Consider the following 57,671-nt stretch of genomic DNA (forward strand, 5'->3'; position numbering starts at 1 on the left):
CCCCGCCGTCGCTTGCTCATTAGACGCTACAGCCTTAGCCGTTGTAATCGCTTGACTCAACGCCGCTCTGGCGCTTGCCGGATACTCGCCTGGATTAGTACCTTCCGTTGTCGAAGCCAGTTCCGCCTCAGCTTCTGCAATCACTGCATTCAGCGCCGTCTTATCCGCTTCCGGCACCTTTGCTCCGCGATATGTTGTGAGAGCGGCGCTCAGATCGGCACGCGCTTGTTCTACCTGCCCCGCCGTCGCTTGCTCATTAGACGCTACAGCCTTAGCCGTTGTAATCGCTTGACTCAACGCCGCTCTGGCGCTTGCCGGATACTCGCCTGGATTTGTACCTTCCGTTGTCGAAGCTAGTTCCGCCTCGGCTTCCGCAATGACTGCATTCAGCGCCGTCTTATCCGCTTCCGGCACCTTCGCCCCGCGATATGTTGTGAGAGCGGCGCTTAGATCTATGCGCGCTTGCTCAACTTGCGCCGTCTTTGCCATCACATTCGACACCACTGTATTTGCAGCAGTGATCGCCTGATCTAACGTCGTTCTCGCACTCGCAGGATAATGACCGGGATCATTGCCTTCTTCCGTTGTGGACAGTTCACTTTGAGCTTCGCTAATTACTGCTTTTAAGGCTGTCTTATCAACTTCAATAATTTCCGAATCCCAATAATTCATAAGCGCATTCAATAGATTTTTTCGTGCCGTATCATAGACGGTATAAGGAACCCCAGGTTCGGCAGAGATTGCCTTCGCTTCTGCTATCGCATCGGCAAACGCCGTTCTCGCACTGGCTGGATACTGACCCGGATCAACACCTTCGGCAGTCGCTGCCAGTTCAGACTCCGCATCCGCAATAACAATGTCCAGCGCTTCCTTGTACTGCGTCTCCGCTGATACAAATTTCACGTTTTGCTGCGCGGGAATGACGATACCATTAATGCTGGCCGATATGACAGCCAGGCCTTCGGAAGTGCTCACTACTTTGGCAGAGAACTTCCCGTCCCCTTCATATACAAGCTGATCAACCGTTCCAATGCTGGATTGAATATCGATTTTATCTGTGCCGAACTTGGATATTCGCTTCCAATAATCAGCCAGCTGCAAGCGCACCGTTATCTCTTCATTCAAAAAAACTTCCGTTTTAGCAATGGTCCAATAAGCCTGCCTTGGATCAGTCATTGTCATTTGAGCAAACCGCGTAAGATGGGGTTCCGATCGGTTGCCTCCAAGCTGTCCATCATCGTTGATGCCTGTGCTCCATACTGTACCGTCCTTTAACAGCACGACACTATAAAACGCAGCTGTTGACATCTGCTGAATATCGGAAATAACCGTCCCATCCTCCGCCAGCCCAACTTTCTCCGGCGACTGAACGAAGGAGGCATTATCCCCGAGGCCTAATTGCCCGGCAACCTCATTTCCTAAGTAATTCATGCCGCTTCCCCAAGCCCACAGACTGCCATCCTGCTTGATAGCAAGCGTATGATTGAATCCTCCATCCACCATCGACACATCGTCAAACAGATCGCCTGAAGGAAGGATCAACTTCTCAGCACGGGTTCTGATTCTGGTATCATTCAGACCAAGCTGTGCAGCTTCGTTACTTCCCCATACCCATAACGCCCCGTCATTCCCAATGGCAAGCCCGTAGGCGTCGCCGCTTCCGATCGCCCGGATTTGTTCAAGGGGCGTACCATCCACCTTCGTTACCGGAGTAGGATACGATCGGTGAGTATAGGTGCCGTCACCCAATTGTCCTCTGCCGTTATATCCCCAGGCCAGCAGCTTTCCTTCATTGCCCTGAATCGCATAGGTCTGGCTGCCTCTGGACTTGATATCCTGTATATCTGTCAAAGGAACGCCCGCTGAGGCAAGCACTTGGACAGGGTACTGGACATAATTGAGCGTCGTACCGATTCCAGCCTGCCCCACTTGATTATCTCCCCAAGCCCATACCGTGCCATCCTCAGCCAAAGCGGAAGCATTCGTAGCACCCGCCGATATTTTCACAATTTTGGGGAGTCCGGCGATTGGCTCGGCTGCATAACTCACCATAAACTCCGGATTACGGCCAAGCTCATTGCTGGCATTAAATCCCCATGAATAGACGACCCCGTTCTCATCCAATGCCAATGAGTATTGCGGCCCCGCCGAAACCGCCACGATTTTGGTCAAATTCCGGTACTGTCCGTTGTACATCTCGTAGACAGGCATAGCTACATTCAAAGACTGTATAGAGCCGTTGCCAAATTGCCCGATATTATTTCTCCCCCAAGCCCTCACAGTCCCGTCGCTCAGCAGCGCCAAAACATGCGAGTCGCCCGCTGATATCGATACCACCTTCAATGAAAAAGGCTCATTCCCCGCAGCTGCCTTGACAGACACAGGAGCCGCAAGACCCCCTATAGCAAGCAGCGCTATCAAAAGCCATTTCAACGCCAATTGCGCCTTAAAATGCCCTCTTCCCCTTATGTAAGCCGCGTTCATCTTCTCCTGCTACCTCCTTTAATCTAAGCCTTTCATATCTCGACATGAAAGGACACGATTCTATTGATTGTACGGAAATTTGCCCTCGGAACAATTTGCAAATGTTAATTCCGTCTATTTTTATAACAGGGGTTCCGCTATACTGAAAGCAAGAAAGCTTGTCTGCATATGGAGGAACTATGAAGCTGAAGAATGACGCCAGCCATATCAACCTGCTGAAAACAAAAATAACCGCTCCGCGTCTCAGAGAGGGTCTAATTGAACGCAGCCGTTTGCTGCTTCAGCTGGACCGAAGCTTGGAGAGCAAGCTCACAGTCATATGCGCCCCTGCCGGCTTCGGCAAATCCACCTTGCTCGGGCAATGGGCCCGCAGCTCGAGTTCCCGCACGGCTTGGCTCTCTCTGGATGTGTTGGATAATGACGCTGTCCGCTTCTGGAGATATGCGGCTGCGGCTCTGTCCGGCTCCCTGCCGGAAGCAACGGCCGTTCGAATCAAGTGGCTGGCTCATACGCTGCCGCATGCTTCCCTGTATACCTTCATCGATGCCCTCATGAACGAGCTTCATGAGTTGGAGCATCCCTTTGCGCTTATTTTGGATGACTATCATGTCATTACCGATCAGCATATTCACGACAGCTTGTCCTACGCCATTACGTATCTGCCTGCTCATGTTCATCTAGTGGTAGCAAGCCGGGCCGAGCTGCCTTTCTCGACAAGCAGGTGGCTGGCCCAAGGCGAGCTAACCGTCATGTCTCTTAAAATGATGCAATTCGACGAAGAAGAAGCGGAAGCTTTCTATAGCAAAACACATAACCTTCCACTGTCCAAGGAGCATATCCAGAGCCTTCATCAGCGGACAGAAGGCTGGGTAACCGGCATGCAGCTTGCAGCCGTATCGCTTGCTCAGACGGCGGAACGAGACCGCTACATTGAACAGTTCCAGGGGAGCGAACGAAGCGTCTCCGGTTACCTGTTCGCAGAGGTATTCAGCTCGCTGCCGGAAGACATTCAGAAGTTTTTGCTGCGCTCCTCCGTCCTGAAGCGCATGGACGCAGAACTGGCTGGCGCAGTGACGACAAACCCAAATAGCGGAGCCATGCTGTCTTGGTTGGAAGCCAATCATCTATTTGTTCTGCCCATTGACCTCCAAGGGGTATGGTATCGGTATCATCCTTTGTTCGCGGAGTTTCTTAGCAAGATGCATGAACGCAACGATAGAGACAGCTGGCTGGAGTCCCATAGGCGAGCCAGCATCGCCCATTCGGAGCGCGGCATGATCGACGATGCCATCGACCACGCGATTGCCGCCGGAGAATACGGGCTGATGGAACAACTGCTGGAGACGCATGTCGGGGATATTTTAAGACAAGGGGAGTTTCGGAAAGTACTCCGCTGGTTCGAAAGCAAGCCGCCCGAAGCGGTGTCTTCACCTGAATGGTCCATTCTGTACATCTTCATTCTCACCGTGACCGGCCATATTGAACGGGCCAGTCAGCTCTTGCTCTCACTGGAAGCACAGGCAGACGTTATCGAAGATAAGGAACGCTTGAAATCGATCCATAGCGGCATCTTCTTTGTCCGCTCCAACATCCTCTTTTTTGGCGGCGATTACGAGGAATGGCTTTCATTTGCGACACGGCTAAAGGATGGATTGGCACACGATAATCTCGTCTTCTACAGCTACAACTTCAACGTTACGGAGCCGCAGCTGAACCGGACGCTGATTGGCCTTAAAGGCGTCCTCTCCAAGGATGTGGAGACTATTGGTCTGCGGTTCAGTCAAGCGCTGGAGGCATTGGGCTGGAAGAGCTCATTGTTTAATTTATACGTGAAGCTCTCGATAGGAGAAGGCTACTATGAATGGAATCGGCTGCAGGAGTGCCAGGAGCTGCTTCATCAGATTGGCGCATACAAGGACATCGAAGATACGCCCGGCCTGTTCATCCCTTACCGAATTCTGCAGGCGCGAATTTACTTGGCTAAGGGACATGAGCAGCTTGCTTATGACTGGATTGCCGAAGGCATGGATGTGGCGATTGCTTATTCGGATATGCGCTGGTTCAGAGCGCTGCGCGCCTTCCTCATCCGCTTGCATCTGACCCTTCATGCAGTTGGCGGAGCCAAGCAGGAAGCCGCATTGCTGCATCTGCCCGGGAAATCGTATCCCACTTTGAACCGTGAATTCGAATATTTATCGCTGGTACGGCTGCTCATCAGACAGAAGAAAGCATCACAGGCGCTTGACCTGTTAGCAGCGCTTAAACCGCAAGCGGAGCGAGAGGGCATTGTTGCAAGCATCGTGGAAATCTCCTTGCTTGCCGCAATCGCCGAGCGCCAGCGCGGACAGCGCAAAGCCGCAATGAGCCGGCTTGGAGAAGCATTGGCTATCGCTCAAGGAATGGATTACGTCCGGAGCATTCTGGATGAAGGCCAGCCGGCTGCCGAGCTTCTAAGGGACTATGTCCGGTTCAGCGCTCCCCAAGAGCAGCAGAGCCCGGAGGAGCCTCTGGCTGCCTATGCCCGCTCCCTTTTGCAAACGTTCCAGACTGATCGGCGATCGCCGGAATCGTCAGCACCGCCAGCAACGGCCGATCAAGAGCCATTGACTGAGAGCGAGCTTGGCTTGCTGAAGCTGATCTACCTAGGGGCGTCGAACAAGCAGATTGCTACCGAGCTGGGGCTATCCGAGGGAACCGTGCGCGTCTATCTGTCGCGCCTCTACCATAAGCTTGAAGTATCCTCGCGCACGCAAGCCGTATTGGCGGCCCGCACGAGAGGATTGTTCTGACACTTAAAAACGCTGAATGTACCGGGTACATTCAGCGTTTTATGATTTTCAAAAAAGGCTGCTCCTCTTGAGTGGCTGATACCACGAATATTGCCAAAAGACCGCTGCGGGTTGCCGAATATCCTCATCTGCAACTTTTGCAAATAAGTACAAGACCCGTAGCCAATTGGGTAGCTTGAACATTCGGTAATCTAATTGATTGTCCGATCATATGCGTTTACTACCGAATATACCGCATAAAACTCCCTGAGATGATTCATCCTGGGAGCTAATATTCGTTAGAAAGAGCCGCCCTTTTTTCAACGGGAGCATATGCTGGAAGCCAGCCTGTCAACTGTGCTCCGCCGTCTATATGATTGCTGACCGCAAGCTCGCCTCCATGCCTCCGGACGATGCGCTGAGCGATCGTTAATCCCAGTCCGCTGCCCCCTGTGGAACGGTTTCTGGACGCTTCCCCCCGGTAGAGAGGCTCGAAAGCGCGCTGCAGCTCCTCCTCTGTGAAGCCTGCGCCTGTATCGCAAATAGCAAAGATCACGCGATGCTCCTCTTTGCCGCAAAGAACAACAATAGCGCCGCCGGAGGGCGTGTGTCTGACGGCATTGTCCAGCAGATTGCTGATCGCACGCTCCAGCAAGTGCGCATCGCCGCTTACGATACCTCCCTCCGGCAATTCACTGGTGAAGGAAATATCCTTATGCCGGGCTGCCGGACTTACGCTGTCCATAGACTTTCGTATGACGGATGCCAGATCAGCGGATTCCCGCTTCAGCGACGTCTCTGCATATTCCATCTTAGTAAAGGTAAACAGATCCTCCACCAGCCGGTCCAGCTGCGCCGACTTTTCCTTACAGACCGCCAAATAATGCGCTGCTTTCTCCGGCGACTTGGCAATTCCCTGCTCCAATCCTTCAAGATATCCCCGCAAGGCGAACAACGGCGTTCGCAAATCATGCGCAACCGCAGCTATGACAAATCGTCTTTCTTCCTCCAGCTCCGCTTGCTTCCGGTAAGCAGCCTGCATGCCCTTCACCATCACGTCAAAGCCGTCGCGGACCTCGGCGATTTCCGTCATTCTCGTCCGCGGCAGCCGAACATCCCAATCCCCGTCCGCAATTTGTCTGGCGGCAGCGCTCATCTTCTCCAGCGGCCTTAAGAGAAATCTTCGCATCTCCATGCCGATGATGAAAAATGCGAGCAGCAATCCCGCCACGGCCGACATCGCCGGTATCTGGTTCGTTCTTGGGAGATAGATAATGGCTTTGCCAATGGGCAGACCGTCCTCCATGATCGTGTACCGTTCTGTCGAAGCTAGCGAGCCTCGGCGATCCGGGTTCGAGCGGTAGATGTCGCTGCCAGTTGCTGCTTGAAGGGTCACATCCATTCTCGTATCCTTCAACTGATTAGTAAGCCGGCTTTGCCAGTCGGCATCCGTCCACTTGGCTAAGCCTGCTTCGATGAAGGCCACTACTTCGCCCAGCTGTCTTTGCAGCGCTTCATCCTGCTGGCGGCTATTCATGAAGCTGAGCGACTGATTCTCCAGGAAATAAGCTGTTACATAGCAGATCCAAGGCAATAAGAGCAGGAGGAAAAAGCACAGCACCAGGAATGAGCGAATGCGAAGTGTCTTCATATTACCCTCCTTCAAAGCGGTACCCTATTCCCCATACGTTGACCAGCAGCTGAGGCTGATTCGGATCAGCCTCAATCTTCTCGCGCAGCCGGCTGAGATGCACCCGGATCGTATGCTTGTCGCCTACCCCGTCCCAAAACTTGTCGAGCAGCTGCTCATACGAAAAAACTTGACGGGGATGCTCGGCGAACAATCGAAGCAATTCGTACTCCTTGGGAGTAAGCACCGCTTTCTCCCCCTCTATGGTCACTTCTCTTGCCGTCAAATTCATGCGGAGCCGCCCATACTCCAGAATGCTCTCGGCTGCTGATGGCCGGGATGCCATTCGCCGCAGCACCGCTTTCACCCTGGCGACAATTTCGCCGGGCGAAGCGGTCTTGACGATATAATCGTCCCCGCCCAGCGTAAGCCCCCGAATCTTGTCCACGTCGTCGCTGCGGGCGCTCAGGAACAGAATCGGCACGTCGCTGTCCTTCCTGAGCCGGCGGCATAGCTCGAATCCGTTTTCGCCCGGCATCATAATATCAAGAACGATGCAATCAACCGCATGCTGCTGAAACAAGCTCCAGGCTTGATTAGCATCGCAAGCGGTCAACACATGGAATTCTTCATTCTCCAAAAAATCTCTAAGCAATTCTACGATACTCCGGTCATCATCTACGACGAGAATCGTCTGCGCCTCAGCCATGCATATCCCACCTTCTTCACTTAGTTTAACATCTTTACGAACCGCGCAATCCACTCCCCGCATATTGTGATGCTTTGTTGATCATTTCGTGACCTTTTTGACGCTTGGATTGAGAGAATCATTTGGTAAGTTAATAGCAGCAATAACGGAAGTGAAGTTCAAGAGGAGGTTTTGTGCATGAAAAATGTTCAAATTGTCTTATTCGATGGATTCGATTTGCTGGATGCTCTGGCTCCTTATGAGGTATTTTACGCGGCTGCTATGTATGCCGATAATGCGATTCGCGTAGAGCTGGTTACGGCCGAGGGAGCAAGAATGGTAGCCAGCGGCACCAATGGGCTGCGGATAGAAGCGACCGGGGTCTTGAACCCGGAGCAAGCGGATATCATTCTTGTTCCTGGCGCTTCGGGCCAGGTAGAAGGGGACGGTCCAGATACGATCCCAGCCATCTTGAATCGGGCTATGCAGACAGGCCTGACAAGTAAAGTCGAGCAGGCGCTCCGGCAGCCGGACACCATCGTCGTTACCGTTTGCGGCGGCTCGCTCCTCCTAGCGATGGGCGGCTTGCTGGAGGGCAGAATGGCAGTAACCCACCATATGGGCATGGAGGTGCTGGGTGCGACAGGCGCCATTCCTGTCCAGGCCCGTGTCGTGGATGATGGCAATCTGATTACTGGCGGCGGCGTGACTTCCGGGCTCGATGTTGCGCTGTATACAGTAGAGCGGGAGCTTGGGCCGCGCATCGCGCATGCGGTTGAGCAGCTGTTCGAATATGAACGCCGGGGAACGGCATGGAGGAATACCGGAATGTCGCCAGCAAAGCAAGCCCCAAGCGAGGAGAACGCGAGCATTCAAGAGTCTGATATGGCGGTACAGAAAGAAGTGATCGATCAGGAGCCCTCGCAAGCCTCTTCGTTCGACGGAGAATGGGATACGACGATTGCGACTCCGGTAGGCAAGCTTCAGGTCAGACTATCTATTGCCTCTAACAACGGCCTCATCCGGGGAAAGGCGATCCAAGGCGATGAGACAGTGGAATTTATCAACCCTGTGCTGCACGGCAACAAGCTGGCGTGGTCGCTTCGCATTACGAAGCCTATGCGCTTAAATCTCAGGTTCGAGGTCGAGACGGTCGGCAACCGGATGACCGGGGTCGCCAAGGCTGGCATTCTGCCCGCTTCCAAACTAACAGGAGAGCGAATTTCTTAGTCTCGACCATGATTGGATCTGATATGGGGGTTATGAATCGAATATGAAAAAACGACTATCGCTATACGGCCTATTGGCTGCCGTCAGCATCTTATTTATCCTTTATGCGCTTGCCAAAAATTATTGGATCGACCCTGAGGCGGGCAGCTTTCTCAGCTATAAAACCGAGCTTAAGCGCGAGCTGAATCTTCCCGTCTGGCTGAACGTGATGTACATTCATGTCGCCTTTGCATGTATCGCCATGGCTTCGGGTCTCATCAACTTTTCTGCGCGCTTTCTGCTGCTTTACCGCAAGCTTCACCGCATGAACGGCTACCTGTACATCGTATCCGTCCTGATCGTTGTAATTACTTCCGGTTATATGGCTCCTTACGCCACAGGAGGGAAAATAAGCAGCATAGGCTTCAATCTGCTCAATATCATATGGCCGATTATTACGATTACTGCGCTCGTACAAATTAAGAAAAAACAAATGATCAAGCATCGGAACTGGATGATTCGCAGTTATGCCTTCTGTTTTACCAACATGCTGATTCATCTTATTGCCGTACTGTTCCATCAAGGATTCGGGTTCTTGTACCCGGAAAGCTACATCATTGGCGTATACGGCTCTATCGCGCTTCTGCTGATTATCCCGGAAGTCATCATTCGAATCATAGGCCAGCACATCCCTGGCAAGCCGTCCCGTCCGAACATCGCCAAGAGATGACGAATGCCGCGCGTGCTGGCATTGAAATAAATCAGCCCTTCACCAGTCTAGGTGGAGGGCTGCATTCGTTATTTCTGGTGAAGCACGAGGTCGATCTCCTGGAAGCGGTTAACCTGCTTCAACCATCGCTCCTGCACATATTGAACATGGACCGGATGATTATTATAGCTTTCATAGGCTTGTCCGTCTGCAAATACCATAGAGAAGCCGTAGTCGAAATCAGCCTTCGGACTCACCTGACGAAACACCTCAAACTGCTCTACGCCTGGGATTGCGGCCAGCTCATCCTTGCTCGTTCGCAAAAACAGCTCCACCTCCTCATTGTCCTTGCCCGAATGCAGCGAAAACACAACCATATGCTTAATCGCGCTCATGCTCCTTCTCCTCCCTATTGCCCAGGTATTGGGTGCTTAATGGCCTCATTGTATCATTCTGGCAAGCATCCCCATAAGCGCTGATTATGCAAAATAATTATGCATATATGACATAAGCTGTCGTATTCAAGGCTCTATAATGAGGCAGTATACAAAGAGAGGAGCTGAACAATATGAAACCTTTATCTGGAAAAGTAGCTCTCGTCGCCGGAGGAACACGCGGCGCGGGCCGAGGCATCGCCATTGAACTGGGCGCCGCTGGAGCAACGGTCTATGTTACGGGCCGAACCACGCGGACTCAGCGCTCGGAATACAATCGGCCTGAGACGATTGAAGAGACGGCGGAGCTGATCGAGCAGGCTGGCGGCATCGGCATCGCGGTACAGGCCGATCATCTTGACCCGCTTCAGGTAGAAGCATTAGTCGCTCGAATCGAGCGTGAGCAAGGACGGCTGGACATCTTGGTCAATGACATTTGGGGCGGCGAATATATGGTGGAATGGAATGTTCCCGTCTGGGAGCATTCACTGGAGAGCGGCTTGCGTATGCTGCGTCTGTCTATAGACACCCATATTATTACAAGTCGCTATGCGCTGCCGTTATTGATCCGCAACCCCGGCGGACTAGTCATAGAGGTGACAGACGGCACAAGGTCCTATAACGATGCGAACTACCGCTTATCCTTTTATTATGATCTGGCCAAAACCTCAATCCTTCGCATGGCGAAGTCGCTGGCGCATGAGCTTGCTCCTCATGGCTGCACGGCCCTCGCGGTTACGCCAGGCTGGATGCGCTCCGAGATCATGCTTGAAGTCTTTGGCGTAACCGAAGACAAATGGCAGGATGCGCTCCAGCGGGAGCCGCACTTCGCCATCTCGGAAACGCCGCGATATATCGGGCGCGGTATCGCTGCCTTGGCGGGCGACCCAGACGTATCCCGCTGGAATGGGCTATCGACATCCAGCGGCGAGCTTGCCAAGCTATACGGCATTCATGATCTGGACGGCTCGCAGCCTGATGCCTGGCGCTACATTACAGAAGTGCAGGACGCCGGCAAACCGGCGAATGTAACGGGATACCGCTAAAACTTTAATGGTTGGCAGCAGGCTTGGAGACATTACGTTCGCTCTGAGCCTGTTGACACCCATCATATTCGCCAATATAATAGTCGCAACAACTATAATCATGTCTATTATAAAGGAGCTTCCCCTTGGAATTAGAAAAGTATATCGGCGTCAATGTGCAGCGTGCTGCCCTGAAGCTGAATAACTATTATCAGAAAGTCGTCAATCCGTTCGATATTACCGTGGATCAATGGGAGATCCTTGTCGTTCTGTGGGAGAAGGAAGGCATTACCCAGAAGGAGCTTGCGGAGCGGCTCCATAAGGATCAGACCAATGTGGCTCGCATGCTGTTCAAGCTGGAGAAGAAAAGCTTTATTTATCGAGTGACGCATGAAACGGATCGCAGGTCCCTGCGTGTCTACCTGACCGCCAAAGGCAAGGAAGTGAAAGAAGCCATCCTCGTACCTTCCATTGAAGCGTACCAAAAAACGATTGAAGGTTTGACGGAGGAGGAAGTTGAGACGTTCCAAAGAGTTCTCTCCGTCATGTACAACAATGTGAAGGATCTATAAATCAGGCCTTAAGTGAGGAGGTAAACATACCAAGCGGATACGCATCCATTAGAGGGGCAGATCAAATAGTTGCTACGACCATTATCATCAATACAAGTTTATTCACTTGTTCAATATCGAAGGGCTTATTACCCAGTCCATATACTTGCTAGGACAATTAATGTCATAGCAATCAAGAAGGGAGAAACAATGTGACCGCCTCGAAAAAAGAAACCGGGATATGGGATGCCCCGTACCGAGCTTTAACCATAGGCATTTTACTTGCTGTCATGACCGTCGCTTTCGAGGGTTTGGCTATTACGACGATTGCGCCCAGCATAGCCCAGAAGCTGGAGGGCCTTCACTTGTACGGCTGGATATTCAGCGCCTTTCTGCTGGCGCAAATCGTGGGAACGATGATGATCGGACAGCGAATCAGCAGCAACGGCGTGTTTGCCTCATTTGTCATATCGATACTCATCTTCTTAGTCGGCCTTATTATTGCAGCTGTATCTATGAGTATGTTCATGCTTATTGCAGGGAGAGTGCTGCAGGGATTCGGCGCAGGTGCAATTGTTACATGCGTCTATTACATCATCACATTAAGGTATCCGGATCATCTGAGAACTAAAATTTTGGCTATGTTTTCCGCTGCCTATATTTTGCCCGCGCTTATAGGGCCTTATATTGCCGGATTGCTGACGGAGCATTTCTCCTGGAGAGTGGTGTTTTGGCTGGTGCTGCCTATCATTGGACTCGCTGTCATTCTCACGCTTCCCGCTTTCCGCAAATTCTCTACAACAGAAAAAGGCAGGGCAAGCAAATTCAGCCGCAAAGAAGGTCTCGCTATTCTGCTTGCAATCGGAACCGGAATGCTGCTCAGCGGACTCGGCATGATTACGAATTGGAAAGGCATCGTCTTGTCGATCGCCGGCATTCTGATCATGATTATCCCTTTGCGAGCGCTTCTGCCTGAGGGGACATTTCGCGCAAGAAAAGGTCTTCCTGCCACGATATTGTCCAGAGGATTATTTGTCGCCTGTTATAACGCTACCGAGAGCTATGTCGTACTCGCATTGACGGATGTGAAAAAGCTGCCTGCCGATCTGGCAGGACTCATCGTCGCTGCTGGCGCATTAAGCTGGTCAGCGGCAGCCTGGCTCCAGTCGAAGCTGGATGCCAAGGATCAAGGCCAAGGACGTCAAAGACGTGTGATGGCCGGAATCGGCTTTATGATCATCGGAGTTGTTGCAGTCATCCTGTCAGTCAGTCTCCCCGGAGGCGGGATCGTATTTGCCGTGCTGTCCCAAATCTTCACCGGATTCGGCATCGGCCTCGCACATCCGACTACTGGGGCGATTGCCTTGCAGCATGCGCAGGCGGGCAAAGAAGGTGAGGTATCGGCCAGTCTTCAATTTACGGATGCCTTCAGTCCCGGCTTAAGCATCGGAATCGGCGGCGCCTTTATTGCCATCAGCTACACGCTGGAATGGGGCCTGCTGACCGGCATTGTTATCGCCTTGTCGCTGCAACTGCTCTTTGCACTTATCAGCTTCTTGATTTCTTTTCGCATCAAGCAAGTCGTATAGCATTAACTCCGTGTCTGGGATTCACTGCCCCTTAGGCGGGAAGGCCGGTCCGCGCTTGGACCGGCCTTCCCGTCTCATTCTATTTACTTGGATGCGATCCCCCATCCGCTTGTTTCCTGCTGCAGCGACCATATCCGGGTCAATCTTTTTGCGGTTTGACAGCAGCCCATCATTCATCCAGCTAAAAAATCCACCTCATATATCTGATTATGCCGTACCTCCAGCAGGCGCTCCATACCGGAGATGATAGATAATGCGACCCGTTTTCTGACCATCTTCATTATTAAAAACGACAAAATAGGATCCGCATCCGCAAGGAGAGCTGTCTGCCGTCAATTCAGTCCTGCGAGTCCCTTTGGTCAGTCGCTCAACAAGCGGATGCGGTTCCAAAGCCATACCTGAGCTGTCATTCATTCGGCGACGCGATAGGCAACGTAAAAGCCAGCATAACGCCGCCGTCTATATTGGAAATCAAGTAGCGGCTCCCATGCCGATCGAGCAAATGCTTGACAATGGAAAGGCCAATGCCGTTGCCGTCATCCATACGGCTGCCAGAGGCATCTGCGCGATAAAAGGCATCCCACACATGGCGTATATGCTCTTTTTCAATTGGAGCTCCTTCATTCAACACTTCAATCAGAACGCAATTGGATTCAGCCCCGCTGCGCACCCGAAGCTCAATACTTCCTCCCTCCGGCGTGTGGCGAATCGCATTGGTCAGCAAGTTGGTCATGATTTGCTCCAGGCGGTGCGGATCGGAACGCACCATGACCTCATTCTCCGCCAACCACTCCAATTTCAGCATCCGGTCTGAAGCAAGCGGTTCTACCGATTGCAGCACATATTCCAATGAGGAGCGGAGCGGTACTTTACTCCACCGGAAATTGAAGTGACCGCTCTCGAGCTGGGACAAATCCAGTAAATCCTTCACAAGGCGGGTAAGCCGCTCCGCCTCATTCATAATAACCGAGGCGTATTTGTTCCGTTTCGCTTCTTGGCCTACATTGTCACGAAGCATCTCCGCATAACCATGAATCAGACTGACAGGCGTCTTCAGCTCATGGGACACGTTGGCGACGAACCGCTTTCGCAGCAGCTCCAGCCCCTTCTCCTTATCAATATCTTGCTGCAGCTGTTCGTTAGCCGCTTGCAGCTCGCCCATTGTGCCGTTCAGCTTGGTCGCTAAATAATCAAAGGTGGTCGCCAGTTCTCCAATTTCATCATTGCGCTTGATCTTGGTGCGTGCGGAGAAATCCAGACGCACAAGCCTCTTCGCCATCTCGTTCAACTGCACGAGCGGACGAGAAATGACGCGTGTGAACAACAATGCAAAACCGAGCAGCGGGATAACCGCAGCAAGGAAAAAATAGATGTAGAACGTTCCCAGCAAAGAAGCTGCATCGGTCACAGGCTGCGGCGAAGAGAAGGTATACATGTACTGCTGCACACCTCCTGCCTCGGAAAGTGGCGCCAATGCTGCCCAACAATTGTCGTGGCCTTCATCGCCCTCCACCTTCAGAAACATGACAGCCGTACCGTCCCGAGATTGCTGCTCCTTCAATTCACTCAGTTGAGGAGTAAAACAATTCATATTAGGAGGAGCGGTTCCATCAGGCCAATTGCTCAGCACTACGGATGCCCTGTCAACCTGGGTTTCGATGACCGTCCATGAATAGTGATCCCCGTCAAACTTGGCCATGCGCTTCAGCATATCATTGGGAGACTTCATCTCCATAATCTCCTTATACATGCTTGCAAAGTCTCGCTCCAGCTTCGCCGCCCTCATCTTCAGCGAATAGTCCTCGAAAAAAAACAATTGCAAGACCATGAACAACGCTGTGAATGCCAGAAAACCGCCGGCCGTAATCCAATATACTTTTTTCGCCAGACTCGAACGATGTGTTTTCATCGATATTTATACCCGTTTCCTCTAACGGTGACGATACGGCCCGCATCTTCGCCTAACTTGCGGCGCAGCCGCTTAATATGCGTGTCTACCGTTCGCGCGTCTCCGAAGTAGTCCATCCCCCATACCCGATCTAAAATCGTGTCGCGAGTAAGCACCTGATTAGGATGGACGGCCAAGCAGCGAAACAGCTCAAATTCTTTTGAAGTTAACGGGAACGCTCTTCCATTCTTACATACTTCACGCGCAATTTCGTCCATAACCAATTCGTCGCTGACGCTCTGCCCGTCCTCCATTTCATGTCTCCGGCGGTTGAGCAGCACGCGGATTTTGGCCGACAGAACCTTCAGACTGAATGGTTTCGTCACGTAATCATCAGCGCCGTAGCTGTAACCAGTCAGCTCGTCCTCTTCCTCCGCCTTGGCTGTCAGCATGACAATCACAACATCGGATAAGGTCCGAATTTCTTCGCAGACTTCAAATCCGTTTTTTCCCGGCATCATCACATCAAGGATAACCAAATCTATCGGCTTGCTTTCTATCATTTGAACTGCGTCCTCTCCTGTCGCAGCATGAACGATAACGTAGCCTTCGCACTCCAAATAATCGGCAATCATTTCACGCAGCAGCCGTTCATCATCAACAACAAGTATTGTGTGGTTTATCCTCACCCTCCACCTTTCCTGTTACCTGTTCTTAGATCGTACTCATCTGCTTCCCCTGTCAATTATGCGCTCCGCAAGTTGTCACATGGATGACACAAAGGAGAAGTAAGATTATTCTGCGCGCTGGAATTTATCAATCATTATGGAGGATGCGATATGAGATTGCAACATATGCTGCGCCGCGATGGGGCTGTCGCATTAGGTTTTTTGGCGCCTAGTCTACTTGGCTTTTCGCTCTTCTATCTCATCCCTTTTGCGATCGGAGCCGTCTACTCTGTCCAAGACGGATCACAGGGCGGTCACTTTGTAGGACTGGCCAATTATGCGGATTTACTGAGCAGCGGATCGTTCCGCAAAGCGACATGGAATACGCTCTGGTTCACAGCAGTCAGCGTTCCTGTCATGATCATCTGCTCGCTGCTAATCGCTATGGCGCTGAATCGGCATGTATACTTTCGAAGCGGACTTCGGATGTCCTATGTTTTGCCGCTTGTCGTGCCGGTCGCCTCTGTCGTTCTCGTCTGGCAAATCCTGTTCGACTGGAACGGAGGACTTAATCAACTGCTTGCCTTTTTCGGTGTAGATCGCGTGGATTGGCTCAATTCAGGCTGGGCCAGAGGAGTTGTGCTGTTTCTCTATATTTGGAAAAACACTGGTTACAATGTGATCTTATTCCTCGCCGGCTTGCAGCAAATTCCTGCAGACTACTATGAAGTTGCCAGTCTGGAGGGCGCGTCCAAAATGCGCCAGTTTTCGATTACACTGGTCTATCTCGTTCCCACCATGTTTTTTGTGGTTATTATGTCGATTATGCAATCTTTCAAAGTTTTCCGCGAGGTCTACCTGCTCTCGGGCGATTATCCGCATGACAGCATCTATATGCTGCAGCATTACATGAACAACATGTTTTTCTCGCTGGATATCCAGAAGCTGACCTCTGCAGCGATCCTGATGGTCGCTGCCATCTGGCTCATCGTCGCCGTGTTGTTCCGGGGAGAGAAATGGTTCCGCAGCTTCATGGAATAAGAAATCAGCAGACATGCAAAGGAGGTGAGAAACATTGAATGCCAATCAAGTGCAATCCAGTGATAGCGCTCAGACAGAAGGAAAGAGGCTTCAGCTCAAAACCGTAGCGAACACGGTCATTCTTGCTCTGTTCGCCCTCCTCTTCCTGATGCCGGTCATCTTGACAGCTATCAATTCCATCATGACCGAGCAGGAGATTCAACAAAATAACGCTGCACTTGGCGTATTGGATGCCCATACTTTCGTCAATTTGAAATGGATTCCGGACATGGTCTCTCTGGAGCAATACAAAACTATTCTGCTGGGCAGCCCGCACTTTTTGCGTATGTTCTGGAATTCAGTACTGCTGGTTGTGCCCATGATTATCGGACAAGCCATCGTGGCCAGCCTGGCGGCATACGCCTTCACCAAGCTGCGCTTCCGGGGACGAGACGCATTGTTCTACGTGTATCTGCTGACTATGCTGATGCCGTTCCAGGTGACGATGGTTCCCAACTATATCGTGGCCGACTGGTTGGGGTGGATTAATTCCCCCGCCTCGATTATTGGGCCGGGCATCTTTGCCGCGTTCGGGGTTTTTCTGATGAGACAATTCCTGATGAACATTCCGTACGCCTATATCGAAGCAGGGAAAATAGACGGAGCCGGACATCTCCGCATTTTCATATCCATCCTTCTGCCCATGATCAAGCCTGGCGTGGCTGCCTTGCTGCTGCTCTTATTCGTGGATTACTGGAACATGGTCGAGCAGCCGCTTATTTTTTTGCATGACGCGGTCAAACAACCGCTCTCCGTATACTTGTCCCGCTTGCGGGGCGACTTTATCGGCATCGCCTTTGCTGCTTCCATGATCTATATGGCGCCGATGATTCTTATCTTTCTAAATGCGGAGCCCTACTTTATCAGAGGCGTGCAATTATCCGGCATAAAGGGCTGACGGACTTAACCGGCAGGAAACGGACGACTTATTGCACATAGAGCTGATCATCATTAAATCATAACCTTGCCGAGGAGGGAACGTCATTGGATAGCAAAGCGATTGAGGGGCGCATGCGGCGGATTTTGCTTATCTTGTTTGTCATCGCCCTCATTTTGCTGACATTATTCAGCAATACCCTTCTGAGCTTCAGACTCCCCGCTGTCGTAACTGCCGCACCTAGCACAGAGCGGCTGAAGATATCCATTGAGGGGGAAGGGAAGCTTCGTATCGCGGACCCGATCGAAGTGAAAAACAAAAACGGCTTGAAGCTTGCACGCCTTGCGGTGAAAGAAGGAGCCCGCGTCCAAAAAGGAGACATTATCGCAGAATATAACACCGAGACGCTGGAGCGCCAGATCAGAGATGCAGAAACCCAATTGCAAAAGAGCAAACTTCAAGCCGGCCAACTGGAGGAACAATTTATACAAGCCAATATCAGCGGGGATGAGCTGCAGTTACGCGAAGCGAAACGAGCTATGGAGCTCGACCGCATCGACCAACAGCTTCAAAGCCAGAAGCTTGCGGATATGAGACAAGATTTAAACGAGCAGAGATATGAACGGGCATCTACTGAGGGGATTGTTGCTGAGGTGAAGGCTTCCACCGAGGATATGCCGTCCCCCGGTGGGACGGTTGTCGTACTGATGAAAGAAGTTGAGGGCTATGAGTTTTCCTTTACAATTCCTGAGCACAAAGCCGGCTGGCTGGAAGAAGGAGAGTCCGTTGATGTGCAGCTAGGCGGAGATAAGAATAGCAGCATCAGCGGTGTCATTCACTCACTGGACATTGGAGACTCAGGGACTCCTTCACCGGGGACAAGCCCAACAGAAGCGGCTGTTGCAGTCACGATTCGGGTCCCAGCGGCAGCGCAGGACATTAAACTGGAATCGGGCTTGAAAGCCAAGGTCTCCATTGAAAAGACATCGGAACAATCAGGTTTTCTGGTTCAGACCAAGTGGCTGAATCAAGACATGGAGGGCACTTTCCTCTACCTGGTTAAAGAGACGCTTGGAGCCTTCGGCAATGAATACATCGTCTATAAAACAACCGTCAATGTACTGGCCGATTCCGGAGACTATTCACTCGTTCAGGGCCTTACCTCCAAGGACAACATCATTATTGAAACGAGCGAGCCTCTGAAAGAAGGCAATCGAGTCCGCGTCAAATAGCAGTTGACGCAATGATCACATATGCAGGAGGAGAATCCATAAGTATGAGAATGAATAAGAGAACCTTCACCCTTAGTGTTATAAGTGTATTTACGATCTTGACGTTTATACTGTCTGCTTGCGACGGAGATGCCAAAGAAACCGGCCAAACCCCAGGCAAAAAGCAAGTCGTAATGGCGACCATGAGTGAAAATCGCTTCCTCGAATTCGCCAAGGAGAAATACGAAGCACTGCATCCCGATATTGAAATTGTCTACAAGGTATATCAAGAGCTGGACTTTAGAGACCAGGGAAACACCGGAGTCGTATCCATGCCGACGAAAGAAGACCAGGAGAAATATATATCAACCATCAATACGGAGCTAATGTCGGGGGCTGGTCCGGATATCCTGGATACATCAGATTTGCCCGTCAACAGGTATAAGGATAAAAAGATGCTCGTCAACTTCTACGACATGATGGATCAGGATCAAAGCTTCAAAAAAGCGGATTACTTCCAAAATATATGGAGCAGCACAGAGCTGGATAGCGGCCTCTACTCCTTTCCTATCGATTTTCATTTGGAAATGCTGAATGCCAACAGCGAGTTGCTGGAGCAGGGTGGAGTACAGCTTCAAGAGCCCTTATCATGGGACGATGTCCTGGCTGCAACGGAGAAGGTAAGGGAGGCTGTGAGCAACGATGTTTCCGCCATTAGCGGCAGCTTTGCCCCTGAGCACTTGGCAAGTGAACTGGTCAGTCAATATTATTCTCAATTGGTGGATGCCAATAATAAAAAAGCCCACTTCGATTCCGAAGACTCCCGCCGCTTAATCCTAAAAGTTAAGGAGATGTTCGATAAAGGCCTCACATGGACGGGTATATCCGACAGTGGAGATATGGGGGACATTCAAAAACGGATCGAACTTACCATTTTTACGAGACACTTTTTTATGAGCCCGGCAGACTTTGCTACAAGCGATACCTTGTACAGACAGCCCTCTCTTGATGGCAATAATGATGAGCTATCCTTTGGGTCATCGCTGAACCTGGGGCTTAACGCGAGCTCCGCCAATAAACAAGAGGCTTGGGATTTCTTGAAATTCCTCGTTTCCGAGGAAATGCAGCAATCGCCCGCAAGAATGGGCCTGCCAATCAACAAGCTGGTATATAACGAAATGTTCGATGGAATGGTAGATGAAGTCAAGAAAAGCGGAAGTGTAACAACACCTCATGGAGAACGGCAAGTTACCATGACAGCGGAGCAATTGGAGAGCTTGCGCTCTCTGGGCGAGAAAGCAAATCAGAAATCGTCGGGAGATCCTAAAATATTGGATATCTTCCGAACGGAAATCCAACCTTATTTTGTCGGACAGAAGTCGCTGGAGAGTGCCCTCAGCAGTATCCAGAGCAAAGTAACCACTTACCTGAACGAATAACCACTTAAAGCTATTAACCAGCTGACGCCGATACTCTATCAGCGTCAGCTGGTTTAATATTGTTCATGATAGAAGATTAAATAATCGATAAGATAACTGTTACGGCTTCGGCCCTTGTAGCCGCATCAAGAGGTGCGAAGCGTTTATTCGTCTTGCCGGTCATAACCTCTGCTTTTTGCAGAGCTGCAGCGTACTCCTTTGCCCAGCCTGGGATTTGTGCATCATCCGCAAACTCCATTTGACTCTGAGCTCCGGGAAGCTTCAACGCCCTAGCGACAATAGCGGCTAACTCTATTCTTGTCAACGGATCATTCGGCCGCAAATTGCCATCCCTATATCCCGTAATCCAACCTTGTTTAACGGCGATCGCTATGGAAGCCTGAGCCCACTTGCCTATTGATGCTTGATCTGCAAACACTACGCTATTACCGCTTCCCTCACTAGCATTATGGATACCAACAGCTTCCTTTGTTCCAGCAACCTCAACAGCTCCAACAGCCGCATTAGTTTTCGCAGCACCGTTTAGCGCTTGAACTAGCATATGAATAAACTCTGCGCGGCTTACCTTGCGGTCCGGCTGAAAGCTGCCGTCCTCATACCCTTTTACGAATCCTTTTCTGACAGCAAGTTCGATTTCCTGTTTGGCCCAGTGATTAAGGATGTCTGTAAATTCGACCGTTGGAGCAGCACTATTCTCCGCCAATACGGCAAAATATCCCCATTGCTCCGTATGGGCGGTCACATATCCGTCTACAAGCTGCGAGTCTGCGGCCTTTTCCCATTGGCCGCTTGTTTGATTATAAAAGTAAATAGCAGCTGTCTGACCTTCCTTCAGCCGTTTGACATCCGCCTTTATTTTAATGGCAGTCGGCTTGACAAATGGCTTTTCTGCAAGATGCGCCAGTTCAAATACAGGCGATAGGCTGCCGCCCTTCCAATTAGCCAGCAGCCCTTTCGCTTCCGCCTCGGGCATCTCTCTCAGCTTTAAGATCCAATCGGATAGCTGTGCGTACTCGGATATCACCGCTTCAAAACGGTCACCAAGCTTTAATTCTCCTCCTTCATTAGAAGAGAAGCTACGCTCAGCCGACCTTTCATTTGCGACGCTGTCGTCGATATTCGCCGATCCGCCCGAATTTGGGTTAGGATGAACTGGGGGGGCTGGCTCCTTGAGCGACTCTACTAAGGCGTCATAGGCTGGTTTTGCCCCATAATTCTCATCAAAAATAAGTCCGTTGCCATAATCACCATACGAATGATGAGGCTGCAGGGACGAATAACGGTCTGTAAAGCCCCACATCGATAATGCGCCAAACTTCACGCCTCCAACGTTAAACTTCTTCACCATATCAGCGATAGAGCCAAAATATTCGCCTTGCTCTTGAAGCGTTTCCTCATTCACCGCGTTATGAATATTCATATCCAGCTCGGATACGCGAACCTCGATTCCCAAATGAGCAAATTTAGACGCCGTCGTTTTGAATTCCTCCGCGCTGACCGGGTCCCACTCATCCGTCAAATCCTCATGCATCTGGAAGCCAACGCCATGAATCGGTACGCCGCGCTGCTTCAGCCCCTTCACCAATTCGTATACAGCGTTGCTTTTAACATTATTTTCTTCAATCCAGTATTCATTCATATAAAGCTTAGCGGCCGGATTGGCGGCATGCGCGGCGCGCAGCGCAATCTCGATATACTCCTCGCCGAGTTTATCGTACCAAATCGAAGGCCGAATAGAAGGATCGTCATTCATGCCGGCAAGCGGTTCATTAATGATGTCCCAGCTCAAAATTTGCGGATAGCGGCCTACAACTGTTGCGATATGCTCCTCCAAAATCGTTTTCAGCTCGCTATCGCTGAAATTCCCTTCTGTCACCCATCTCGGCACAGCTTCGCTCCATGCCATTGTATGTCCGTGAACCTTCATATTGTTCAGCTCGGCAAATTCCATTAAGGCATCCATCTCGGCAAAAGCATACTGATTCCGTTGCGGATGTATAAATTGAAACTTCATATCATTTTCCGGTGTAATCATATTGAATTCGCGGCCCAATACTTCCGCGTATTGCGGATCGCTTATTAGCGCATTGACAGAAACCGCCGTACCAATCGATAAGTGCGGGTAATTTTTTTCCGCCAAGCTGCGCAACGATTGCGCATTGCTTCCGGACTTTTTAAACTGCTGGTCTATAATTTCTACGGATGAGGACTCATTTAGCGGCTTCACATAAATCGCTTGCATGATAAATGACTTGCCGACAGCGGCATCTGCGCCAAAATACGCTTTTCCGCTTTCAAATACACCCGGATCATCAAGCTCGACCACTTTATTTTTATTCAGGTGAAATTCCAGCTTGCCGTTGTTCCTCGCCATGGAAACCACGACCTCTCCTGCCCCGGCATAGTTGAACTGACCGGTTGCCGGATAAGAGGAATCTCCGTCATATACGCTTACGTTCAGCTTGCCATTGGAAAGCTCCATGCTGACATATCGGCCTTCTTCCCGCCATTCATCCTGGATGACCGGCAGTGCTCCATACAGCTGAACTGATGCCCGCGCCTGTTGCGAGGCAAGCAGCGAAAAATCTACACTAAAGTCACCATCAACGCTCAATCGAGGTCCCTTAAGGTTAATAGGGGGATTGGCGACGGCAGGCTGTGACGGATGATTCCCAAGCGGTACGATGCCACGGCCCATTCCCTGTATAATGACTTGATTACCGGACGCGACAGCGCCGGAAAATAGATTCCAATTGTGACCTTTTAGCACGTTATAACCCTCAGTTCTACCCGAGATTTCGGCTTTATCTGAACGATTGCCCGCCAAATCTACTGCTCTAATTTCAAAGTGATAGGCGGTGTCTGGCGCCAGTCCCTCCAGAACAGCCCTTGTACCGGGAATAAACACTGTGGTTTGCCCATATGTCACTTCGTAGCCTTTTATCACGATATTATCGCTCGAAGCCGACCAGGTCAGAACAATAGTATCCCCTGTAACTTCTTCAATCTGCGGTAAGCCTGGAACGCTAGGCTTCTCGGTATCACTTCCTTCATGCACCTCAACCCGGTCGATAATCGTTTGGTTCCCATCCGATGACCCTGGGTTGCTTAATGCAAGACCTGCAAGCACCTTATCCGCCATCTCTATTTCCCGTTCGCTAACTTTCGTCCATTCGGTTCCGTTGTCGGATATAAATCCGATAAACAGATCGCCTGAGCGAACGATTTTCACCCACTTTGGCAAATTCGCATCCCTCGTGGCATCAGCTGTACTGCCGCCTGTCAGATTGCGGTATTGGAAGGTTGCCACATTAGGCGTCATCATCATATCGGCATGCTTGGCATTCTCTGCAAGCGACTCCCTGAACATCACGCCGGCCTTCGCCCATTCACTCACCTGAACCATACTATGAACCCTTGCTGAAATAGAACCATCGCCTTCGAGCGATTGATAGATATAGTGCAGCGAGTCGCTTTCGCCCCAAATATCCGTCTCTATGCTTTTTAATGTAAAAGCCTTCGAAGTCCCATCATAGCTGGAGTTGCTTCCTTGATTCGCCTCTACTCCGATATTGGCTGCCTGCCATGGCGGTGGCATATTTGGACCTCCCGCTCCAGGCTCTTCTCCCTCTTCGAGCACCTGGACCTCTTGGAATGTAGCCTTGTTATCCAATGATGATCCCGGGTTGCTGACGGCAAGCCCAATATACGCCTGCTCGCTCATCGGTATTGTGATACTGCCGATAGTGTGCCAATCTGCCCCATCCTCCGAGATAAAGCCGGTAAAATTGTCGCCCTCGCGGCTCAGCTTCACCCAAAGGGGAACCTCAGCATCAGCAGTCTGATCGGCCATGCTTCCGCGCGTGTGCTCCCTGTACTGAAACGTAGCCCCATTCTCAGGCGTAATCATCATATCGGCATGCTTCGCTTCGCGGTCAAGCGACTCCCGGATCATAACGCCCGCTTTTGCCCATTCGCTCATCTGCTCCATAGTTCCAACCTTGGCGATGATCTCAGCGTCGCCTTCGATTTGCCGATAGATGTAATTCTGCGTGTCCATATTGCCCCAAATGTCAGAAGAAAGGCTGCTGATTTCAAACTGTTCCAAAGTCTCATCATAATTAGCCGTTCCAGGTTTCAAGCCGATATTTCTGGCTTTCCAGCCATCAGGCAGCTCCGCTTCATAATCCTGCTCAACCGGCGGCTCCCAGCCCGCTTCCGGCCACTGCCTTCTTTCATTAATTTTGGCTAACTCCGCCTCAGGCCAAGTATGGTAGGCAAAGAAGGACAAGCGTTGTACATTCGGATAGTTTTCCCGAATCCCTTTGTATACCTGCTGATACTCGTCATCGCTCCAATCGTTGTCCAGTGTGGCAACGATATCTACCTCTTCGCCGCTAACCCGATCCGCTGTATCCTTTAATATGCCGTACTCATCGCTATAAACCCAATCCGCCGCAAAGCCCCAGTCATCGAAATAAGCCATTGGAGCGATAAAGTCAATATGTGCTTTGAACTTCTCCGCATCTTGTCCCACTTCCACAAATTCAGGCGGCAAGATGTACACGCCAAGCTTCATATTCGGTTTAGTCGAGCTTGTAATGTCATTGCGAATATCCCCTACATAATTTCCAATCTGCTCCGTTCTCCATTCGTTCCATTCATCACGCTGTGCGGAAGCTTCGTCGAAATGAATAGTCAGGGGGGAATAGCCAAATTCCGCCTCAAACTTCCCTATCGTATAATCGCTAACATCCATGTTGTAGTCATCAAAGCGTATCCAATCCAGCACAACGCCATCTACATCGTAATTTTCGATAACCTCATTAATAATAGAACGTTCATACGCCTGCACTTCATGGTGGATCGGATTGATGAAATATTCGGAACCGTTCGAGCCGGTGAACGGAACCTGCGTTCCGTCTACCCAAGCATGCATTTGCCAATCCGGATGCGCCGTAAATGCCGCCTGATCATGGAACTGCGGAATCCAGGCATGCACCTTGATCCCTTTGCTATGAGCGGCATCGATAACATGTTGCAGTGCGTCAAAGCTTTCGTAGCCGGCCGCTATCGGAGCAATGGAGCTTTCATAAAACACTTGTCCGGACGGAACTTCGTCATCTTCATCCTGCTTTACATTCATGCTGATCACGGTAACGTTATATTGATCTGCCATGTCTACGAATGCCTGGACATCCGCAGCATTTTTAAACTGATTGACGGTTCTCACAATAAGCTCCGTCTCAAATGGCGCGTTCTCAGACTCCTCAGCCTGCACCGTGCTTGCGCCGCCCAGTCCAAGCGTTGTAACGACCATGCTGAACACCAGCAGAAGAGACAATCTTGCTCTTACCTTTGCCAACATAATAGATACCTCCGTCTATCGTTTTTTTTGCAAAAAAATATACATCTGGCGCGCACTTTACCTCCAAAAGTCTACAGTCTTATTCTCTCGTTGTAAGCTGTATAACCTGATAAGCAAAGCACGCGCGCACATGTATGAGCCAGTCCTTAATGTCCCCTATTCATTTTCTCTACGTTCGCCTGCCACTTCTCCGTTCTGAACTCCAGCAGCTTGGCCATGCCCGCTTTTTCAGAATCTTTTTTGGCCTGCTCCATGACGGCTTTTACTTCATCTTCCGTTTTGGCAAGAAGCATCTTCGCAAAAGACACAGTATAAATGTCATGAACATTTTGCGAGATTACGCCAATCTCGGAATCTGGCAGCGGCTCGGTATTGACGAACTCTGTAATGTCTTTGGAAGTCGCCCAAGTCACAGTGGATTGCGCGATCGTCTCCCATGATTGTTGCGACTTCGAAAGCGAAGACTCCAGACTCATTTTTGCTGTGTCGATAAAGCTGGTGTTGCCCGCCCAGTTGAAATCCTCGAACTTTCTCATTTTTTCCGTGCGTTCGTTAGCATCGACAGTCGTGTAGGTTTCATTCGGAATGGGCGAACCGTCTTCATTCTCTTCGTCCCAGTACAAGCCTTTTGGCCCAAAGAACAGCACCTTCTGGCCTTCGGGTCCCGTAATCCAATCATAGTAAGCAAAGATCGCTTCCGGATCTTTCGCCTCGGTTGTAATGACGTTGACATTCCAGCCCAGGCTTTCAAAGCCGCTGACAAAAACATTATCCTTATTCAATCCGGCTTTGCGAATCGGCCAAATAATTTCATAGCCGCTGTCTGGATTGGAGGCTGTCAGCGCGCGGTGCCCTTCCGCGCCATAGGTTGTAATATTGGACTCGATCATCACGGCAACGCGGCTTGTATTTACTTTTTCCTTCACTGCATCCTGCGTCTGCTGCAGGGCGTCCTGCGTAATCAGCCTCTCTCTAAACAGCTTGTTGATATACAGCATCAGCTCTTCAAAAGCGCTATCCTCGTATATCGATACAAGCCGGTTGCCATCCGGGTAGCCCATTAAGCTAATATTTTGGCTCGTGGAATCCTCTTTGAATCCGCCGTACATCACTTCCAGCCCTGCGCCTTTCTCTCCAACCTCGAGCGGCACCACATTCGGATATTTATCTCTTACTTGAATCAAATAAGCATAGAGATCATCGAAGGTTTCCAATGCTGGTCTGCCCAGCTCATTATATATATCTTTATTGACCATCCAGCCGCCGTTGCCGAATTTTCCTGAAGTATACCAATTCGGAATTTGATAGATCTTCCCGTCATCCGAGCGAAGAAGATTCATCGTGGATTCCTTCACATACTTTTTGAAATTCGGATATTTATCATAATAGTCATCAAGCGCAACCAGCTTGCCTGCCTTCACCAGGCGCTCAACCACAGCCCCCCGGTCTGTGAAAATAACATCCGGCAAATCATTGCCGACAATCATGGTATTCAGCTTTTCTTCAGCGGCACCGCCCGATTGTATAGGCTGAACCGTAACTTTGCGGTTATCCTGAATCCACTTCGTAGCTTCGTTGTCCCCCCATGGGGCCGTTGTCAACCAATCATAGTGCCCATAGAAAGAGAAGGTCACCGGCTTAATGCCGTCCACGCCACTCTCTTCATTTCCCTCTCCAGTTGCATTCGAGCTGCTTGGACCCGGGCTGTTCGTCCCGCCCTCGCCCGCATTGGAGCAAGCGGCAAGAAAAATAAGCAATGCCATGCTCGCAAGCGAAAACCATCTCCACCTTATGTTCATCTTTTCCCCTACTTTCTTTTTTTATATTGAAACTACTCCTTCATCGACCCGATCAATACTCCTTTTACAAAATACTTTTGTAAAAACGGATAGGTCAAAATAATAGGAATAGTAGCAACCATCATCGTCGCCATCGTCAGCGATTTTGTCGTAACCGTCCGATTGCGGTTCATATGCTCCTGCGCGATTGCGTTGGCTGATGACATCTCCGTCATAATGTTGGAGTTCATAATTTGCCTCAGCAAGGTTTGAATCGGCAGCAGTTCATCCTTCGACACATAGATCGCTCCGGTAAACCAGTCATTCCAATGCCCGACAGCTGTGAACAGCGAGATTGTCGCCAGCACCGGACCGGAGATCGGTACCACGATGCGGAAAAAGATGCCGTAATTGCTGCAGCCGTCTATCTTCGCCGACTCCTCCAGACCATCGGGAAGCGCGGAGAAGAAGGTGCGGATCACGATCATATGGTAGACGCTGATCAGGCCGGGAATAATATAGACCCACAACGTATTGATCATTCCAAGCGAGCGTACCAGCATGAACGTCGGAATCAATCCGCCGCTGAAAAACATCGTTGCAATAAAGAAAACCATATACTGCTTGCGCATCAGAAGCATTTTTTTCGACATACCGTAAGCCAGCAGCGCCGTCAAAGAAACCGATAATACCGTTCCGCTGACCGTTCTAATAATGGATATCCAAAAGGAATGAATTAGCCTGTGATCTCCAAATACAATGCCATAGTTCTCGAGCGTAAATGCTCTTGGCCAAAACGTTACTCCGCCCAGTGAGGTATCGCTTCCCAGGTTGAACGATATGACGAGCGAGTTCCAAAAAGGATACAGCATCACGATCCCGAGCAAAGCCAGCGCCGTATAGATAAAGCGTTGCAGGATTTTATCACCGAGACTAAGCCTCATATTTCATCACCCCAACTATGTCGTCGAATATCGCTTACCACAAGCTCACGCCCGCTCTTCTTGCCAATCTGTTCGCCACAATGAGCAAAGTGACGCTGATTACAGCTTTAAACAATCCGACGGCAGTCGCATACGAGAAGCGCGATTTCAAAATGCCTACGCGATATACATAAGTGTCAATAACATCGGAGTAATCCCGCAATATCGGGTTGGTTGCCAGCAGCAGGATATCCTCAAAGCCCGCACTCAATAGATTGCCGATTGCAAGGATCATAAATATGATAATGACCGGCGCGATGCTGGGCAGCGTGATCAGATAAATTTGCTTAAGGCGGCTCGCCCCGTCGATGGAAGCGGCTTCATAAAGCGTAGGATCTACGCCGGCTATCGCGGCAAGATAGACAATGCTCGCAAAGCCAATCTCCTTCCATACATTAACGCTCACTAATATCGTCCAAAAGTATTCAGGTATCGCCAAAAAGTTTATAGGATGCTCGATAAGATTAAGCTTTTGAAGTACAATGTTGATCGTTCCGTTATCAACAGAGAGGAGTGAGAATACGAAGCCGGACACAATCACCCAAGACAGAAAATAAGGCAGATAACTTACCGTTTGAATAATCCTCTTGAATGCCATATGACGAACTTCATTAAGCATAAGCGCCAGCAGAATCGGAGCCGGGAAAGTGATGACGAGCTTAAAGAGACTAATCGCGATCGTATTGCGCATAATGTTCAGAAACTCCGGCGCCTGAAAGAACATCCGGAAGTTTGCCAGGCCGGCCCACTCGCTTTTCCAAATTCCCGCAAAAATATCGTATTTCTGAAAAGCCATCAACACACCGTACATCGGAATATAACTAAAGATAAAAATAAAGATAACGCCCGGAATAACCATAGACTGCAAATCCCATTGCTTCCAAAACTGTTGCAGAAAGCTCGGCTTAGGGGCTGTCTTCACTGGCGCTCATCCTCCTTGCCTGCGGAAGCAGATACCATGAGCAGTCTGTCATCCACGTAGCAGAAGCTTAAACGCGAAAATGAAACCGTTTGCAAAAATTCTTCAAAACGATGGCTATCCATAAACTGAACCATCCTTTCATTGAATATTTTGAATATTGCGAATATTATTCAACTGCGTCCGCATCAGCTTGTTCATCAGCCCCCGGGTCATCTGCAGCCCGCTGCGTTCCATGGCCAGAATAACCGCCCCGATAACCGGTTCGTTTTTCAAAACCGTTAATGTGCAGTTCGCTGCCGCCTGCTTCACCTTCCGCTCGATCGCCGAGCGAATCATGCCGGCTTGATCACCTTTCGTCAGCAGACTGCCTGCAAGCACAATGTCGAACGTTTCACCGCCCATATCCAATTGGCGAATGGTTGCGGCTGCGGCAAGCCCTAGCTCCTCACCCTGCTTGACCAGCAGCCTGATCGCTGTCTCATCTCCTTCTTCAGCAGCCTGAAACAATAGTCTCGCTACGTCGACCGGCAGATGCCTGTCATGATCCAAATAATCATCCCTAAGCTCCGCTACGCTGGAGTAACCCAGCAGCTTGATCAGCTTATCCGTCAATTCTGTCGCCGTTTCCCTGCCTTCGTAAGCCCGGACTACGCTGCGAAACACTTCAACGCTCAGATCATAACCTCCGCCGAAATCGCCGAATTGATAGCCGAAGCCGCCGCATTGGAATAGCTCTCCAGCTTGATTGGTACCCGAGCAATTGACTCCAGATCCGCATATAATGACAAGTCCAAAGGGATTTTCCGTTCCTGCCCGCATCGCAATCATCGTATCGCCGGATATCTCCGTTCGCGGTAAGTTCAGACTGGCAATAATCGGGCGCAGGATGCGGTAATCGCTATCACGATCGGCGCCGGCAAGTCCAAACCAGGCATACTGAATTTGCTCTTCTGTTAATCCCGCTTCTTCCAGCGCACCCGTCACCGCTTCCTTCAAGCTTATCTCCGCCTGCGTCCGGTCTGTTTGGTGATTGCCGTTCCCTCCCCTCCCCATTCCGGCTATATCGCCGTTCTCATTTGTAATCAGCGCATAGGTTTTACTTCCACCTGCATCGACTCCCAAATAATATTTCACAGGCTGACTCACTCCTAAACATTCATTTATGATTGCTTCAAATAAGCAGTAGATTCTCGTACCAATAGCTGTGGACTAAGCTTCGTCACCGTTGGCGCTTCCATTTGCCCATTGATTTGTTCGAGCAGCAAATCCACGCCAATACTGCCCATCTGCGCTTCCGGCTGCCGCACCGTCGTCAATCTCGGGAAAAACTCGGACGCTAGCTTCTGATCATCAAAGCCTACTACCGATACATCATGCGGCACCATAATGCCCTCTTCTCGCAGCGCATGAATGACACCAAGTGCGATGAAGTCATCCCCTGCGAAGATTGCCGTAGGCAGCGTATCCTCTCTAATCCACTTTTTGGCTACATCGTAGCCGCTGCTTACTGTAAAACCGCTATATTCAATCGCAAAAGGAGTTAAAGCGGCGTCAGCTAATGCCTGCACATAACCTCTCTTTCTCTCTGTTACGCTCAAAAAGATCGTTGGCCCTCCAATATGAGCAATTTTCGTATGTCCAAGATCAATCAAATGTTTAGTCGCATCGTACCCCCCTTGGAAGTTATCCACCAACACGCTGGAAACATCATCATGCTCATATTGATTATCTAGCAGAATAAACGGAATTCTCTTCTTCTTCAGCTCGGCTACATTCTGCTCCTCTTCAATGGGCGACAGCAATATGATTCCATCCACACGATCTCGCTGAAACAAGAAATTGTTGGTTTCGCCTTCGCCTTCATGCTCCGAAATAGACAGTGTCAAAAAATAACCCTGATCTGCCAGCTTTCGATTTGCAGCTTTAATCACACGATCATAGAAGGAATCGTTCAAATTTGTAATCGACATCCCGATGATGCCAGTCTTGCCGCGAACCAGGCTTTGCGCTGCTGAGTTAGGCTGATAATTCAGCTCTTCCATCGCTTTCAGCACCTTCTGCCTGTTCACTTCGCGAACGGTCGGTGAATTATTGATGACCCGTGATACGGTTACAATAGATAAACCAGATTTTTTTACCACATCATGTATGTTCATTTGGACCTCTTTCTCCTTTAAATCATTTAGCATTTACGCTTAAGTTTAAACGTTAAAATTCCAACGTAATGCTAGCACCCATCTCGATGGTTGTCAATTTGGAGCTGCTCATGGTACCGTTTTTGTGCCACCCCTGTCCATCTTCACACGTTTCTTATTCCAAACTCCAAAGTGTTTCACTCACTAGTCAAAAGTATAAAGGTTTAAACTTTTGACTTAAAAAAATTTATATCTGAAACTTTTAGCAAAAGCGCTGAAAACCTTGGAAACAGGTAAGGGATTTCTCAACACACGAAAATCAATCCCAATGAGGTTATACTTACTTGCTACTATTTCGCCCGGGAAAGTTTAAAGGTTTAAACTATAGGTACATATTACCACCACACCTTCTATCCGTCAATCTTATTATTGGGGGAAGCACAAATGCCGTAAAATGGCTGCCTAAAAACAAAAAAGGTGGAGAATCGGTGTGATCCCTCCCCCTTTCAGTTATTTAATTAGTTTGGTTACAGTAGTCATGAGTTCATCCAAAACTTCGCGATCGCCTTCTTGAATCCGTTCAATGACACAACTTTTTAAATGGTGTTCCAACAGTTGTTTACCCAGTCCATTCAGAGCGGATTGTATGGAAGCGATTTGATGCAGCACATCATCACAGTATGTGTCTTTTTCGATCAGTCCTTTAACCCCGCGCACTTGTCCTTCGATACGATTCAGTCGATGAATCAAACTGAGCTTTGTTTTTTCGGAATGATGACTTTTGCGCTCTACAGAAGATGTATGGTCGATTGAGGTGGCCTCATGTGTCGTTTTATCCATTTGAATCAACTCCCTCTTAGTTAGATTAACATCGCCTACCCCCTATGTAAAGGGAGGCCAGACGTCCCCTATTTACGACTGCGCAAGCCAGCTTATTCGTAAGTTTCCTCGTACCGAAAAAGCAGCTCAGCTTAAGCGTGAGCTGCTTTTCGGTGAACGATATCTATACGGAAAGCCACCTTCCGCTTTATTCAACAATCCGCTTATTCACTGAAATTCTCTGCGAATCCAACCAACACCTTCTCATCCATCACAATCGTCGATGATTCCTTAATCTGCGATCCGTTGCAACTGCTCAAGCGAAATCCGATTCACAAATTTGCTGAACTTTTCCTTGCCTTTTGCATGCTCCTTATAAAAATCAATGATGGCCGTAACTGCGGGAATAAGCTGGTCTTCCGTCATTCCTGAACGAAGCAGCTTGGCGAAGGAGGTTTTTAGCCCCTTAGGTTCACCGCCAACATAAATATCAAACGTATCACGCATTTTGACAACGCCGATATCCTTAATCAGCGGTTCGCTGGTCCCTAACGCGCAACCGGCATAGCCGATTTTTAGCGGTGTAGGCGTTTCGATGCCAGCTATTGCTATATTCAAGGTTGCTGCTGTTTCAAGCCCCGCTTCTTCGGCACCTTTACAGAAATTGCAGGCAATTAGACTTTTAGTTACGAACCCCGCAGGATTCACTTCAAGACCATAACGCTCAAGTTCTTCCTTAATGGCTTCCCTTTGTTCGATCGGCACTTCTGCATAGAGCTGTTTGAAGGGGGTCATTTCCACTTTAGCATCTGATCCTAAAAGATTGCCGATTTGCACAAGTTGGTTTGGCGTGAACAAGCTGCCGCCAAGTTGAATCACTGGGCTTATAGCTATTTTCACTTTTTCCCCCACGATTCTTCCTCTCCTCCGTTCAGACTTAACGAATCACTTTGAAAGTAGTATACCCCTCCACCCTATATATAGTCAATGCATTTTCACAATACCCCTCTACCCTATGCAAATAAGATAAAAAAAGCGCCTGCTGACATCGAGCCAGCAGGCGCCTGTTAGGGCGTATAAAAATATTTAATGATCCATTATTTCAAATACTTGATAAGCTTGGACCAAAAGGCCGAATAGTGCTCCCAGTTCATAAATTCCAATGATCCCCAGTGCGGCGAACAATCGCTTGCAAATGCTGCGGTCTTGCCCGCTCCGTAGGTTCCGACCGTCAGAATAGCATCGCCTTCATGGCTTAGCAGTTCCTCTGCCCCCGGCTTGGCGGACAGCTTATTATACCCTAGCAGCTTAGGCCATTCTCCCAGGTCATTGACCAGCGGATGTGGCTGCGATACGTGGGGCGAGAAGCCGCTCGGCTTCTCTACCCGATCATCCTTATCCATCATGACAACCGGCAGCACATCGGCCAATATCGTATTTCGGTAATTGGCTTTTCCTTCGATGCCCATGAAGGTCAGATAACCGCCAACCATCAGCAGGCCGCCTCCTTCAGCTACATATTGCTTGATTAGCTCAAGGGCGTCCGGAATGATTTGCATTTGATAGAAGGTTGGATTTTGAAGCAGGAATGTGTTGGCCCCTACGTCGCTAAGCACAATTGCATCATAGGCTTTGAGCTCTTCCAACGATTGAGGAAAACGCACCTGTACTTCATGCGCAGGCATATAGGTAACGTCGACTCCCTCCTGACGCAGACAGGACAGCAGATAGGTTGCTCCCTCCTCGTACTTGGTCGAGGTAAAGCTGTCATAACCTTTCGTATGAATCATATGCACGACCCAGGATTCGCCAACAAATAAAATTTTCATCAGTTCAAGCACCTCCGTATTTTTATATCACCAGGCCCTATACCTACGGGCTGTCTAGATTTCATTTTTACGATTCCTCGATTTCACACCAGTCCACAATCGTTTTGGCAATCATCTTGACCGCCTGAATCACTTCATCGACAGGTGTAAATTCATCGCTGTGATGGGCAAGACTTGGGTCGCCAGGTCCAAAGTTAACGGTCGGAATGCCGACGTTCACCGGCCAGCCCATATCGGTATGGAAGCCTAGTCCTTCGATCTTCCCTTCCTCTCCAATCGCCTTCAAGGATTGGACACAGGTCTGTACAAAGGGGTGAGACACATCCGTCTCCGCACAATCGGCATCCACCAGCCATTCGATTTCCGGCATATTCTCTCGCAACCAAGGATCTGATTCCGATACCTCACGCAGAAAGTCAATTAATTCCTTCTTTACGTTGCCCCCTACAAGCTTCTCGTCACGCTCCGAAGGCAAGTATTGCGCATTAAATACGATTTCCGCCTCATTCGCGAAGGAGGTCGGATATTCCCCAGCGTTTAATTGCGCGACATGCACCTGACAAGGGATCGCCAAGTAGGGATGAGTCTTGTTCACAGCCCATTGCTCATTCAAGCGGTCCAGATGCTCCAGAATATATCTCGCTTTCTTAATCGCATCCACCGCGCCGCCGTCCTGCCAATCCGCCTGCGGCATCTCAATATGACCGCTGCGGCCTTGAATCTTGATTTTGCCCCATAATATTCCCCGGCAAAGCGGGGCAATCGTTAGTGAGGTCGGTTCTGTCAAAATGCATGCATCCGCTCGATAGCCATGATGGATGAAATCAAGCGCTCCCATGCCTCCCGCTTCCTCATCGACAACCGTGCCGACGACAACCGGACCTTTAAGCTTAAACCCGCTGCGAAGAATCGCTTCGACGGCCATAATCATGGCTGCGACTCCGCCCTTCATATCAACGGTGCCGCGGCCGTACATCTTCCCGTCGATCACTTTGCCCTCGAAGGGATCGACCGTCCATTTTGAGCCTGCCATGACGACGTCAATATGACCGAACAAGAGCAGGGACTTGCCTTCCGTTCCTTTGCCAAACGTAGCCGCCAGATTGGGTCTGCCCGTAAAATCTCTTCCCGGATAATAACCCGCCATGCCTTCATATTGCTTTAGTTCATCAGCGACGGGCTCCCACATCTCAACATCTGCGCCGAGCTTCTCCAGCTTGCCGGCAAGAAATTGTTGCAGGTCCTTCTCTTTGGATGGCGCCGGCTCCTCGAAGAACCAGGGATTGACGCTCGGAATTTGAATAAGCTGCTGTAAAAAATGAATAATTTCATCTTGATGATTCTCGATCCATTCCATCACTCTCTGTTCTTGGTTCATCTCTCTCTCTCCTTTTTGGCAGCACTCTCCTGATACAACATGAATCCGTTGCTGTTGTAAGCAAGAGTATCAGGAGCCGTACCAGCTCGCTTATTCGAATCGAACGGTGCTACCGCCCACAAAATCAACCCACGGATTGATCATCTCATCGCCGAATTTATCCTTCTTCTTCTCAATGCCGAACAAATAGCGCGCGTCGTCCGAAGCCGGGTAGGCCGGGCTATGCCAGACCCCCCGGTTGATGACGATAGCTTGTCCGGGCTTGATTCGGAAGCACTTAACGGTGGATGGGTCCGGGTTTTCATCCGGATCGTCGATGTCGATGCATTTTGCTACAGGTTGTACAATCTCTCGATCAAAGGTAAGCAGCAGCTCTTCACGACTGACATGCCTCTCCATGGCCGTGACGACAAATTCGCGTCGCTTGGTGATCACAAGGCCAAATCCGATGGGCTCCCATACGTCCAGCATTTGCACATAGCTCCAGCAATCCCACCCGTCGCCGGATTTGGAGGGATCAATCGCCGGCACATCCACTACTTTGCCATAGGGAGCGAAAGCCTCCTCCGTCAAGACTTCTATCTGCACCTTATACTCCATTAAGGCCGCCTCCTTTCAGGGGGTTTTATTAGAAATCAAAGCTGTCCACATTATCGTTCGTGACTTCAAGCGTGCCAATAAAGACACTTTGTCCGTCAACCTTCACTGTCCCAATCGTCGGAATCTCCATACCGTCCTTGATTTCCTTGCCTTGAGCCAGTTGATCCAGAATATAGACCGTTACGTAAGCCAGCTTGCCCGGATCCCAAATAATATCTGTTTTAATCGTCCCGTTCTTGATGTAATTTTTCACGAGGCTCGGCACGGCAATGCCTGTTATGGCCACTTGGTTTTTCTCCAAAGTACCTGCCTTTACAGCTTGCTCTACTACCTCCGCTGCAGCAGGTGGTTCGCCACCAGCAAATCCAATAATGCCTTTCAGATCAGGGTAGGTTTGAAGCAGGTTTTGCGCATTGGCATACGCCTTCTGTTGATCATCGTCGCTCGCGACAGTCGTTACGACCTCAATATCCGGATAGTTCGCTGCAAAATAAGCTTTAGACGCATTGGATTTGGCAATCTGGTTTTGTGAGCCAAGACCGGCTACCATGAACGCGACCTGTCCTTTGCCGCCGATTTCCTCTCCGATCGTTTTGGCCAGAAGCTCTCCGATTTCCTGGTCTGTAGCCGGAGCGACATAATATTGGCGGTCTGTGTCCGGCGCGTCACTGTCCCAGGTCACAATGTTGACACCTTGGCCTGCCGCCTTCTTGAACACAGGACCTACCGCTTTCGCATCATTGGGCGATACACCGATACCGCTTACTTTGCGGGTCAGCATATCCTGAATCATATTAATTTGCTTGGAGGAATCCGCCTCTGTCGGCGCATTGAACAGAACCTTTACCTTCAAATCGGCTTCCGCCTTCTTCGCGCCTTTCTCAGCCGCCGCCCAATAAGCAGGGCCGATGGACTTGGGATTCATAAAGTACGTTCTAGTTCCCGAAGCCCCCTGGTTCGTTTTGCCTCCGTTATCCGTTTGGTTCCCGCTTGTACTTCCGCATGCTGCCAAATTCAAAGCCAATACACCCGTCAGTAACGTCAATGCCAGCTTTTTCATAGGTTTCACTCTCCATTGAATTTTTTGTTTCCTACAGCAAGCAGAAGCAATGCCCCTAATATAACTGCCTGATAAAGCACGGATACACCTAATAGATTCAATCCATTACGCAAAAACACGATAATCAGCAGCCCGACAAATGTCCCTGAAAGACTCCCCCTTCCACCAAAAATATGTGTGCCTCCTATCAAAGTCGCTGTAATAACATCCAGCTCTATATTGGTACCCGATGTCGCCTCAGCGCTTGCCAGACGCGACACCAGAAATATACCCGCCAAGGCCGAAAACAATCCGCTAAGCATAAAGAGGATAAACCGTATGCGTACGACCGAGATGCCTGAGTAGCGAACAACCTCTTCATTGTTGCCAATCCCGTACACATAGGTGCTGAATCTTGTTTTCTTCATCACGAAGCTGGCCAAGAGGAACATCACCACAAGGAAAATCGCATTAACCGGAATGCCGGCGACATATTGCTGGCCCATAAAGTAGAATGCATCCGGAAAGCCGCTAATGGGTCTGCCCTGATTGATCACGTAGACCAGACCCCGCAGCATCACGAGCATGCCAATGGTGACGACAATAGCCTGCATGCGGTGCCTTGCGATCAGATAGCCGTTAACCGCCCCGCACAGCAAGCCAGCCAGCAGCCCAATGATCACACTGATCCATATATCGAGGCCCCGCTCAAAGGCAACTCCCATACATACAGCGGAGAAAGCCAGAATAGAGCCGACTGACAGATCCATAGCACCGGATATAATAATCATGGTCATCGGAATGGCGATCAGCCCTACTTCAACCATCTGATTCAGCACATTCATAATGTTGGTGACGGTCAGGAAATAGGGAGACAAGAAGCTGAACAGGACGATGATGACGAGCAGTAGCAGCATTTGAACAATCAGCTTATTTCCTTTAAACGGGAACCGGCTTGTCCATGCACTCATACCAAATCCCCCTCTTTCCCTTTGTTTTGCCGTATGCGCTGCAGCGTATTAATGACAATTGCCAGAATAATCAGAAAACCAGTTGCGGCATCGACCCAGAACGGAGACACCTTGGATATAATGAGTCCATTTTTGACAATACCCATAAATAGCACACCCAGCATCGTTCCGGCTACGGTACCGACTCCTCCAAATATGCTTCCTCCACCGATAAGAACGGCTGCCATGACTTCAAATGCCAAACCGCTGCCTGCTGTCGAGGCTTGTACACTGCCTACCTTGGCTGCGAAAATAACCGAGGCGATCCCGACCAGTAAGCCGGTTAATACATAAACCTTAAACTTGGTTCGGGCTACACTGATTCCCGCAAGCTTGGCTGCCGGGCCATTCCCTCCTATGGAGTAGATTCTTCGGCCCATGCGGGTGAATTTCATTAAATAGATGAAAATCGCGATCAGAATGACGGCTATTAGCAGCGGAAAGGAAAAGCCGAGCAAATACCCTTGTCCGAAAAATCGAAATCCTTGCGGAAAGTTCGTCATCCAGGTTCCTCCGCTAATCCCTACCGCAATGCCCCTGAAGATGTACATGGTGGCCAAGGTGACAATGATGTCCGGTATTTTCCTCACCGCGATGAAATAGCCATTAACCATGCCGCATAGAACTCCGATGCATATCCCCATTGCGGCTGCTATCCACGGATGAATGCCATGGCTGAGAAACAACCCGACAGAAGTCGCTGTCACCGCCAGCACAGAGCCGACGGATAAATCCATGCCCCCCAGAAGAATGACCATCGTCATCCCGATCGCCACGATAAACATGGAGACATTCTGATCCAGAATCAGCCTCATATTTTCGAATTGCAAGAAGTCGGGTGAAATGATGGAGAACAACAGTATGACGAGAATGGTAAATAAGATAATAGGCGCTTCATGCACATTGAGTAGGCGTTTCATAAGTGGCCTCCTTCTGGGAGAGGGTGTGAAGCACGCTGCAGCAATTGTTCCTGGTCAGCCTCACCATGTGCAAATTCATGTACGATCATGCCTTTGTACAGCACCAGTATCCGATCACTGAGGCCAATGACCTCCGGCATTTCGGATGAAATCAGCAGGATGCTCAATCCTTCCTCGGCCAGTTGATGAATGATATTGTAGATCTCCGCCTTCGCTCCGACATCAACTCCCCGAGTCGGCTCTTCCAGAATAAGAATATCCGGATTCGTGGCAAGCCATTTGCCAATCACGACCTTTTGCTGATTACCGCCACTCAGAAAGTCAACGCTTTGTCCGTCGCTGGGCGCTTTAATCCTCAGCTTCTCCATATACTCCTTGCTCATCCCTTTAATCCGCTCTTCGTCCAGCACCCTGTATCTGGAGAGCTGGGGCAGCATCGGGATCGTCAGATTTTGCCGGATGGACATCGGTTTAATGATGCCTTGACGGTGACGATCCGGCGGAACATAGGCAATCTTCTTCGCTTTAGCCTGGCTCGGACTATTGATTTTAACCGCTGTCCCCCGAATGGTGATTTCACCCGTTCCCCGCTTTAGACCGAATAATCGCTCGGCAATCGTATGCGTGCCTGAACCCGGAACACCGAACAACCCTAATATCTCTCCCTTTCGCAGCTCAAAGGATACACGATGTGCGGAATCGAGCGACAGCTGATCGACCTTCAGCACAACCTCTTGACCCTGCTTTTGCTCCCTTACCGGATATAGCTGGCCGACCTCTTTGCCCACCATCATTTGGATCAAGCTCTGTTCGGTCACCTCTTCGATCCCTCGGGTATCAATCTTGGTTCCATCCCGCAGCACCGTTACCTTATCCGCAATTTCAAATATTTCCTTCATGCGGTGGGAAACATACACTATGGCTACGCCTTGCGCCCTGAGCCGATTGACCACATCAAACATTTTTTTCACTTCGTTTTCCGGGAGTGCGGCCGACGGTTCGTCCATAATGAGCACATCCGCCTTAAAAGACAGCGCTTTCGCAATCTCGATTACTTGTTGGCTATGGACTCCGAGATGCCGGACCTCCTGGCGGACATCAATTTCACCTCCTCCTATGGAATCAACCAAACGCTGCGCCTCATCATACATTTTGGACCATTGTATTCGTCCGAATCTGCCCACCATCTCAGGACGGTCGATAAATATATTTTCCGCGGCTGTCAGATTGGAGAACAAATTGAATTCTTGATGAATAATGGACACTCCTTGCCGCTGGGCGTCAAGCGGATTGCCGAATGTCACTTCTTTATCCTTCAGTCTGATCGTCCCTTGCGTCGGTGAATATACGCCGGACAAAATTTTCATCAGTGTAGACTTTCCTGCTCCGTTCTCTCCCATAAGCGCATGAACCTCGCCGGGATACAATTCAAAGCTAACATTGGATAACGCTTTGACCCCTGGGAACTCCTTGCTGATGCCTTCCATTTTCAAAACCGGATGTCTCATCGTTCGACCTCCTATTCACCTTACTGAGCTGCTTTATGGATAACTTTAACAAGTCTAAGCGTTAAATCGTCAAAGTCAGAGAATGCAGGTGTCCCTTTCAAGGAAAGAAACCCCGTCTATTACCTTTTTTATCATGCCCTTATTGATCGGTTATTCTACTTTGTCAGGAACGACTGTACCTGATCATCCCTCGGAATCGAACTCTGGGCGCCTGGCTTAGATACAGCAAGCGCCGATGCTGCTGTCGCATAGCGCAGACAATCGCGCAGCTCTGCTCCCGTTACATATTTGGCTGCGAACGCTCCAATGAAGGTGTCTCCGGCCGCTGTCGTATCCACTGCATCAACCGAAAATGCGGGAAATGTGATTAGACTTCCGGATTGGTCCATATAGATCGAGCCTTTGCTTCCTAAAGTAATAATGAGTTGAGGAATGCCGTCTTTAAGCATTTTCTTCCCGGCCTCCAGTGCCTGGCCGCTTCCTTCAATACGGATGCCGCTTAGCGCCTCGGCCTCGACCTCATTCAGAATGAGGAACGTGACCTTGCTCAGTTGGCTCTGGTCAAACCCGGCTATTGGAGCAGGATTCATAAATACCGGAATACGCTTCTCTGCCGCTTTATCCAGTACCCTTCCATTGGCTTCAGATGATATTTCATTTTGCAGCAAAATGAGGTCGAATCCAGAAAAGTCCAATTGATCCACCTCGTCCGCACCATATCTTCCATTAGCGCCTGAGGACAAAATAATGTTGTTCTCGCCTGCTTCATCTACTGTAATCAAGGCAACCCCCGTCATACATGCCTTCTCGGCCACATAATCAAGATCAATCCTGTCTTCCGCCAATCCCCTGCGTATGTCGACGCCGAAGGAATCCGCTCCGAGTCCCCCGGCCATAGCGACCGAAGCACCCGATCGAGCGGCGGCAACCGCCTGATTAGCCCCCTTGCCTCCAATAAAGAAACGGGTCTCGTTGCCCTGCATCGTTTCGCCGGGAATCGGGTGACGCTCAACCTTTGTGACAATATCCATATTCATGCTGCCCACTACCAGGATCCTCGCCATGGCTTTCCCCCCACTGCTACTCCTTCAGTCTTTTGACTGAGCCGAATTTTTTCAATTCCACATCCAATATCATTTTTTTCAGCTTCGTTCGTTCCTTAGGCTCACCCTTTATTTTTTGAATGAGCATTTCCGCTGCTTGAATTCCCATATCTCTTGTCGGTCTGCTCACCACGGTCACTCTAGGCTGCACGAACTGAGCAAGCTCGTTATCATCAAAACCAATTAAAGAAATATCCTCCCCGATTCGGAGATTCAAATCGCGTATCGCCTTAATCGCGCCTGTACAGATGACGTTGTTAGCTGCAAATATGGCTGTCGGCGGCTGCCCGGATTGCATAAGCTCCGTCGTAAACCGGTAACCGTCCTCTTCCAGCCAATTCCCCTGCTTGTGATAGGCAGGATCGGGTGTCAGACCGCTCTCATGCATAGCTTGACGATATCCCCAATAACGGTCCTTGCCGTCGTTAAAATCATGCGCCCCATCTATAATAGCAATACGTTCATGACCATAGTCCACGAAGTGCTTGGTCGCTTCGTAAGCGCCGCGGAAGTTATCGATCAAGACACCATCGTGTCCGCAATCATTGATATAACGGTCGACAAGAATGGTAGGCTTGCGGATATTCCGGTAAAACTCTGCATCCTTATGCGTACCGATTAAGATGATCCCATCCACATTTTTCCCAAGAAAGCTTTCAAAAAATTCTTCCTCTTCTGCCTCATCGCTATTCGTGGCGACGACTAGAGTAGTGAAGCCTTCCTTCTTGGCTACCTCGACCATACCGCCAATTACTGCGGTGTAGAAGGGATTCTGAATCTCCGGCACCACGACAGAGAGCATGTTGGTTTTTTTATTGACCATCGATGCAGCCATCGTATTCGGCACAAAGTTCATCTCTTCGATTATTTTGAGTATTTTCTTGCGAGTGGCTTCGCTTACGCGATCCCGTCCATTCATTACTCGGGACACCGTAGCTACAGAGACACCTGCTTGCTTAGCTACGTCTTTAATGGTGATTTCCTTGTTCGTCTTAGCCACCCCCCTTCCTTAATTTGTTGTCATAACGTTTTCTCAATATTTCCCTTTGATAATAAACGATATTAGTTCATTTTTCCACCCGCATAATGTAAACGTTTACGCAATTTCTGGTTTTATTGTAGTTCATGATCAATCAGATTACAATAGGTTTTTTCGAAAAATCAAAAAATAAAACGGTTACATGAATCACATGTAACATTATAGAGTTAGGTATATGTTTATTTTAAATATAAATATCGATGTATTTTTGTATTTGTGTTAACTATTCTTACATAAAAGTAAGGTTTTCATTGGAAATAATCATGATCCAATAAAAATCATGCGAATTTGTTAGAAATCTAACGATCATTCATTCCTCCAAAAATGAGATAGAATAAGCCATCACTCCTCAATAAAGACTTCATTTTCTCACTATTTCTTTGTCAAAACGTTTACGCAATTTCCTCCAAAATGTGCATCATACATGTACACAAAAAAAGCCTGGCGGAATCAGGAATAAACACCTGACTGTCACCGGGCTTTTTTTAAGTATTTCCTCCGTCTCTTAAGGACGGGTTGGATCTATGATTGAATACGAAAGATTTTCTATGTAGGCATCAAAAGCATCTATGCCTTCTTGTAAAATGATACGTGCTTCTTTAGAAGTGATGGGTATGACCCACAAGACACTAATGGTTTCTTCGCCTATTTTTATTTGTTCAAAATCCTCACTTTCCCCTCTTAGTTCATCAATCAATAGGGCTTTTGTCGTCCAGTTCTCTGGTGCGAGCGCGCTCTCCGTCATGACTCGTGGTACTTCCGAAGATTGTATATGTTCGATATTATGGGCAATGAGGTCGCAGAAATAGGTAAATATGCGATCAATGGTTTCTTGTCCCAAATCGGGTTTTAACGCTAGCATCCATTCCGTCTCGGTAGGTTTTCCAGATTTTCGAATGGAGTTAGATAGGCCAACTGTTGCGAATCGTGCTGGAATATGATCATTCATGGATGGGAAATAATAAATTTCAATTGTTACGCCAATCTCCGGTTTTGTCATGATGACTCTATATTCTGGCATAGACCATTCTTTCATATATAAATGAAGAATCATGGTTCTTCTGATATCGAAGTCCAGATTTTTTTCTTGGCTTGACTCTCTATTCCTTTGCATTTCCATCACCTTTTTTTCTTCATAACATATCAGGGTGCTTTAACTCACTCCAACCTTTATTGTCGAGTATATTTATCATTTTTGAGCCCATACAAAGCAAAGTGACTCCATTGAAGACGCACACCCAAATGACGCCGCTTGTTGCGCATATGACACTCATGAGAATATCATCAGTGGATGCGCTGCATTCCTCCCAGGATTGACCGTTGTAGTGATATATCCTATTTCGTCCGACTGCATATAGATCCTTAGCGGAATAGCCATCGATGTCAGCAATGTCATCGGCAATATGAAATGGATTTACTGCGAGTCATCCAGCTCATCCGGCTTAAATGCAAACATAAAGTAATCGTCTTCGATTGCCGCACACTTGCCCAAAGTGATTGGAGTTGCATTCATCATTACCCCACAGGACTCCCGTCTGCGCTTATTTTCCGAGAAATAAATTGCTTGAATCTATCAAAATACCGTTCTGATGCCTCCCAGCGCTTGGCGTCCAAAAAAGGCATGTCCTGCCTAGCATGATGGTTAGGAGGTTGATAATGCCGAGAAACATAGGAGTCGTTATCCAGCGTATAGAAATAAAAAGCTCCATCAGGAGTCTCGATATCAATCCGGGCAGCAAAGCAGTATCCATCCTCATCTGTATATGCATCACGACGAAAGCCGTAATATTTGGAACCGTCCCAGAAACCGTCATTCTCCTCCCCATAGTGGTCCAGCTCCTGTATGACAGGGTGCAGCAGAATGTCTTGCACATCCTTAACCTCAATATTCGGCAAATAAAGCTCGGCTACATTCACGCAAGTCAGCAGCATGATCCAATATTCAGCCAATGGCTTTGAGGTTTCTTCGTTAATATCCTCCCACTCGTCCCCTTCATCATCTGTTTTCATTAACAAGCTGATAGAATGATCGTCATCCAGCCAAATAAAGTAATGGTGCTGAGCCGTCTTGATGTAAACGCTGGGGTTCCGTTTATCTCCATCAGCACCCATATGCTCCCGCTGAACTTTGAAATAGGCGTCATGCTCCTCAAACTCAAAATAAGGCTGATCTTCCGTCATCAAAATACACTGCGTCAATTTCAGTATGTTTTCTTCATTGATGGTGTTGTAATTGAAATATAAATGATCTACTTTCTTTCTTTGGAGAGCTTCATTCCAATCAAGCAATGCGGATTGCCCTTTCTTAAGTACAGACACCAGCATGCCAAAAGAAAAATCGACTTCTTCCTCTTCGTTGTCCAGAAAAACATCATCAATCAATACTTTCCGAATATCGACCGGAAGCTCCTGACAGACGGCGTCCGTATCCCACACGTTTACCGCACATACGATGCTTTGCTGCCCCTCTGCTTTGAAGCGATACTCACCGTCTTGGACTAAAACCTTGGCATTAAGATTGCCTTCAACAATCATCTCTCCATGGTTATAGGAGCCGCACAATATCTCCTCCACCGTTAAATTGCCCGTCACATAAATCTCTTGACCGCCTACGGCGATATTTTTGGCACTCAGGTTACCTGTCACCATAAGAGCTATGGCGCCGTCTATTTCACTATTATAGAGGTTGTCCACTGTGAGGTTTCCATTAATAAAAAGGATGGTAACCCCTTCTTGCTGCGGGAAAGGCATATACCAATCCAGATTGAGGAACGGCAGTGTCAAATCCCCCTCATAATAAGCGACAAGGTTCTCATCGTTGAAATCCTTGTAAAACTTCGCCCACCAAGAGTTTTCAGGAAATTGATTGGCGATTTGGCTAATCGGCATAAAATGAAATTCATTATTCATCCTTTCACTCCCCTTTCAATTTTCATTATCTTCTCATGCATCAACATTACTGTTCATTTCTACTTTAATAGATTTTACCTCTAATGAACATATTTACAAACAAGGTCATCCTTTAAGATTTAGTGACAAGAGTACTCGCATTGCTGGAATTCAGCTCGATAAGCAGGAGATCATATCGTAACTCCGAATTGTTAAGAATAAATTTGCACACATAAGGAGATAAAACTATGGCAGAAAATAAATTACTGAGAATGGACAATGTTGGCATCGTTGTAGAATCCCTTGATGACGCAATCGCTTTCTTCGAGGAGATTGGCTTGAAGCTCGAAGGGAGAGCTACTGTCGAAGGTGAATGGGCTGGTCGTGTAACAGGGCTGGGTACGCAGTGTGTAGAGATTGCTATGATGATTACCCCAGGTGGCCACAGCCGACTTGAACTTTCGCAATTCCTCACCCCGCCTACTATATCAGATCACCGAACTGCTCCTGTAAATGCTCTCGGTTATCTACGCGTCATGTTCACCGTTGAAGACATTGAAGAATTGGTAACCAGACTCACTAAGCATGGGGCTCAGCTCGTTGGCGAAGTGGTTCAGTACGAGAACTCGTATAAGCTCTGCTACATTCGTGGAAAAGATGGTCTTCTGATCGGTTTGGCGGAACAACTCGGTAACAAATAAACCACTTATAGGGACTCAGGCTAACGGGTACGATAGCTCAAGAAGCCGCCTCTGAAAAAATTCCACAAAAAAAGCGCCGGCTCACGATGTGATCATGAAACCGGCGCTTATTCGATCGTTTCCACTTTTGTGTGTCAATTGCGACGAGCCGTTCGCTCTATGCCATCAGCAGTTACTTTGTACAGTTGCTGCGGCAGGTCGTGTCCCATGCCGTCAACCAACATTAGCTCGGCGCCTGGGATTGCAGAAGCCGTGTCCTCGCCACACGCCGGGACGAACAGGGGATCATCCACCCCATGAATGACAAGTGCTGGTACTTTTATTGTCGCCAGCCGCGGACGACGGTCACCGGAGACAGCGATCGCAGCAATTTGTCGTCCGACACTGCCTGGATCGTAGGCTCGCTGGACTTCCTCCAGAATGAGTGCCCGATAAGCGTCTTCTTCGAACGGATAGCCAGTGCCGGCGATGCGTTTGGCAAAAGAGAGGCTGTGCGCCAAAAATCCTGCTTCATCCTCAAAGGGGTTCGGCGCCGGTTTGGTCATCATCGCCATAACATCCGGGGAAGCTTGCGGAAGGGTGGGATTACCGGAGCTAGACATAATGGAGGTGAGTGATAAAACCCGTTCAGGGTACTCACTGGCTGCAATCTGGGCGATCATTCCGCCCATCGACCTGCCAACGAAATGTGCCCGGTCAATTGAAAGGGCGTCGAGCAGTCCAATAGCGTCGTTGGACATGTCATCGAGAGTGTAAGGGATGTCCGGTCGCTGTCCTGACATGAGAGCAGTCGCCAGTGCGTCAAAATCCAGCGCCCGATAATGGCTAAAGTGTGTCGAGCATCCTACGTCGCGATTGTCAAAGCGGATTACGCGAAAGCCCCGCGCTGCTAATATCTTACAAAACGGTTCCGTCCATCGTATCATCTGGGTTCCAAGCCCGGCGATTAGGATAATAGCCTCGTCATTATCGTTACCGAAACTGTCATAGGCCAAATCAACGCCGTTGACTTTCAGAATATTCATGATCATGTTCTCCTCCAATTAATTCGATATCGGAAGTTCTGCCATAGGCAGAAGGCGTGAATCTTCGATCGCTGCAGTCCGATGCGCGATACCGGCCAGGTAGTCTTGATGACTTGAAAAAGCAAGAAACGACTGCGCACTGCTCTGACGGATCAGCATAACAAGATCCCATCTTTCGTCTTCGGGTCCGATAAGAAACTCTCCGCCATCACCAAGAAACATGATTTCTCCTCCGCTTTCACGGAGAAAGGGGAGGGTGTGCTCCATATAGCGGTTGAAAGCTTCGGCACCGCTGATTGGGTCCTCCGGCGTTAGTTCAGGATTGGCTGTATAATCAGCAACATCACGAAAACGCAGCAGGTTCAACATGACGATGCTGCCCTCAATGCCTCGTTGCATGAACCTCATGCCAGCGCGTTGCGATGGTTCGATGTAACGAATAGATTCAAACTCTTTCATAGCGGCTCCTTTCGTAGTTCATTTTAATACTTTACGCCTCCAAATGCTTTCATTCATAGTTCTCTTCAGGGAATGCATTAGCGGCTAATCTTTTGACATAGTTTCTGATATCAGGTGCCCAGTCATCGATGAAGTGGTAAAAACGTTCCAAATCACCAGCATACAGTGCCCGCAGAGCTTCTTCGTATTGATGGAAGTTCCCGGCCATAGCTGTCATAAATTTATATGTTGCTTCTTGTGACTCTCGGATATTGCTCTGTTTTTCTCCAGTACGGCGAGCCTCATCAATTAGTTTTCGTAATGTTACCGACGCCCCTCCAGGTTGACTCTTTAGCCATTCCCAATGCCGTGGCAATAACGTAACCTCACCAGAAACAACCCCCAGCTTGGGTCGACCGACCCGCCGTATAGGCTCGTGATTCACTTCCATACCGGGTAAGACACCAAACTGTTCTCCTAATCGTTTGAGTACATCATCTGTCTTCCCACGAAAATCAACATCTACTGGCTTCCCCGTGGAATCGTCAAATAAAAGCAACTGTGTGAGGTCTCTGTCATCCAGAGCATCCTTCACTGTAGTAACAACGTGCTGTAATGAACCACTGGCGACGACTCCCACACCCAAAAATGCCGTGCAGTAAAAGCGCGTTAGCATTACTCATTCTGACCTCCTCTCTGATTGTCTCACCAATTATACCCGGATAAAAATAAAAAATCAATATTACCCGGGTAAAATATCTTTTCTCATTCGTTATGAAAGGAATAAATGCAAAAGACGGCCTAAGAGAAACCGCGCTGTTGAGGGCTAGTATTGCTTTATGTTGTGCATGTTGTGTTTTGTCGCAAAACTGCCCATTAGCTTATTTTAACAGCGCAGCGGCGGGGTCACTTCACAAGAAGACGGTTTTCTTATCGTAAAAATAACATCAGGATTGAACATAGCCAAATATAAAAAAAGCTCATTAGATTTACATCTAATGAACTGAACGAACAAAAACCTTTGCCTGGGAACTGCATTCATTGAGAGCTTAAAACCTCCGCTGCCTTACGCAAAGCAGTCTCCACGATTTTATCCATATTGTAATACTTGTATTCTCCTAAACGGCCTCCGAAAATGACACTGTTCTCTTGCTCGGCCAACGTTTTATACCTTTCATATTGGGCATTGTTTTTCTCGTCATTGATCGGGTAGTAAGGTTCATCGCCCAATTTCCATTCGACGCTATACTCGCGTGTGATAATCGTTTTGTCTTGATTGCCGAAGTCAAAATGTTTATGCTCGATGATTCTAGTGTAGGGGGTCTCACGGTCAGTGAAATTTACGACAGCATTTCCTTGATAATTGTCCGTGTTCAAAACCTCTGTCTCAAACCGTAAACTTCTGTACTCCAGAACGCCAAAACAATAGTCAAAATAAGCATCTACAGGACCCGTATACACGACCTTGTCCGCAAGGCTATCCCAATACGTTTTGTTCTCCAGATAGTCCGTATCGAGTTTAACTTCTATACCATCAATCATTCGCTCGACCATCGCAGTGTAGCCGCCCACAGGAATACCCTGATAAGGATCGTCAAAGTAATTATTGTCATAAGTAAATCGAACAGGCAACCTTCGAATAATAAAGGCCGGCAGCTCCGTACATGGACGACCCCATTGCTTTTCCGTGTAACCGCGAATCAGTTTTTCATAAATTTCATTGCCTACGAGGCTAATAGCCTGTTCCTCCAGATTTTGCGGGTTTTCAACATAGCTTTTTTCCCTTTGCTGTTCAATGATCTTCTTGGCTTCATCTGGAGTCGTCACACCCCATAATTTATTGAATGTATTCATATTAAAGGGCAAATTATAAATCTCGCCATCATAATTGGCTAATGGACTATTCGTATATCGATTGAAATCGGCAAATCGGTTAACAAATTTCCATACCTCTTGATTAGCCGTATGAAAAATATGCGCACCATAGCGATGTACATGTATATCCTCGACTTTTTCCGTATAAATGTTCCCTGCAATATGGCTCCTCTTATCTATAATGAGACAGGTTTTTCCTGCCTCATTCGCTTGGTGTGCAAACACCGCACCGTAAAGACCAGTACCCACGATTAAAAAGTCATATTTCACACTCATTAATTGAATCCTACAACTTTCTGCGATATTTTGTATGCCCCTACGGAAATACGTCTTCCTGCCCGGCCTGGCAAATTTAATAAGTACCCCATAAATCCGTATCTAAAGGCACGATACATTTTTACATCCTGATTCCTGATGTATTTCCAGAGCTCCTTTTTCTTCATCAAATTTTCTTTTGTACCCGAACGAATTAATAAAATGAACGAAACGACCGTTACAATTTCCAGATGATGAAGCATATACGCACGAAGCTTCGGACTTTGAATATTTCCCGTTTTCATCGTTTCAATCATAAGTTTATTCACTTTAATTTGCTGGTCGATTCTTCTGATCATAATATTTTCCTGAACCGATTGACCTTCCCTGCCAATTAAGTATCTATAAAAATCTACATTCATATAGTACATTTTCTTAACATGTCCAAGCGGCTGATACACAAATAAATTATCAACATAAAAGGTATGCTTTGGAAGCTCAAGGCCGCAATCTTTAAGTATCTGCGTTCGGTAGATAACAGAGTGCATCAGAATATACTGCGCTTTGCGGAAAGTCCCAACGTCTTCCCAGGTGAAAACTTTTCCCACTGGAAGGACATTTTCATATTTCATCACTTTTTTATACTTGGCGCCTTCTTTTTCATAGACAAAATTGGTAATGATCATATCTACACACTCTGTAGCTGCATGGAAGTCAGCCAGAGTGTCTAAAATTTTGAGATAAGCTCGCGGATCTACCCAGTCATCACTATCCACGACCTTGAAATAGATCCCGGAAGCATGTCGGATACCTGTATGGATCGCCCCTCCATGCCCGCCGTTCTCCTGATGAATCGCTTTTATAATAGTGGGATATTGTCTGGCATATTCATCAGCAATTTGAGCCGTTTGATCGGTCGATCCGTCATTTACTATCAGTATCTCAACGCGTTCCCCGCCAGATAACAAGGATTCGATGCAATACCTCATATAATCTTGAGAATTATAGCAAGGAATGATGACTGATAATAATTTCATTGCAAACCCTACTTTCATTAAGCTGATTGTTCACGCTTCTGTTTGAATATGATTTTGAAGATCGGGAAGAAGACCCAGAACGAAATGGCGCTGTTAATAATCATTGTGATCACATCTGCGATGGTTTCCCCGATCCCTCCCATTCCCCAGGTGTTGATAAACAAGTTGTAAACAGGCGTTTTATAAAACCCTTGCGCTGCAGCCGCGCCAATCGTAATTACAATATAAGCAACCGCATACCAAAAAGCACTAATCCAAATATTGGCGTTAGATTTAAAGGTAATGCTTCTCTGAGCAAAAAAATTAATGATCTGTGCGATTCCGATTGTGACTTGAACAGCTAAAAAATAGGCAAGCCCGCCTCCGCCTCCCGCTGCAAGCGAACCCGCTGCATAATCAAATACATAATAGTCACTTCCATCGAAGTTTTGACCAAAAAACAGCACTTGAAAATTCGTGCTTACCAAAGAAGTTTGGGAAAAGACTCTCTTAAATAGAGGCATTAACACAAACTGCAATAGGGTTATTCCATTACTCAACATAAAGAATACTAGAAATTGAGCGGTATTGGGATGTCTATTTCTGTAGCTATGCCAAAATCCTAAAATTTTCGAGCTATTTTTACGATCTGCTAATTTTTCGTTTTCCATACGACTCAAGCCTCCTTCCCCGTCTGCTGCAGGTTTTGGTTCGTCTTTGAGAGCCTTGCCTTCTTCCTCTTCTCCCGCATGACATGACGCAGACCTCTAATAAACTGACCATTGACCATCATCAGAATGCCGTCCAGCATACGCATATTGATGACGCCGCCAGTCATTCTCGCGACACCCCGAAAGGGCATATGATAGACCGACATGATAATCAGATTAGCAGTACTTCTCTTCCCTATTTTCTTAAGAAACCAATGCGAGAAATGGATGAGCTTAAAAGCAAATCTTGCCGCTATTCCCCTCGCATACTGGCACTGGGCAATCGTATCATTATAGCCAAGTGGCTGTGTTCGATCCCATTTGGCTTCCGGCACCTTAACCCCCAGCAAATTTTCAAATTCCTCTTGGCTTACATCATTTGCTTTGCCGGAATAATAGGATGGTAGTTTCGTTTTATCGTACGGAAGAGGGGCTCCCGTACCTTCTATGCTAACGACATCTCTCAATCGGATATCAGCGCTTGATGCGCCGATCATAATATTATAATCAGCAGCCTCAACTTCCCAACGATTGCTCTTGATATTAAAGTAACGGAAGGTTTTATCATCAAAAGGGATGTGGACGGTCTTAGTCTCACCTGGATTAATGGGTATCTTAACAAATCCTTTTAATTCTTTTTTGGGCCTAAAGATATCTTTGGATCTGCACCTCACATAGAGCTGAGCGATCTCCATTCCCGGCCTGTCCCCGCTATTCGTAATGTTAAAGGTTACGCCCTCCTTATTGACCTCCATTCCAGAATACTCAAAGGTGGTGTAACTAAGTCCGAACCCGAAAGGGAATCGTACTTCTACTTCATTGGTATCGAAATAACGATAGCCCATATACAATCCTTCCCGGTACTCTACGCTGTTTTCTTTGCCGGGAAAATGATGAAACGAAGGGGTATCCTCATAGTTAAGCGGGTAGGTTTCCGCCAGCTTCCCGGAAGGATTTACTTGGCCGGTCAATACCCTTAGTATGGCTTTTGCTCCTGCTTGTCCTGCCAGATAGCCGTGTACCAACCCTTTTACCTTATGAATCCATGGCATTTCCACAGCAGCCCCGCAAGAAAGAACCGCGACAATATTGGGATTCACTTGATACAAAGCTTCTATAAGCTCAATCTGGTTCTGTGGAAGCTTCATATCCTGCCGGTCTAAGCCTTCAGCTTCAGTTGCTTCGTCCAAACCTATATATAGGAGAACGGTGTCAGCTTCTTTGGCAAGCGCACACGCCCTGTCGATTTTTTTGCGACTCTTTTTTCCGTATCGTTCAAAACCCGCTTCAAACCCGATACTGAAGAGCCCCGATTCCTTTAGACCATCGAGTGTATTTTCCAAAATGGCCGGGTTTACGATGGAGGATCCTGCTCCTTGGTATCGTGGTTCTCTAGCAAATTCTCCAATAATGGCAACCTTATTGTTCGGTGTCAGCGGTAATATATTTCCTTCATTCTTAAGCAATACAATGGATTCTTCAGCGGCCTCCTGCGCGGCCTTGTGATGCTCTCGCATGTCAGTCCCTTTAGGAGGGCTTTGGAATGCTGCCTCTGTTGTAAAAATAAGCTCCAGCAATCTGTCTACGCACTCATCTAACACTTCTTCTTTTATTCTTCCGCTTTTGATCGCTTGAATAATTTCCTCATTGGTCTCACCGTTAGTAGTCGGCATTTCAAGTTCATTACCGGCAAGCAGTCCTGCTACACGCTCATTGCTTCCGCCCCAGTCCGTGACGACAACACCGTCGAAATTCCATTCACTCCGCAAAATCTCCCTCATGAGATGCAAGCTTTCATTCGTATAGTCGCCATTTAATCGATTGTAAGCAGACATGACCGTTTTGCTTTCGCCTTCTTTTATAGCTATTTCAAAGGCTGTTAAGTAGATTTCTCTTAATGTTCTTTCATCGACTACGGTATCGATGACCATCCGTCTTTCTTCCTGATTATTGACAGCAAAATGCTTCACACAGGCAGCAATCCCATGAGATTGAATACCTCGAATGTAGCCGGCGGCCATTTTACCAGCAAGATAAGGATCTTCGCTAAAATACTCGAAATTTCTTCCCGCTAAAGGATTGCGCTTCATATTAATTCCTGGTCCCAGCAAGACATTCACTTTTTGCGATACAGCCTCTGCACCGAGATACTGTCCGATTCTCTCACCCAATTCTATATTCCAGCTATTGGCCACTGTTGCAGCTGTCGGAAAACAAGTGGCTGGAATACTTTCATTCAGTCCAAGATGATCTGCGGCGGCGGCTTGCTTCCTGATGCCATGCGGCCCATCGGCGAGAAAAATGCTTGGAATGCCCAGTCGTTCGATATTTTTGGTTTGCCAGAAGTCTTTTCCTGACATTAAAGAGGCCTTCTCCTCCAACGTCATCTTTTGTATGATTTCTCCGTATTTCATCGTTTCAGTTTCACTCCATAGGTTTAGGAATAGAGCAGTCCGAGTCTATAACAGACTGTTAGACTGCTCTATTACCCTTTTTATATTCATGTTGTTTCTGCTAGCAATCCTGGTCTGACCGTTACACTAGGACATCTTCTGTCTTTTGTGATTCAATCATTTTGTTGGAGATTCTCCGGTACTTTCTGAAAGTCAGCAGCTCCATAAGAATGAAGATGCATGCTGCCACAATATTTATAATAATCGCAGCCACTTTCCATGCAGGCATACCCTGAGCAAGGGCATTCTCACTATAGGCACGGCTATTGACTACCGTGTATAGAATGTTTTTAGAAGCCTGACGCATGGCCAGTACAGAAGTAGCGCTTTCCGTATCATCAACCACATTTCCGCCATTTTCATACGGAATCAGCGAGAAATCTCCGCCATTCCGAATAAACAGGTCTGCATCCATATAACCAAACCCTACAAAATAATCCGTTATAACCATGCCTCTGAATCCCCATTCATCACGCAGAACCGTGTTCAGCAGAGCGCTCGAAGCTCCCGCCCATTCTGAACCGATATAGTTATAAGCCGACATGATGGCTGTTGACTTTCCTTCTTTTACGGCCATTTCAAAAGGCTTTAGATAAATCTCGCGTATAGCCTGCTCATTAGACCATGTTGTGAGCATGCTAAATCGATTAATTTCCTGATCATTAAGCGCAAAATGCTTGAGGTACGTATACACGCCATATTTACTTGCACCTTTTACAGCATTAGCTGCCATTTTTCCAGAAAGGAATCCGTCCTCGGAATAATATTCAAAGTTGCGTCCTGCAAAGGCCGACCGATGCATGTTCATTGCGGGTGCATACCATCCGGATACGCCCATATCCTCTGCCATTTCTCCTATGCTTTCCCCAAAGGCCATCGCCATGTCTTCATTCCAGCTGTTCGACATTAAGACAGCGGAAGGAAATCCAATTGAACCGATGCCTGTAAAATTGTTATTGATGGAAGCAGGTCCATCCAGGTCAGTCGTAGCGACCTTTCCTACCGATTTTGCCGCTGATGTTTGATACCCTCCGTACGCGATGAGCGATACCATTTCATTGATCGTCAACTGATCCAACAAAGGCTCCCACGCTTCATCGTCATAGGACAGCCCTCTCATTTCAACCAGTTTCACCCCATTATCGGCCCCAGTGACAGGCATAACATCGGCGTCATTATTGTAATCAGCCGGGTTATAGTTGGTATCATTCTTGAAATTCGCCTTTGCATTTTCACTCATGTTCATGGATACAGGAGCTGCGATTGCCTCCTTATAATTCGCAAAATTATCTTGACGAGATAAATAAGCAATATCTCCTTCAGCAAAGTCGAACTGATTAACGGCTGCGACATGATCGCTGCTTCGCTTGTTGTCTTCCCCATAAACAATAGTCTCATCTATAGTTAAGGTCTGTTCATCTATGATGGTATGCGAGTCGGATCTTAGAGAAATGCGATAATCCCCCTTCTCCAATACCCATGCCCCTGTACCATACGTATCATAGGAAGCGATATCTTCCTTTTTGAAAGACAGTAAGATGTTCTGGGAAGCTCCCGCTTCCAGTAAATCCGTTTTATCAAAGGCAACCAGATTGACTGCCGCCTTTTCAATCCCCCCATTGGTATATGGCGGTGTATAATAAAGCTCCACGACTTCCTTGCCTGCTGCGGTACCCGTATTGGTAACCGTCACTTCTACCGTAACATTGCCTTGCCCATCTTCTTGCATGCCGCGCATTTCCTGTTTGAACGTTGTATAGGACTTGCCATAGCCGAACGGGTACAGCACCGTATGGTCATAATCAATTAACCCTTCTTCAGCAGCCGTTTCGTAGAAACGGTACCCCACATAGATGCCTTCCACATAATTCACAAAGGTTGGGAGACCGCTTGTATATTTCGACTCCAGTTTAAACTCATCTGCATTTTTGAATTCAAAATGCCCCATGTTTTGATAGGTAGGGGTCGAAGTCAAGTCATAAACAAACGTATCCGAAGTTTTCCCGGACGGATTGACAACGCCGCTTATAACCTTACCCAGAGCATTGAATCCGGTTTGGCCTGCTCCTGGTGTCCAGAGTATACTCTTGATTTGCTTGTACTCCTCGGTGAAGCCAAGCTCAAACGCATTCGCTCCGTTATAAACGACGACAACCTTGTCAAAGTTGGATGTGACCAAATCAATCAGGTTGCGTTCGCTTCTGCTTAGCTCCAGATAATGTTCCCCATCCTCAAAATCACCGTAGGAATCAGAATTATTATGGTATGTAATTTTGCTCATATCTGTAGGGATATCCGCGCCTTCTCCTCCTATGCGAGAAACCACTACTACCGCTGTATCAGAAAACGCTTTCGCCTTATTTATCATTTCAGCCGAGTAATTCGCTACAGGCGGTTCCGGTAAGGTCCAATCCTGCTCAAACATACCTACTACCGGACGTTTATCTCTATACCCGGTATAAAATTCGGTAAGCTCTGTGTTGAGATTAAATCCTGCACTCGTTAGACCGTCGAGCAAAGATACGGTAGGATGCACGCCAGAAAGCGCTCCTGATCCCGTGCCTCCGTAGACAGGATTGGTAGATGACCATCCGAACACATTAATATTTGAACCGCTTTCAAGCGGCAGCAGACTATTCTCATTGGCAAGCAAGACAATACCCTCTGCTGCAATTTCTTCACTCAGCGCTTCCGCTCGTGCTCCTGCTTCTTCGCTAATTGTGCCTCTGCCACTGGCCAGGGTAAGCATGGTGGACATAGGACCAAAACAGACCAAATTCGCAATCGTTACAAATGCAACGAATACCGCGATGCCCGACTGACTTCGCACCATATATTTTTTATGCTTTGAGAGTTTTTTTACGGCTATTATCAGGATAAGAGCAATAAGCAGTATAATGCCAAACCCAATCAAGTACCACTTCATAAGATTTAAGATATTGATTACGTCTTGAATGTTAATCTCCAACATTCGAAATTCCTCCCTAGTTTCATGTGAGCTGCAGTAGATGTATTTCTGTCTTGTGAAACTCCCCCGGCCATCACCACACTTTGATGAAATAAAAAAGCGCACTCCCCACTTCTAGCCTCTTATCCTAATTCCAAGCTATCTTAGCATACGAATAAAGTTGTCCAGCCCTTCTTGCACAAACGGTACGTATTCCTTCATAAACTGCTTTTCATCCCCTAAAAAATGGTTCGGATTAACGAGAGACAATAAATAAGGCCCGGGTCTGCTATTTAGCATACCCAAGCCCATTCAACTCATTTCTCTTCCTTGCTATTCAATAACGGCATCAGAATCTGCAGCTCAAACCAATTATCTTTCTGAGTCACATGTACGACTCCGCCATACTTCTGTACCGCATATCGAATACTCTTGAGCCCATAACCATGATGGTATGCATCCTGTTTGGTCGAAGCCGGTAACCCCTCTTCTAACTGAAGCTCGCCTTCATAATAATTTTCAAAGCGAATCATCATAAAACCTTTCTGGGCAAATAGAGAAACATGTATTAATCTTTTCTCTTCATCTTCTATTTGTTGCTCATATTCGATTGCGTTGTCCAAAGCATTGCCGAAGATGGTACAGATATCGATCACATCCATACCGCTTAGCAAAGAACCG

Annotated in this window: 46 protein-coding genes (1 of these 46 cut by a window edge); 11 read left to right on the top strand and 35 right to left on the bottom strand. The window is 48.3% G+C overall.

The window, feature by feature from the left end:
- Positions 1–2,484, bottom strand: a 2,484-nt coding sequence (locus ACFVSO_RS19965) for an RCC1 domain-containing protein (protein WP_483875069.1), incomplete at its 3' end; no start/stop codon positions are given.
- Between the two features lie 179 nt (positions 2,485–2,663).
- On the opposite strand from ACFVSO_RS19965, the gene ACFVSO_RS19970 reads away from it, so the two are divergent.
- A complete protein-coding gene (locus ACFVSO_RS19970; RefSeq protein ID WP_387476807.1) occupies positions 2,664–5,273 on the top strand; it encodes a winged helix-turn-helix domain-containing protein in 2,610 nt (869 codons plus the stop codon).
- A 268-nt stretch (positions 5,274–5,541) separates the two neighbouring features.
- On the opposite strand, the gene ACFVSO_RS19975 is transcribed toward ACFVSO_RS19970, so the two are convergent.
- Positions 5,542–6,903 carry a sensor histidine kinase gene (locus ACFVSO_RS19975; protein WP_387476809.1) on the bottom strand — a complete coding sequence of 454 codons (1,362 nt, stop codon included), beginning with the start codon at positions 6,901–6,903 and terminating at the stop codon, positions 5,542–5,544.
- Between the two features lies 1 nt (position 6,904).
- Positions 6,905–7,591 carry a response regulator transcription factor gene (locus ACFVSO_RS19980; protein WP_387476811.1) on the bottom strand — a complete coding sequence of 229 codons (687 nt, stop codon included), beginning with the start codon at positions 7,589–7,591 and terminating at the stop codon, positions 6,905–6,907.
- Between the two features lie 177 nt (positions 7,592–7,768).
- On the opposite strand from ACFVSO_RS19980, the gene ACFVSO_RS19985 reads away from it, so the two are divergent.
- Positions 7,769–8,800 (top strand): DJ-1/PfpI family protein, encoded by a 1,032-nt coding sequence (locus ACFVSO_RS19985; RefSeq protein ID WP_387476813.1) that lies wholly within the window; start codon positions 7,769–7,771, stop codon positions 8,798–8,800.
- A gap of 43 nt (positions 8,801–8,843) precedes the next feature.
- The gene (locus ACFVSO_RS19990) at positions 8,844–9,509 is read left to right on the top strand and encodes a DUF2306 domain-containing protein (RefSeq protein ID WP_387476815.1); all 666 of its coding nucleotides are present in this window, start codon (positions 8,844–8,846) and stop codon (positions 9,507–9,509) included.
- Between the two features lie 68 nt (positions 9,510–9,577).
- Here the strand turns inward: ACFVSO_RS19990 and ACFVSO_RS19995 are convergent, their stop codons facing one another.
- Entirely contained in the window at positions 9,578–9,883 is a 306-nt protein-coding gene (locus ACFVSO_RS19995; RefSeq protein ID WP_387476817.1) for a Dabb family protein, read from the bottom strand.
- A 173-nt stretch (positions 9,884–10,056) separates the two neighbouring features.
- Here ACFVSO_RS19995 and ACFVSO_RS20000 point away from each other — a divergent pair, with 173 nt between their 5' ends.
- The 3 genes from ACFVSO_RS20000 to ACFVSO_RS20010 all read left to right on the top strand — a co-directional run bounded on the left by ACFVSO_RS20000 (position 10,057) and on the right by ACFVSO_RS20010 (position 13,087).
- A complete protein-coding gene (locus tag ACFVSO_RS20000) occupies positions 10,057–10,968 on the top strand; it encodes an SDR family oxidoreductase (RefSeq protein ID WP_387476819.1) in 912 nt (303 codons plus the stop codon).
- A gap of 125 nt (positions 10,969–11,093) precedes the next feature.
- Complete coding sequence (locus tag ACFVSO_RS20005; RefSeq protein WP_387476821.1) at positions 11,094–11,519, top strand: MarR family winged helix-turn-helix transcriptional regulator; 426 nt, start codon at positions 11,094–11,096, stop codon at positions 11,517–11,519.
- Between the two features lie 191 nt (positions 11,520–11,710).
- Positions 11,711–13,087, top strand: coding sequence for an MFS transporter (locus ACFVSO_RS20010; RefSeq protein WP_387476823.1), 1,377 nt, complete (start codon positions 11,711–11,713; stop codon positions 13,085–13,087).
- 21 nt (positions 13,088–13,108) lie between these two features.
- Here the strand turns inward: ACFVSO_RS20010 and ACFVSO_RS20015 are convergent, their stop codons facing one another.
- The 3 genes from ACFVSO_RS20015 to ACFVSO_RS20025 form a co-directional block, all read right to left on the bottom strand.
- Positions 13,109–13,264 (bottom strand): hypothetical protein, encoded by a 156-nt coding sequence (locus ACFVSO_RS20015; protein WP_387476825.1) that lies wholly within the window; start codon positions 13,262–13,264, stop codon positions 13,109–13,111.
- 229 nt (positions 13,265–13,493) lie between these two features.
- Complete coding sequence (locus tag ACFVSO_RS20020) at positions 13,494–14,996, bottom strand: sensor histidine kinase (protein ID WP_387476827.1); 1,503 nt, start codon at positions 14,994–14,996, stop codon at positions 13,494–13,496.
- Entirely contained in the window at positions 14,993–15,664 is a 672-nt protein-coding gene (locus ACFVSO_RS20025) for a response regulator transcription factor (protein ID WP_387476829.1), read from the bottom strand. Before ACFVSO_RS20025 ends, ACFVSO_RS20020 begins: the two co-directional genes overlap by 4 nt.
- 150 nt (positions 15,665–15,814) lie before the next feature.
- On the opposite strand from ACFVSO_RS20025, the gene ACFVSO_RS20030 reads away from it, so the two are divergent.
- From ACFVSO_RS20030 to ACFVSO_RS20045, 4 genes are all read left to right on the top strand, one after another.
- Positions 15,815–16,684 carry a carbohydrate ABC transporter permease gene (locus tag ACFVSO_RS20030; RefSeq protein ID WP_387476831.1) on the top strand — a complete coding sequence of 290 codons (870 nt, stop codon included), beginning with the start codon at positions 15,815–15,817 and terminating at the stop codon, positions 16,682–16,684.
- 148 nt (positions 16,685–16,832) lie between these two features.
- Positions 16,833–17,621, top strand: coding sequence for a carbohydrate ABC transporter permease (locus tag ACFVSO_RS20035; protein WP_387476927.1), 789 nt, complete (start codon positions 16,833–16,835; stop codon positions 17,619–17,621).
- 86 nt (positions 17,622–17,707) lie between these two features.
- A complete protein-coding gene (locus ACFVSO_RS20040; RefSeq protein ID WP_387476833.1) occupies positions 17,708–18,832 on the top strand; it encodes an efflux RND transporter periplasmic adaptor subunit in 1,125 nt (374 codons plus the stop codon).
- Positions 18,833–18,876: 44 nt separating this feature from the next.
- A complete protein-coding gene (locus ACFVSO_RS20045) occupies positions 18,877–20,250 on the top strand; it encodes an ABC transporter substrate-binding protein (RefSeq protein ID WP_387476835.1) in 1,374 nt (457 codons plus the stop codon).
- A gap of 76 nt (positions 20,251–20,326) precedes the next feature.
- Here ACFVSO_RS20045 and ACFVSO_RS20050 read toward each other — a convergent pair whose 3' ends face one another.
- From ACFVSO_RS20050 to ACFVSO_RS20140, 19 genes are all read right to left on the bottom strand, one after another.
- Positions 20,327–25,618, bottom strand: a complete 5,292-nt coding sequence (locus tag ACFVSO_RS20050; RefSeq protein ID WP_387476837.1) for an endo-1,4-beta-xylanase — start codon at positions 25,616–25,618, stop codon at positions 20,327–20,329.
- A gap of 146 nt (positions 25,619–25,764) precedes the next feature.
- Positions 25,765–27,417 carry an extracellular solute-binding protein gene (locus ACFVSO_RS20055; RefSeq protein ID WP_387476839.1) on the bottom strand — a complete coding sequence of 551 codons (1,653 nt, stop codon included), beginning with the start codon at positions 27,415–27,417 and terminating at the stop codon, positions 25,765–25,767.
- A 32-nt stretch (positions 27,418–27,449) separates the two neighbouring features.
- The gene (locus ACFVSO_RS20060) at positions 27,450–28,340 is read right to left on the bottom strand and encodes a carbohydrate ABC transporter permease (protein WP_387476841.1); all 891 of its coding nucleotides are present in this window, start codon (positions 28,338–28,340) and stop codon (positions 27,450–27,452) included.
- A 34-nt stretch (positions 28,341–28,374) separates the two neighbouring features.
- The gene (locus ACFVSO_RS20065) at positions 28,375–29,301 is read right to left on the bottom strand and encodes an ABC transporter permease (protein WP_387476843.1); all 927 of its coding nucleotides are present in this window, start codon (positions 29,299–29,301) and stop codon (positions 28,375–28,377) included.
- Between the two features lie 138 nt (positions 29,302–29,439).
- Positions 29,440–30,435: an N-acetylglucosamine kinase gene (locus tag ACFVSO_RS20070; RefSeq protein ID WP_387476845.1), complete on the bottom strand. Its 996-nt coding sequence runs from the start codon at positions 30,433–30,435 to the stop codon at positions 29,440–29,442.
- Between the two features lie 26 nt (positions 30,436–30,461).
- Positions 30,462–31,457, bottom strand: coding sequence for a LacI family DNA-binding transcriptional regulator (locus ACFVSO_RS20075; RefSeq protein WP_387476847.1), 996 nt, complete (start codon positions 31,455–31,457; stop codon positions 30,462–30,464).
- A 489-nt stretch (positions 31,458–31,946) separates the two neighbouring features.
- Entirely contained in the window at positions 31,947–32,276 is a 330-nt protein-coding gene (locus ACFVSO_RS20080; protein ID WP_387476849.1) for a metal-sensitive transcriptional regulator, read from the bottom strand.
- 270 nt (positions 32,277–32,546) lie between these two features.
- Complete coding sequence (locus tag ACFVSO_RS20085) at positions 32,547–33,167, bottom strand: nitrite reductase (RefSeq protein WP_387476851.1); 621 nt, start codon at positions 33,165–33,167, stop codon at positions 32,547–32,549.
- 185 nt (positions 33,168–33,352) lie between these two features.
- Complete coding sequence (locus ACFVSO_RS20090; RefSeq protein ID WP_387476852.1) at positions 33,353–34,084, bottom strand: glutamine amidotransferase; 732 nt, start codon at positions 34,082–34,084, stop codon at positions 33,353–33,355.
- A gap of 67 nt (positions 34,085–34,151) precedes the next feature.
- On the bottom strand, positions 34,152–35,462 hold the full coding sequence (locus ACFVSO_RS20095; RefSeq protein ID WP_387476853.1) for an ArgE/DapE family deacylase: 1,311 nt from the start codon (positions 35,460–35,462) through the stop codon (positions 34,152–34,154).
- Between the two features lie 90 nt (positions 35,463–35,552).
- Positions 35,553–36,062 (bottom strand): ureidoglycolate lyase, encoded by a 510-nt coding sequence (locus ACFVSO_RS20100; RefSeq protein ID WP_387476854.1) that lies wholly within the window; start codon positions 36,060–36,062, stop codon positions 35,553–35,555.
- 28 nt (positions 36,063–36,090) lie between these two features.
- Complete coding sequence (locus ACFVSO_RS20105) at positions 36,091–37,122, bottom strand: autoinducer 2 ABC transporter substrate-binding protein (RefSeq protein ID WP_387476856.1); 1,032 nt, start codon at positions 37,120–37,122, stop codon at positions 36,091–36,093.
- A gap of 5 nt (positions 37,123–37,127) precedes the next feature.
- Positions 37,128–38,072 (bottom strand): ABC transporter permease, encoded by a 945-nt coding sequence (locus ACFVSO_RS20110; protein WP_387476858.1) that lies wholly within the window; start codon positions 38,070–38,072, stop codon positions 37,128–37,130.
- Positions 38,069–39,031: an ABC transporter permease gene (locus tag ACFVSO_RS20115; protein WP_387476860.1), complete on the bottom strand. Its 963-nt coding sequence runs from the start codon at positions 39,029–39,031 to the stop codon at positions 38,069–38,071. The genes ACFVSO_RS20110 and ACFVSO_RS20115 overlap by 4 nt, the downstream gene beginning before the upstream one ends.
- Positions 39,028–40,539, bottom strand: a complete 1,512-nt coding sequence (locus tag ACFVSO_RS20120) for a sugar ABC transporter ATP-binding protein (protein WP_387476862.1) — start codon at positions 40,537–40,539, stop codon at positions 39,028–39,030. Before ACFVSO_RS20120 ends, ACFVSO_RS20115 begins: the two co-directional genes overlap by 4 nt.
- A gap of 155 nt (positions 40,540–40,694) precedes the next feature.
- Positions 40,695–41,603 (bottom strand): ribokinase, encoded by a 909-nt coding sequence (gene rbsK, locus ACFVSO_RS20125; protein ID WP_387476864.1) that lies wholly within the window; start codon positions 41,601–41,603, stop codon positions 40,695–40,697.
- Positions 41,604–41,619: 16 nt separating this feature from the next.
- Complete coding sequence (locus ACFVSO_RS20130) at positions 41,620–42,642, bottom strand: LacI family DNA-binding transcriptional regulator (RefSeq protein ID WP_387476866.1); 1,023 nt, start codon at positions 42,640–42,642, stop codon at positions 41,620–41,622.
- Between the two features lie 544 nt (positions 42,643–43,186).
- Complete coding sequence (locus ACFVSO_RS20135; RefSeq protein ID WP_387476929.1) at positions 43,187–43,801, bottom strand: suppressor of fused domain protein; 615 nt, start codon at positions 43,799–43,801, stop codon at positions 43,187–43,189.
- 395 nt (positions 43,802–44,196) lie between these two features.
- The gene (locus ACFVSO_RS20140; RefSeq protein WP_387476868.1) at positions 44,197–45,591 is read right to left on the bottom strand and encodes a hypothetical protein; all 1,395 of its coding nucleotides are present in this window, start codon (positions 45,589–45,591) and stop codon (positions 44,197–44,199) included.
- A 227-nt stretch (positions 45,592–45,818) separates the two neighbouring features.
- Between ACFVSO_RS20140 and ACFVSO_RS20145 the strand changes: the two genes are divergently transcribed.
- Positions 45,819–46,271, top strand: coding sequence for a VOC family protein (locus ACFVSO_RS20145; RefSeq protein WP_387476870.1), 453 nt, complete (start codon positions 45,819–45,821; stop codon positions 46,269–46,271).
- 134 nt (positions 46,272–46,405) lie between these two features.
- Here the strand turns inward: ACFVSO_RS20145 and ACFVSO_RS20150 are convergent, their stop codons facing one another.
- The 9 genes from ACFVSO_RS20150 to ACFVSO_RS20190 form a co-directional block, all read right to left on the bottom strand.
- Positions 46,406–47,296, bottom strand: coding sequence for an alpha/beta fold hydrolase (locus tag ACFVSO_RS20150; RefSeq protein WP_387476872.1), 891 nt, complete (start codon positions 47,294–47,296; stop codon positions 46,406–46,408).
- Positions 47,297–47,314: 18 nt separating this feature from the next.
- Positions 47,315–47,755 carry a DUF1330 domain-containing protein gene (locus ACFVSO_RS20155; protein ID WP_387476874.1) on the bottom strand — a complete coding sequence of 147 codons (441 nt, stop codon included), beginning with the start codon at positions 47,753–47,755 and terminating at the stop codon, positions 47,315–47,317.
- Positions 47,756–47,804: 49 nt separating this feature from the next.
- Positions 47,805–48,410, bottom strand: coding sequence for a DUF2239 family protein (locus ACFVSO_RS20160; protein ID WP_387476875.1), 606 nt, complete (start codon positions 48,408–48,410; stop codon positions 47,805–47,807).
- Between the two features lie 362 nt (positions 48,411–48,772).
- A complete protein-coding gene (glf, locus tag ACFVSO_RS20165) occupies positions 48,773–49,885 on the bottom strand; it encodes a UDP-galactopyranose mutase (protein ID WP_387476877.1) in 1,113 nt (370 codons plus the stop codon).
- Positions 49,885–50,901, bottom strand: coding sequence for a glycosyltransferase family 2 protein (locus ACFVSO_RS20170; protein WP_387476879.1), 1,017 nt, complete (start codon positions 50,899–50,901; stop codon positions 49,885–49,887). The genes glf and ACFVSO_RS20170 overlap by 1 nt, the downstream gene beginning before the upstream one ends.
- Before the next feature lie 17 nt (positions 50,902–50,918).
- Complete coding sequence (locus ACFVSO_RS20175) at positions 50,919–51,551, bottom strand: hypothetical protein (RefSeq protein WP_387476881.1); 633 nt, start codon at positions 51,549–51,551, stop codon at positions 50,919–50,921.
- Positions 51,552–51,556: 5 nt separating this feature from the next.
- The gene (locus ACFVSO_RS20180) at positions 51,557–54,004 is read right to left on the bottom strand and encodes a beta-glucosidase (RefSeq protein WP_387476883.1); all 2,448 of its coding nucleotides are present in this window, start codon (positions 54,002–54,004) and stop codon (positions 51,557–51,559) included.
- A gap of 121 nt (positions 54,005–54,125) precedes the next feature.
- Positions 54,126–57,014, bottom strand: a complete 2,889-nt coding sequence (locus ACFVSO_RS20185) for a glycoside hydrolase family 3 protein (protein ID WP_387476885.1) — start codon at positions 57,012–57,014, stop codon at positions 54,126–54,128.
- Positions 57,015–57,307: 293 nt separating this feature from the next.
- On the bottom strand, positions 57,308–57,671 hold the 3' end of the coding sequence (locus ACFVSO_RS20190) for a sensor histidine kinase (RefSeq protein ID WP_387476887.1). 959 nt of this gene lie beyond the right edge of the window; the window shows 364 of its 1,323 coding nt (coding positions 960–1,323); its start codon lies beyond the right edge, outside the window; the stop codon is at positions 57,308–57,310.

The sequence above is a fragment of the Paenibacillus sp. NPDC057967 genome (assembly GCF_042887015.1).
In the GTDB taxonomy this organism is placed as follows: Bacteria; Bacillota; Bacilli; order Paenibacillales; family Paenibacillaceae; genus Pristimantibacillus.

Excerpts from the sequence above, each read along its gene's own strand:
- ACFVSO_RS19980 (WP_387476811.1), bottom strand. The coding sequence starts at position 7,591 with ATGGCTGAGGCGCAGACGATTCTCGTCGTAGATGATGACCGGAGTATC.
- ACFVSO_RS20100 (WP_387476854.1), bottom strand. The coding sequence starts at position 36,062 with ATGGAGTATAAGGTGCAGATAGAAGTCTTGACGGAGGAGGCTTTCGCT.
- ACFVSO_RS20120 (WP_387476862.1), bottom strand. The coding sequence starts at position 40,539 with ATGAGACATCCGGTTTTGAAAATGGAAGGCATCAGCAAGGAGTTCCCA.
- ACFVSO_RS20155 (WP_387476874.1), bottom strand. The coding sequence starts at position 47,755 with ATGAAAGAGTTTGAATCTATTCGTTACATCGAACCATCGCAACGCGCT.
- ACFVSO_RS20135 (WP_387476929.1), bottom strand. The coding sequence starts at position 43,801 with ATGGAAATGCAAAGGAATAGAGAGTCAAGCCAAGAAAAAAATCTGGAC.
- ACFVSO_RS20090 (WP_387476852.1), bottom strand. The coding sequence starts at position 34,084 with ATGAAAATTTTATTTGTTGGCGAATCCTGGGTCGTGCATATGATTCAT.
- ACFVSO_RS20055 (WP_387476839.1), bottom strand. The coding sequence starts at position 27,417 with ATGAACATAAGGTGGAGATGGTTTTCGCTTGCGAGCATGGCATTGCTT.
- ACFVSO_RS20045 (WP_387476835.1), top strand. The coding sequence starts at position 18,877 with ATGAGAATGAATAAGAGAACCTTCACCCTTAGTGTTATAAGTGTATTT.
- ACFVSO_RS20030 (WP_387476831.1), top strand. The coding sequence starts at position 15,815 with ATGAGATTGCAACATATGCTGCGCCGCGATGGGGCTGTCGCATTAGGT.
- ACFVSO_RS20150 (WP_387476872.1), bottom strand. The coding sequence starts at position 47,296 with ATGAATATTCTGAAAGTCAACGGCGTTGATTTGGCCTATGACAGTTTC.
- ACFVSO_RS20095 (WP_387476853.1), bottom strand. The coding sequence starts at position 35,462 with ATGAACCAAGAACAGAGAGTGATGGAATGGATCGAGAATCATCAAGAT.
- ACFVSO_RS20060 (WP_387476841.1), bottom strand. The coding sequence starts at position 28,340 with ATGAGGCTTAGTCTCGGTGATAAAATCCTGCAACGCTTTATCTATACG.
- ACFVSO_RS19995 (WP_387476817.1), bottom strand. The coding sequence starts at position 9,883 with ATGAGCGCGATTAAGCATATGGTTGTGTTTTCGCTGCATTCGGGCAAG.
- ACFVSO_RS19985 (WP_387476813.1), top strand. The coding sequence starts at position 7,769 with ATGAAAAATGTTCAAATTGTCTTATTCGATGGATTCGATTTGCTGGAT.
- rbsK (WP_387476864.1), bottom strand. The coding sequence starts at position 41,603 with ATGGCGAGGATCCTGGTAGTGGGCAGCATGAATATGGATATTGTCACA.
- ACFVSO_RS20110 (WP_387476858.1), bottom strand. The coding sequence starts at position 38,072 with ATGAGTGCATGGACAAGCCGGTTCCCGTTTAAAGGAAATAAGCTGATT.
- ACFVSO_RS20105 (WP_387476856.1), bottom strand. The coding sequence starts at position 37,122 with ATGAAAAAGCTGGCATTGACGTTACTGACGGGTGTATTGGCTTTGAAT.
- ACFVSO_RS20140 (WP_387476868.1), bottom strand. The coding sequence starts at position 45,591 with ATGAATAATGAATTTCATTTTATGCCGATTAGCCAAATCGCCAATCAA.
- ACFVSO_RS20020 (WP_387476827.1), bottom strand. The coding sequence starts at position 14,996 with ATGAAAACACATCGTTCGAGTCTGGCGAAAAAAGTATATTGGATTACG.
- ACFVSO_RS19975 (WP_387476809.1), bottom strand. The coding sequence starts at position 6,903 with ATGAAGACACTTCGCATTCGCTCATTCCTGGTGCTGTGCTTTTTCCTC.
- ACFVSO_RS20050 (WP_387476837.1), bottom strand. The coding sequence starts at position 25,618 with ATGTTGGCAAAGGTAAGAGCAAGATTGTCTCTTCTGCTGGTGTTCAGC.
- ACFVSO_RS20180 (WP_387476883.1), bottom strand. The coding sequence starts at position 54,004 with ATGAAATACGGAGAAATCATACAAAAGATGACGTTGGAGGAGAAGGCC.
- ACFVSO_RS20035 (WP_387476927.1), top strand. The coding sequence starts at position 16,833 with ATGCCGGTCATCTTGACAGCTATCAATTCCATCATGACCGAGCAGGAG.
- ACFVSO_RS20075 (WP_387476847.1), bottom strand. The coding sequence starts at position 31,457 with ATGAACATACATGATGTGGTAAAAAAATCTGGTTTATCTATTGTAACC.
- ACFVSO_RS20170 (WP_387476879.1), bottom strand. The coding sequence starts at position 50,901 with ATGAAATTATTATCAGTCATCATTCCTTGCTATAATTCTCAAGATTAT.
- ACFVSO_RS20000 (WP_387476819.1), top strand. The coding sequence starts at position 10,057 with ATGAAACCTTTATCTGGAAAAGTAGCTCTCGTCGCCGGAGGAACACGC.
- glf (WP_387476877.1), bottom strand. The coding sequence starts at position 49,885 with ATGAGTGTGAAATATGACTTTTTAATCGTGGGTACTGGTCTTTACGGT.
- ACFVSO_RS20175 (WP_387476881.1), bottom strand. The coding sequence starts at position 51,551 with ATGGAAAACGAAAAATTAGCAGATCGTAAAAATAGCTCGAAAATTTTA.
- ACFVSO_RS19990 (WP_387476815.1), top strand. The coding sequence starts at position 8,844 with ATGAAAAAACGACTATCGCTATACGGCCTATTGGCTGCCGTCAGCATC.
- ACFVSO_RS20115 (WP_387476860.1), bottom strand. The coding sequence starts at position 39,031 with ATGAAACGCCTACTCAATGTGCATGAAGCGCCTATTATCTTATTTACC.
- ACFVSO_RS19970 (WP_387476807.1), top strand. The coding sequence starts at position 2,664 with ATGAAGCTGAAGAATGACGCCAGCCATATCAACCTGCTGAAAACAAAA.
- ACFVSO_RS20080 (WP_387476849.1), bottom strand. The coding sequence starts at position 32,276 with ATGGATAAAACGACACATGAGGCCACCTCAATCGACCATACATCTTCT.
- ACFVSO_RS20185 (WP_387476885.1), bottom strand. The coding sequence starts at position 57,014 with ATGTTGGAGATTAACATTCAAGACGTAATCAATATCTTAAATCTTATG.
- ACFVSO_RS20160 (WP_387476875.1), bottom strand. The coding sequence starts at position 48,410 with ATGCTAACGCGCTTTTACTGCACGGCATTTTTGGGTGTGGGAGTCGTC.
- ACFVSO_RS20015 (WP_387476825.1), bottom strand. The coding sequence starts at position 13,264 with ATGAATGATGGGCTGCTGTCAAACCGCAAAAAGATTGACCCGGATATG.
- ACFVSO_RS20145 (WP_387476870.1), top strand. The coding sequence starts at position 45,819 with ATGGCAGAAAATAAATTACTGAGAATGGACAATGTTGGCATCGTTGTA.